27 protein-coding genes and 1 tRNA gene (2 of these 28 cut by a window edge) are annotated in these 57,671 nt (G+C 41.9%); 7 read left to right on the plus strand and 21 right to left on the minus strand.

Annotated features, from left to right (window positions below):
- The 4 genes in view from HXT19_RS05020 to HXT19_RS05035 are tightly spaced (at most 47 nt apart) and all read right to left on the minus strand, a layout consistent with a single transcriptional unit that may run on beyond the window.
- Nucleotides 1-485: the 5' portion of an ROK family transcriptional regulator gene (locus tag HXT19_RS05020; protein ID WP_004113009.1), read on the minus strand. Its footprint begins 628 nt before the window's first position; the window shows 485 of its 1,113 coding nt (coding positions 1-485); it begins with the start codon at nucleotides 483-485; its stop codon lies beyond the left edge, outside the window.
- Nucleotides 486-532: 47 nt separating this feature from the next.
- Nucleotides 533-1,390: a carbohydrate ABC transporter permease gene (locus HXT19_RS05025; RefSeq protein WP_004113011.1), complete on the minus strand. Its 858-nt coding sequence runs from the start codon at nucleotides 1,388-1,390 to the stop codon at nucleotides 533-535.
- Nucleotides 1,387-2,340 (minus strand): carbohydrate ABC transporter permease, encoded by a 954-nt coding sequence (locus tag HXT19_RS05030; RefSeq protein WP_075038671.1) that lies wholly within the window; start codon nucleotides 2,338-2,340, stop codon nucleotides 1,387-1,389. The genes HXT19_RS05025 and HXT19_RS05030 overlap by 4 nt, the downstream gene beginning before the upstream one ends.
- Nucleotides 2,337-3,677 (minus strand): extracellular solute-binding protein, encoded by a 1,341-nt coding sequence (locus HXT19_RS05035; RefSeq protein ID WP_353582605.1) that lies wholly within the window; start codon nucleotides 3,675-3,677, stop codon nucleotides 2,337-2,339. Before HXT19_RS05035 ends, HXT19_RS05030 begins: the two co-directional genes overlap by 4 nt.
- Before the next feature lie 346 nt (nucleotides 3,678-4,023).
- Here HXT19_RS05035 and HXT19_RS05040 point away from each other — a divergent pair, with 346 nt between their 5' ends.
- Both HXT19_RS05040 and HXT19_RS05045 read left to right on the plus strand, forming a co-directional pair.
- On the plus strand, nucleotides 4,024-5,340 hold the full coding sequence (locus HXT19_RS05040; protein WP_065189556.1) for a PTS sugar transporter subunit IIC: 1,317 nt from the start codon (nucleotides 4,024-4,026) through the stop codon (nucleotides 5,338-5,340).
- 5 nt (nucleotides 5,341-5,345) lie between these two features.
- Nucleotides 5,346-7,247: a DUF4838 domain-containing protein gene (locus tag HXT19_RS05045; RefSeq protein ID WP_422119652.1), complete on the plus strand. Its 1,902-nt coding sequence runs from the start codon at nucleotides 5,346-5,348 to the stop codon at nucleotides 7,245-7,247.
- 203 nt (nucleotides 7,248-7,450) lie between these two features.
- Here the strand turns inward: HXT19_RS05045 and galK are convergent, their stop codons facing one another.
- Together galK and galT are read right to left on the minus strand one after the other, a co-directional pair.
- Nucleotides 7,451-8,728, minus strand: coding sequence for a galactokinase (gene galK / locus HXT19_RS05050; protein ID WP_422119653.1), 1,278 nt, complete (start codon nucleotides 8,726-8,728; stop codon nucleotides 7,451-7,453).
- An 82-nt stretch (nucleotides 8,729-8,810) separates the two neighbouring features.
- A complete protein-coding gene (gene galT / locus HXT19_RS05055) occupies nucleotides 8,811-10,169 on the minus strand; it encodes a galactose-1-phosphate uridylyltransferase (protein WP_257983522.1) in 1,359 nt (452 codons plus the stop codon).
- Nucleotides 10,170-10,500: 331 nt separating this feature from the next.
- Here galT and HXT19_RS05060 point away from each other — a divergent pair, with 331 nt between their 5' ends.
- Together HXT19_RS05060 and HXT19_RS05065 are read left to right on the plus strand one after the other, a co-directional pair.
- A complete protein-coding gene (locus HXT19_RS05060) occupies nucleotides 10,501-11,271 on the plus strand; it encodes an exonuclease domain-containing protein (protein WP_004113025.1) in 771 nt (256 codons plus the stop codon).
- A gap of 21 nt (nucleotides 11,272-11,292) precedes the next feature.
- A complete protein-coding gene (locus tag HXT19_RS05065) occupies nucleotides 11,293-13,086 on the plus strand; it encodes a UDP-N-acetylmuramoyl-L-alanyl-D-glutamate--2,6-diaminopimelate ligase (protein WP_101887692.1) in 1,794 nt (597 codons plus the stop codon).
- 38 nt (nucleotides 13,087-13,124) lie between these two features.
- Here the strand turns inward: HXT19_RS05065 and HXT19_RS05070 are convergent, their stop codons facing one another.
- Entirely contained in the window at nucleotides 13,125-14,579 is a 1,455-nt protein-coding gene (locus HXT19_RS05070) for a bifunctional folylpolyglutamate synthase/dihydrofolate synthase (protein ID WP_101887693.1), read from the minus strand.
- A 517-nt stretch (nucleotides 14,580-15,096) separates the two neighbouring features.
- Between HXT19_RS05070 and HXT19_RS05075 the strand changes: the two genes are divergently transcribed.
- Nucleotides 15,097-15,795, plus strand: a complete 699-nt coding sequence (locus HXT19_RS05075) for an ECF transporter S component (protein ID WP_004116727.1) — start codon at nucleotides 15,097-15,099, stop codon at nucleotides 15,793-15,795.
- A gap of 145 nt (nucleotides 15,796-15,940) precedes the next feature.
- Nucleotides 15,941-16,014, plus strand: a tRNA-Ile gene (locus HXT19_RS05080).
- Between the two features lie 107 nt (nucleotides 16,015-16,121).
- Here the strand turns inward: HXT19_RS05080 and HXT19_RS05085 are convergent.
- From HXT19_RS05085 to HXT19_RS05110, 6 genes are all read right to left on the minus strand, one after another.
- Nucleotides 16,122-17,018: a carbohydrate kinase family protein gene (locus HXT19_RS05085; protein WP_004114510.1), complete on the minus strand. Its 897-nt coding sequence runs from the start codon at nucleotides 17,016-17,018 to the stop codon at nucleotides 16,122-16,124.
- Between the two features lie 248 nt (nucleotides 17,019-17,266).
- Nucleotides 17,267-18,847, minus strand: a complete 1,581-nt coding sequence (locus HXT19_RS05090; RefSeq protein WP_415699095.1) for an aminopeptidase P family protein — start codon at nucleotides 18,845-18,847, stop codon at nucleotides 17,267-17,269.
- A 134-nt stretch (nucleotides 18,848-18,981) separates the two neighbouring features.
- Nucleotides 18,982-21,594 carry an aminopeptidase N gene (gene pepN, locus HXT19_RS05095; protein ID WP_422119654.1) on the minus strand — a complete coding sequence of 871 codons (2,613 nt, stop codon included), beginning with the start codon at nucleotides 21,592-21,594 and terminating at the stop codon, nucleotides 18,982-18,984.
- A gap of 36 nt (nucleotides 21,595-21,630) precedes the next feature.
- Nucleotides 21,631-23,610 (minus strand): ribonuclease J, encoded by a 1,980-nt coding sequence (locus tag HXT19_RS05100; protein WP_004114505.1) that lies wholly within the window; start codon nucleotides 23,608-23,610, stop codon nucleotides 21,631-21,633.
- Nucleotides 23,611-23,757: 147 nt separating this feature from the next.
- Nucleotides 23,758-23,901, minus strand: a complete 144-nt coding sequence (locus HXT19_RS05105) for a hypothetical protein (protein ID WP_004113042.1) — start codon at nucleotides 23,899-23,901, stop codon at nucleotides 23,758-23,760.
- 373 nt (nucleotides 23,902-24,274) lie between these two features.
- Complete coding sequence (locus HXT19_RS05110; RefSeq protein WP_004113044.1) at nucleotides 24,275-25,654, minus strand: MFS transporter; 1,380 nt, start codon at nucleotides 25,652-25,654, stop codon at nucleotides 24,275-24,277.
- Between the two features lie 399 nt (nucleotides 25,655-26,053).
- On the opposite strand from HXT19_RS05110, the gene HXT19_RS05115 reads away from it, so the two are divergent.
- Nucleotides 26,054-30,652, plus strand: a complete 4,599-nt coding sequence (locus HXT19_RS05115; RefSeq protein ID WP_422119655.1) for a hypothetical protein — start codon at nucleotides 26,054-26,056, stop codon at nucleotides 30,650-30,652.
- Nucleotides 30,653-31,321: 669 nt separating this feature from the next.
- Here the strand turns inward: HXT19_RS05115 and HXT19_RS05120 are convergent.
- From HXT19_RS05120 to HXT19_RS05155, 8 genes are all read right to left on the minus strand, one after another.
- Nucleotides 31,322-37,303, minus strand: a complete 5,982-nt coding sequence (locus tag HXT19_RS05120; protein ID WP_257983514.1) for a GA module — start codon at nucleotides 37,301-37,303, stop codon at nucleotides 31,322-31,324.
- Nucleotides 37,263-37,424, minus strand: coding sequence for a hypothetical protein (locus HXT19_RS05125; protein ID WP_162860828.1), 162 nt, complete (start codon nucleotides 37,422-37,424; stop codon nucleotides 37,263-37,265). Before HXT19_RS05125 ends, HXT19_RS05120 begins: the two co-directional genes overlap by 41 nt.
- Before the next feature lie 491 nt (nucleotides 37,425-37,915).
- Nucleotides 37,916-38,587, minus strand: coding sequence for a GNAT family N-acetyltransferase (locus HXT19_RS05130; protein WP_004573806.1), 672 nt, complete (start codon nucleotides 38,585-38,587; stop codon nucleotides 37,916-37,918).
- Between the two features lie 87 nt (nucleotides 38,588-38,674).
- Nucleotides 38,675-42,844: an ATP-dependent helicase gene (locus HXT19_RS05135; RefSeq protein ID WP_101887698.1), complete on the minus strand. Its 4,170-nt coding sequence runs from the start codon at nucleotides 42,842-42,844 to the stop codon at nucleotides 38,675-38,677.
- Nucleotides 42,837-47,753: a PD-(D/E)XK nuclease family protein gene (locus HXT19_RS05140; protein WP_415699076.1), complete on the minus strand. Its 4,917-nt coding sequence runs from the start codon at nucleotides 47,751-47,753 to the stop codon at nucleotides 42,837-42,839. Before HXT19_RS05140 ends, HXT19_RS05135 begins: the two co-directional genes overlap by 8 nt.
- A 111-nt stretch (nucleotides 47,754-47,864) precedes the next feature.
- The gene (locus HXT19_RS05145) at nucleotides 47,865-48,626 is read right to left on the minus strand and encodes a hypothetical protein (protein WP_004114490.1); all 762 of its coding nucleotides are present in this window, start codon (nucleotides 48,624-48,626) and stop codon (nucleotides 47,865-47,867) included.
- A gap of 112 nt (nucleotides 48,627-48,738) precedes the next feature.
- Nucleotides 48,739-56,778, minus strand: coding sequence for a cell wall-binding protein (locus HXT19_RS05150; RefSeq protein WP_415699077.1), 8,040 nt, complete (start codon nucleotides 56,776-56,778; stop codon nucleotides 48,739-48,741).
- A gap of 136 nt (nucleotides 56,779-56,914) precedes the next feature.
- Nucleotides 56,915-57,671, minus strand: partial view of a class C sortase gene (locus tag HXT19_RS05155; protein WP_415699078.1) — the 3' portion only. It continues 401 nt past the right edge of the window; 757 of the gene's 1,158 nt are visible here — the last part of the coding sequence; its start codon lies off the right edge, out of view; the stop codon is at nucleotides 56,915-56,917.

Genomic DNA, 57,671 nt, shown 5'->3' on the forward strand with positions numbered 1-57,671 from the left:
TCGTCAATAACTCCAGGAGATGAGATACCAATTCCCAATAGTGGTGCCGTAGTCTTTTTACGCAAATCAACGATTAAAGACACAATATCATCTACAGAAAGCTTGTCATCTAAACGAATCGGAGTTTGAATACGCTCTATAACATTTCCAACAAGATTTGTTATAGCTCCAACAATCGTATTCTCTCCAGCAATGTCAACAACTATTATTTGCCTAGAATTCTCGCATAAATGCAATAAAACTGCAGGCTTACCAGGGCACGTTGCAGACTTTGTTTTGCCTTCTTTTACAAGACCGTCGGAAATCAAGGATTCTACCACTGCGGATGCAGACGATTTAGATATACCAGTTAATTTTGCCACATCAGATCTCGAAAGAATATAATTTGAGTAAAGAAGATTTAAAACATTACAACGATTCTTCTTACGAATATCTTCTGGCGTAAATGAGATCAATCTATTACGCGAATCATCAGAGTCTTTCATTCTTTGTTTCTCCTAAGATTCCCACACTAGGTAATTATTTATTTTTATCATTTTATTGCGCCTTGCATAGAACCAAACGTAAGACCATGTTGAATAATCAAGAAGAAAACAATCACTGGCACAGAGAAAATCAGAGATGCAGCCATCTGAGCACCAACATCAACTCCTGAAGGTGTAGCAAATGACGCCAACCATACAGGAAGAGTGTATTTTTCTTGAGTTTTCATAAAAGTATACGCTATTAAATAATCATTCCATGCGTGAATACAAGCAAATACTGATGTTGCGATAATCCCTGGAGCTGCAAGCGGAAATGTAATCCTCCACAAAATTTGCCATTCACTAGCACCTTCAACACGAGCTGATTCAAAAATAGACATTGGCATAGCCAAGAAAAATCCTCGCAAATTCCAAATTGCCACTGGAAGCACAGCAGTAACATAAGCTAAAACTAAACCAACGTAAGTATCAAGCATTCCAAAACGATTGAAAACAATGAATTGTGGTATAAGAATTGCTGTTGCTGGAATCATTTGCACAACAATCACAGCAGCCATAATAAGCTTTCTGCCAGCAAACGCGTGCATAGTTAAAGCAGCACAAGCCAAAAACGCTACAATAACCGCAATAACTACACTCAACACTGTTACCAACAGACTATTGCAAGCATATGAAAGCATTGAATCAGAAGAAAAAGCATCATGCATATGTTCAAACGACCAGTGACTTGGTAACAAAGTTGGCTTGGATTGTAGAACTTCGTTTCGAGGTGAAAATGCCGTAACACACATCCAATACACGGGGAAAATCCATACAATAATAAACACAAAAGCAAGCAACGTGTTAATAATTTTATTCAATGTAACGCGCCTACGAAGCAAATCCAATAAGGTAACTATCTTCATAGCTCATCACCATTCTTTAGAAGTCGTCTAATATAGTAAACCGTAGCAAAAAAGAGTATCAGAGTAGTTACCACGCTTATTGCAGAGCCTTGTCCAATAGAAAAATTAATAAATGCTTTCTTATATGTAAAAACTCCAACGGTTGCAGTAGATTCACGAGGACCGCCCTGAGTAAGTAACCATATTTGATTAAATACGTTGAAATCCCATATGCAAGAAAGTATGGTTATAGCCGTTAATTGTGGAGCCAATATAGGTACTGTAATTTGCCAATATATACGCGTTTTTGAAGCTCCGTCAACTGCCGCAGCCTCAGCATATTCAGGAGCAATCTGCTTTTGTGCCGCATATAAGGTAATAGCAATATATGGAACAGCCTGCCATACGATTATTAATCCAATACAGCAAAAAGCTAAATTCGTGTTACTAGTCCACGAAAGATTGCGAATATTGCCAAAAATTTTTAACTGAGTTAACAGCCAACCTACTACTCCATAACCAGGTTGAAACATCCATTTAAACACTAATGCAGCAGCAACATTAGGCATTGCCCATGCAGCTACAAGAACAATGGACATAATCACCCTTACTACTGCAGATTGTTTAAACATGGTTTGCGCAACCCACATCCCTATAAGCACGCTAGTAATAACGAGAAATGCAGCAAAAGCAATTGTGATTCCTAGAGAATAGTAGAATCCTTTGTCTGCAAAAAGAGCTAAATATTGCTGAATGCCAACGAACTCGAATTCTCCAGTAAACAACGATCTAGCATTAAAATTGCTAAGAGATGCTACAACAAGCATAAGTAGAGGCAAAATAACCAACACTATAAGTAATATGCAAGCTGGAAGTAGCATTAGAACTGGAACTATTTTACTAGCACTGTTACTAGCAGATTTACTAGCACATCTACTACTATAATTTTTGCTAACTTTTAGGAGCCTCATAAGTCACCACCAACCTGATTATGAGAGAAAATCTCTTGTGCATGGTCATGAAATACGCGTGCTGCTTGCAAAACAGATTTTGCAGACATAGCAGATGAAGCGAATAATTCTTTGAGAGAACCATCTGCTTCGATAGTTGACCATCCAGGAGCTGCAGGAGTTGATTGAGATACTCTAGCTGTTTCGAAGAATCCTTTTTGCACCTCGTCTAAATCGCGAGAATGTAAATATTCATCCAACAAGTCAATACTATTAGGAAGCCAACCATCGTGTTCCACGATCCACTTACGCTGAATTAAAGGGCTTGCAGCAATGCGTATCCATTTTAATGCCAACGCAACGTTGCTACTTCTAGACGGTATTGCCCAGTCTGAACCAGCAAGAACAGAAGGTTGTATACCCTTACCCTTTACGCTTGGCATTGGAAATGTGGCAAAATCTTTTCTAGAAAGAGATGGATTAATTGAGATTGCCTTTGTAACAGCTGCACTATTTGTCAATACTGCTGAAGCTTTTTGTTGAGCTAGTATTTGCGCTTGATCAGGATTATTTATTTCAGCAGATCTTGATGCTTCTGTTGAGAACGCGTTTTGAAAATCTGCCCATTTTTTAAGTCCTTGTAAGGTTTTCTTACTTATTGCAGACGAATGCCATTGCATTCCATTGGATGAAGCTAAGCTTCCACCACAATCCCAAACAAATTGCATTCCAGCAAACCAATTCTGTCCTGGAAGATACATTGCACTAAAATCCGCTTCATTTTTGTGAGCTTGTTTTATTGTGTTAAGTGCAGAAATCAACTGAGTAAAAGTTGTTGGCTGATTTGTTATTCCAGCTGAAGACCATATGCGTTTGTTGTAAATAACAACTCTAGATGCTGCAAATGCTGGGACAGCATACAGCTTATCTTTATAAATAGCTGGCTCTCGTAATCCTTTAAGCCAACGTTTACCTTGTGAAAGCATTTTTTCGTGTTCTGTTATATCTAGTAATCCTCCACTTGCTGCAAAATCCGCTATTTTTGTATTACCAATATCAACAACATCTGGCGGACGAGATGTAGATAATGCAGTTGTAAGTTTTGTAGAAATACCGTCCCAGGGCTGAACTTGTACATGTACTCGCACGCCTGTTTGTGCTTCAAACTGTTTGTTGATTGCGTTAAGTGTTTCTTTTGTAAAATCGTCTTGCATAACCCACACTGTTATGCCATTTTTGGATGAGGATTGGGAAGATACGCTGCTTGTTGGCGCTCCTATAGAGCATCCACTAAGCATTATTGCCATTGCTAGCGTAATAACCGCATAAGCAGTACACTTTCCGTATATTCGTCTCATGCGCGCTCCTTGAAAACATATTTGGCTTCGCACCATTGCTTAAGCCGTATTACTATTCTACACCTTCATAAGTACGATTTCCGCACTTATTAAATTTTGTAAAATACATGCAAAAAATGAATCAAATAGTTTATAAGACAAAGAGCGACACGCTCATAACTGTTGGAATTAAAACGATTCGACGACAAAGTTTGATTTTTGATAATTTAAATGCGATGATAGATATACTTTATTTTTTAACCAATAATTAGAAAGTAAAGCGAACTAAATATGTTCAGTGAAGAACCCTATACATAACATAAGCCAAACAAAAAGTTCATTGATGAACAACAAACAAAGGATAAAAATGGCTAGAAATACAATGATGGATTTTTTGTCCAATAAACTTGCGCCGTTTGGCGAAAAAGTCGCAGCACAACGGCATTTGAAAGCATTGCGTGAAGGCGTGCTTATGGCAATGCCTCTTGTACTTATTGGTTCCATTTTCACATTAATTGGAAGCTTCCCTATTGAAGCGTGGACCAAATGGCTTCACACACACGGCGAATTAGATGCTTTACTTAGCACTATGGCAAACAATTCCTTTGGATTAATCGGTCTGGCAACCGCATTTGGAATTTCATACAGACTTGCAGAATCATACAAAACAGACGGACCTTCTGCAGGAGTTCTTGCAATCGGCGCATTCCTTCTCGTAACCCCACCAATCGCAAGCAAAGAAGGCGCAAACGGCATTCCTTACGGACTTATTGGTGGAAAAGGTTTATTTACAGCAATTGTTATAGCCTTCATAACCGCAGAAATATATCGCCAGTTTATTCAACATAAATTCACAATTAAAATGCCAAAAAGCGTTCCAGAAGCTGTTGGACATTCGTTTGCAGCACTCGTGCCAGGAACAGTAATAATTGTTCTATTTGCAATAGTGACAAAAGTTTTGCAAGTCACAGGAATTGGCAGCCTCAATAATCTTCTCGCTATTATAGTCGGAACTCCATTAGCTCTTATTGGTGCAACACTTCCAGGAACATTCGTTGCCGTACTCCTCAACTCCGTATTCTGGTTCTGCGGCGTAAACGGCGGTCAAGTTGTTGGTTCTGTTATGAACCCAATCTGGCTTCAGCAAGCCGACGCCAATCGTATTGCTTTGCAAGCTGGTCACGCGCTTCCTAACATCATCACTGCACCGTTCATGGATTTGTTCGTGTATATGGGTGGCGGCGGAGCAACAATCGGTCTTGCGCTCTGCCTTCTCTTCTTCTCAAGGAGCCGCGAATACAAAACATTGGGTCGCATTTCAGGCATACCAGCATTGTTCAACATCAACACTGCTATCCTCTTCAGCTTCCCAACTGTTCTCAATCCTATTATGATCTTCCCATTCATCTTTACGCCTATCATCAATGCTGTAGTAACATACGGCGCTATGGCAACAGGATTAGTTCCTTACACCACTGGTGTCGCACTACCATGGACGACTCCACCAATCATTGGCGGATTCCTTGCTACAGGAAGCTGGCAAGGTGCTGTATTACAAGCACTGCTTGTAGTACTATCCTTTATAATCTACTTCCCATTCTTCAAGGCAGCAGACGCAGCTCATTCTAAGGCTGAAAAGGATTTAATGGATAGCAAGAACAGCGCTACTTCTAAGGAGGATTAATTAACATGTTGTCTAAGACACTATATGTTCAAGCTAATCCTAATACTGGTGAATTTATTTACAATGAGATGGAACGCCTCTGCAAAAGAATGTTTGGCATGAAAATAACGCCTGCAAGCACATTAGAAGAGGCAGATTTCAAGCTTTTATCCGACGAGCAGAAGCAACGTGCGAATCTAAAAGATGCTTTTAGCTTGAAAGTAACTAGCGCAAAAATCTCAATTCACACTAATACAGATGTAGCACTATTAATTGCCGTTTACAGGTTTGCTTACGAGTTCGGAGCAAGATTCCTAAGACCAGGCAGAAGCAACGAAATACTACCTTCTCTTAGCGAAGAAGACTTTGAAAAGGCGAATATTCAACTTGATGAAACGGCAAGTTTTGCTCATAGAGGTGTATGCATCGAAGGAGCCGACAAGATTGAGAACATAGTCGATTTCATTGATTGGCTTCCTAAAATTGGCATGAATAGCTTCTTTATACAATTTGAAAACCCTTACCCATTCCTCAAACGTTGGTATGAGCACGAGTTTAATCCGTATCAAGAGAAAGAGCCATTCAGCATTGATATTGCGCAACAAATGAGTGATTCTGTTGATGAAGCAATGCAAAAGCGCGGTATTGTTCAGCATAGAGTTGGACACGGTTGGACTGGTGAAGTTCTAGGATACTCCTCAAAATACGGCTGGGAGTCAGGCGTTAGTCTTCCAGAAGACAAGAAACCACTAGTAGCCGAAATTGCAGGGAAACGAGAACTGTTTAACGGCGCTCCAATATTAACGAGTCTGGATTTTGCAAATCCAGAAGTAACTAAGCAACTTGTTGATATTGTTGTATCGTATGCTCAAGAACATTCAGACGTAGATTATCTGCACGTATGGCTTTCTGACGCTTGCAACAATATTTGTGAATGTGAAGAATGCAAAAAGACATTCCCTTCCGATCAGTACGTTGATTTTCTTAACGCACTTGACAAAAAACTTACGGAAAAAGGTTTGGATACTCATATTTGCTTCTTGCTTTACCACGAATTATTGTTTGCACCAGAGCATGCGAAAATTGCTAATCCAGAACGTTTTACCATGATGTTTGCACCAATTAGTAGAACGTTTGAAAAAAGTTACGCAGACGTTGACTACAAGAATGGTATTCCACAAACTGAAGCCTACAATCGCAACAATACGGTTATGCCGAACTCGCTAGAAGAAAATCTAAGCTACCTGTTTTCTTGGAAAAAAGCCTTCCAAGGAGATGGATTTGTGTACGATTATCCACTCGGACGAGCACATTATGGCGATTTAGGATACATGGCTATAAGTTCAACTATTTACCGCGATATTGCACATCTTAGTAAGTTAGGATTAGATGGCTACATTTCTTGCCAAGAGCTTCGATCAGGATTCCCACATAATTTCCCTAATTATGTTATGGGATCCATGCTGTGGAACAATACGCGCACTTACGATGATATAAAGCAAGAATACTTTGCATCACTGTATGGCAATAGTTGGAAAACTGCTGTAGATTGGCTGCAAACCGTTTCTTACCTTTCTTCATGCGATTATTTCAACGCCATTGGTGAAAGAATTAATCTAAAGCAAAGCGAACAGTTCAATGCCATTGCTTGCCTAGCGGACTCAATGGTAACAACTATTTCTAAGCAAATAAGTAATGAAACTGGACACATTGCTGACGAATGGTTGATTCTCTCTTGGCATCGTGAATACGTTAAGAAACTTTCCCAAGCATTGCGAGAAATTTCTTGCGGACACAACGAACAAGCCCAACAATATTGGTACGAATTCCTTGATTTTATTAGAAAGGAAGAAAACAATATTCAACCGAATCTTGATGTCTACAGAGTAATCGAAGTAGCTAAAAACTACGCTGGATTCAAGCTTTAATCAAAAATAATCCAAAAGATCAATAAATTACCATTAAGAAGTGCCTTTGATCGTTTCTACAGGTTGAAAAACAAGTAGAGACTTTCAAAGGCACATTTTGTTTATATATTATTTGTTTATACGTTATATGCTATTTATGCACAATATTTATGCACAATCCTTAAGGCGATACTACTTAAGGCATACACCATTTAAGGCAGATACTACAAAACTCTCTCGCCACTTGATGACGGTACAGCCGAAAGAGCGCGCGGAGCAGCAAAACCACGTTTTGCAAACTCATCAGCAATAGCCTGAGCAATCGGCTTAGCCCTATTAGTATCAACTAAAGCAATAATGGAGCCACCAAATCCGCCGCCAGTCATGCGAGCGCCATAAGCTCCCTCATTGCGAGCCACATCAACAGCAGTATCGAGTTCTGGAATAGTAACCTCATAATCATCTCTTAATGAATTATGTGACTGGTTCATCAACTCTCCCGCAAGAGTAATGTCTGTTTTATGGAAAGCCTCAACAAACTCTCGAACGCGATTTATTTCCGTAACAACATGACGCACTCTTCTCATCATTGTTTCGCCACCAAGTTTCTGCACTCGATTAAGAGTATCTTGTAAAGTCTGCTGTGAATCCTCACTATTAGAAATAGAATCAGCAACAGCACGCAAAGATGACACATTAAGCGCTTGAGCAGCCTCTTGACACATCATTCGACGAGCAGCATATTGACCATCATTAAGCTGATGAGGAGCGCAAGTATCTACAACCAGTAGTTCTAGATTATTCGCCGCCAAATCAAACGGCTGCTGGCTCACGCTTTGTAATGGCGTCAAATCTTTCTTGCAGTCCAACAGAAGCGCATTACCTTCAACACATCGCAAAGAAGCATTTTGATCCAAGCCTCCAGTTGAAGCTCCAGCCATTTCATTCTCTGCCATAATCGCCGCATGAATAAGCTGCACGCGCCCAACATCCGAATCAGATAATCCTAAGTCAAATGCATCACTTAAAGCGAGCGCAATAGAACATGTCATTGCTGCAGAAGAGCTTAAGCCTGATCCAAGCGGAACGCATGAAACAAACGCAGCATCAAAACCACGTACCTTTAAGTAGCCTGCTTTACGCAATGCCCACGCTACTCCAATAGCGTATGCTGCCCAACCTTTTACATCTCCAGCATGTAGATGATCCAAATCCGCTTGTTCGATTGACATAGGATTAACGCTTGAAACTACTCTAACTTTTGTGTCTCTTCTAGGATGCAACGCAACAAAAGTGCGATGCGGAAGAGCGATAGGCAAGCATAATCCTTCGTTATAATCCGTGTGTTCACCGATAATGTTTACTCGCCCAGGGCTTGCCCACACTCCACCATTATCTTGCAAACGCATGCTGCAATATTCGCCAAAAGTCTCGCTGAATAATGATGTTGCCTGTCTGGCACCATCATTATTCTTCACTGATTCGATAAATGATACTGGCATAATAGCACTCCTTTGTACTCACAAATCATAATAACATTTAATATTACTAATATAGTTAATAACATTAGCCTAACTAGCCTAACTAGTCTAAATCAACCGCACCGAGTTCATGGAATCGTTGTGCAATAAGTTCTGGCGTAGTATCTGAAACCCACGCAGCCATACCAGACTCAGATCCAGCCAAATACTTGATTTTGTTAACATCTCTGCGGAATGAGAAGAATTGCAAATTAAGACGATAATTTTCACGACGAGGGTCATGCAATGGGGCTTGATGCCATGCTGCAATATATGGAAGATCCATTCCCAATCCATCTCCCTTATCGAAGAATGCGTTTCCGCGACGCAATAATGTTGAATACATTTGTGCCAAATCCCAACGCTCTTGGTCATCGAGCTGATCCAAAGAAAGAACATCTCTAACTGGAGCAACATGCACCTCTAGTGGCCAGCGCGCTGCGGCTGGAACATATGCCACCCAACTGTGATTTCTCATTACAATGCGCGAAGCATTATCAATCTCTGAAAGCATTAAATCTTTCAACAAATTACTGCCAGTGCGTTCAAAATAAGCTTGAGTATGTCGCAATTCTTGCTCAAGTCTAGGCGCAATAAACGGATAAGAATAAACCTGACCATGAGGATGAGCTAAAGTAACGCCAATTTCTGCACCATGATTTTCGAATGGGAATATTTGTTCAATGCCATCAATCTGGCTAATTTCAGCCGTTCTAAAAGCCCACGCCTCTACTACAGTTCGCAAACGAGATACTGGCAATTGAGCCGGTAACATATTTTCGTCTGGTCCGAAGCAAATCACTTCACAACGCCCAGCTGCAGGAGCCTGTTTCCATAGTGGATTGCCATTAAGATAATGAGGTTCACGGCTTACACCAGGAACTTGAACCATGGATGGAAAACGATTTTCAAAAACCACAACATCGTAATCAGTGTCTGGAACTTCCCCATCTTGATATGCAGAACCAGGTTTGCGAGCGGCAAGCGGATTGCCCTTAGTAAGCGCTCCAGGGCCAGCAGTGATTGGTCGATTCATGCGCGCTGTAGACATAGGAATCCAGTCTCCAGTAAGAGGATCTTGACGCATTTGCGGAGCTGCATACTGCACTTCATTACCATCCGCATCAATATGCGAGGCAAACCTATACGCTAATTTTCGAGGATCTTTCAATTCGCGCGTTTTAAGACCGCTAACATAATCTGGGCTATCATCAAGATAGAAAAAGTCACGACCGTCAGACAATTTCGTTGCAGTAATGCGAATATGATTGCGAGCATACTCTCCTTGCTTATATGACTTATAAGAATTATAAGAATATTCGCCATTATTATTATCAGTAGCATTCTGATGATTTTGAACGTCGTTAAGTCCGTCGTTAAGTCCGTCGCCAAGTCCGTCATTAAATCCGTCATTGATGTCCATGTTCATATACACCTTGTCCTTTTGATTTTAAATCTTTTGCTATGTTGTTATTTTGTATTTATTATCTTGTTTCTTTGCTTTTGCAAAGGTAAATCCACAACGACTCCTAAACAAAAAGCACATCTCAACTCTCAGAAAATGTTACTTTTTGTAACATAACGAGCGTTCTTGATGCTATTCTATCATATAATTGTGTACTTTGAGGGCATTTTATTACATATTTTGCAAAAATTCGCACTAAATAACTCATAGACGCAACATTACAAAAAATAACAATCCACCATTTACTAACACAAACTCAGGGTCTGCAGCGCATTCTACGATTAAGACTATGCCAAACAACATTAACGAGCTTATGGAAGCGCTAAACGAGACACAGCAGCAAAGCGAAAAAACGCCACTCAGCCAATCCTTCTTGCTCGGTTTCGACACAGAAACAACGGGCGCAATTCTCGGCGAAGACTCCATTTGTTCAGCAACTCTTGTGCTCAGAAACCCACAAAATAAGACTCACAATGACGTGATAGCAACCTGGTTAATAAACCCGCACAAGCCAATTAATCCAAAAGCAAGCCAAGTCAACGGATTTACGGACGAGTTCCTACAAGAAAACGGTGGGGAACCAACGGCGGAAATCGAAGCATTGGCTGCGGCGGTAAGCCTCGCGCAGAGCAAAAATATTCCACTGCTTGCATACAACGCTCCTTTCGACGTTGAAATGCTAAGGCATGATTTAAAAAAATGGGATTTAACAAGCCTGAACAATCGCCCGAATAGCACAATCAACGATGGAGAAATTCTTGTAGTAGACCCATTAGTTATAGACCGCGCTGTTTCTAAGCGCACAGGCAAGCGAACACTTACGCATACAACACAATTCTACGGCGTAGAGCCAATAGGAGACTTTCACGACGCAACAGCAGACACTGTAGCCGCAGTAGACTTGATTAAGCCTATAAGCGAATTACATGAAGATGTTGCAAATCTTGAATTATGCGATTTAATGACATGGCAACGCAAAGCGTATACAAAGTGGAAAAACAGCTTCGACGAGTGGCTAAAATCCAAAGGAAAACCAGCTAGCAGCGGAAACTGGCTATAATTCAAAATCAAGAGGAACAAAATGAGCGAAAAAACAAATCTTCATCTAAACATGCTAGACGCAAGCACAATTTTAAAAAATTACAGACTTCTACGAGAAATTATCCAAAAACTCCCACAGACCAATACTGAACACTCAGACGAACAAAACAACTGCATAGAAAACAACATAGAAAACAACGATTTCGTGCATATTCGCAACGAAATCTGGTCTATGAACGCGGACGATTTTAAAAACTACAAAAAAACATACAACCACATAACATACGATTCACGAGATATTAAGAAAAACACTCTTCTGTTCATTAAAGGCAATTTTAAGCCAGAATATCTTAAAGACGCTGATAAAAATGGCTTAACTACATACGTTGCCGAGCAAAGTTACGCGGATTACACCAATGCAGTAGGACTTATAGTAACAGACGTTCGTAAAGCAATGAGCTTGCTTTCATCAGAATTCTTTGGAAACCCACAAGAAAGACTTAGAGTTATTGGAATTACGGGAACAAAAGGAAAAACAACAACAGCTTACTTCACTCATGCAATTTTAAACGAACATTCTGAAGGCAAAGCAGCCCTATTCTCCTCCGTTGACAATTGCTTAGATGGAAAAACATATGTTGAATCTAATTTGACTACACCAGAAAGCCTAGACGCATTCCGCATGATGAGCCAAGCCGTAAAAAACGGTATGAAATACCTAGTCATGGAAGTTTCATCACAAGCATACAAAGTAGAGCGAGTATACGGACTACACTTTAATGTGGCAGCATTCCTAAACATAAGCCCAGACCACATAAGCCCAATAGAACACCCAACTTTTGAAGACTACCTGTATTGCAAACGCCAAATCGTAAAAAACACTGACGCGCTTATACTCAATGCAGACTGCGCTCACGCAGACTTAATACTCCAAGACGCACAAAACGAATACGTGGACGTCACAACATTTTCAAGAGTACGAAAAGAAGAAATGGGCGAAAACATCTGCAACTGCCAAGCATGCAGCGATCATTCAGACATTCACCCTTACGAAAAAAGCGAAAAATACCCAGAACTTATTTGGACAAAATATGTAGCAATGCCAGTTTCATCAGACGCGCAAGAACATTATGTTGCTGTTTTAGACAACGAAAGCAAGAAAAACAAAAAACAATTCGTACCTAATTACACAACTATAGACAAATTCAATCTAAAAATCGCAGGCGACTTTAACTACGAAAATGCCACTGCAGCAATTGCAATAGCAAACGCATTAGGCATAAACGAGAACACAGATCGAAAAGCCCTACATGCTATAGAAAACGTTCAAATATCAGGGCGAATGGAAGTCTTTAAAGACACAGAATCCAATACAGTTGCCATAGTAGATTACGCACACAACTACATTTCCACAAAATCTGTTATCGACTTCGTATACGACAAATACGGTAACAATGATCTTAGAATCACGCTTGTAACAGGATCCACTGGAGACAAAGCCGTTGACAGGAGAAAAGAAATAGTTCAAGCTGCACAAGATCGAATCAGCCAATTTGTGTTCACTCAAGAAGACACAAATGTCGAAGACGAAATGGACATTTGCAAATACATGCAATCTTGCGTAACCAATACAAACGTTGAATCGCGAATTATTATAAACAGAGCTGAAGCTATTGAGTACAGTGTCGAAGACGCAAGAAAAGATGCGAGAGAGAACAACAGACTCAACATAATACTTGCTATCGGAAAAGGCGACGAACGCTGGATAAAGGTGCACAACAAGCATGTTCCTTACGAAGGAGATTCGTTTATTATTAAACGCTTATTCAGCTAAGCACCTCTCTTTAGCTAAGCACCTCTCTTTAGCTAAAGTCAATTCGCAATGTTTGGATGAATATTAGCGCGCTGATCCTTAGGCTTCTTTAAGTCTGGATTAACGCGCTCAATAAGCATAGTTCGAGCGTCGCCAGCTGTAACAAAACTGCCGCAAATCAACACTCCATGTCCGTATCCAACTCCAAGCTCATCGTCTTCGTCAACAAGATTCACAGCTTCTTGAATAGCGTCTGGAAGATCGTCAACACGAATCACTCGATCTCTGCCAAATACGTTAACCGCAATCTTCTCCAAATCTTTTGGATCCATAACGCGATCACGCCAAGAGTTACGAGTAACAATAATATTCGTTAAAATCGGCTCAAGAACACCCAAGTATTCTTCAACTTGCTTATCTGCCATCATTGCCACAACGCCAATAAGCTGCTCAAAATTATAATTCTCCTCGATTGTTTTACGAAGCGACTCAGCAGCATTAACATTGTGGCCGCCATCAATAATAATTGTCGGAGAAGTGCGCACTTGCTCAATGCGCCCAGGAACATTAACTTGGCTCAAAGCCTCGGCAACCAAATCGCCATCCAAAGCGCCATTTACAGGCAGAACAACCTCCGCAGCAGCAAGCGCCGCCAAAGCATTATGCGCCTGATGCACACCAAACTTGTCAATCGGCACATCTTCATAAGTGCCATTAGGCGTGCGCAAAGTGGCAACTTGACCGCCAACAGCTGGAGTGCGCGAAATAACCTCTAGCTCGCCACTGCCGTCACTAAAGTCGCGTAAAAGCTTGGCATTATTGCGATTTGCCACCTCTTGAATAATCGGCAAGACTTGCGATTCGTGTGGCTGCGGCCCCAAAATCACAGTGCAATTTGGCTTAATAATGCCCGCTTTTGTGCGCGCAATTTCTTCAACCGTGTTTCCAAGCCATTGCATGTGATCCATGTCTACAGGACCAATAATCGCAGCATCAGCGTTCATAACATTAGTGGCGTCCCATTCGCCACCCATGCCAACTTCCATCACGGCAACATCTACAGGAGCGTCGGCAAAAACCCAAATCGCCATAGCTGTAAGCACCTCAAAAAAGCTCATGCGCGGCTTGCCATCGGCGTCCATGCGAGCGTCAACCATGTCTATAATGTCTTTCATTTGATTATACACGTCAACGAAATGGTCGTCGCTAATTTCCTCACCATCAATCATGATTCGCTCATTTATGCGCTGCAAATGCGGAGAAGTGTAAAGACCCGTGCGCAAACCGTATGCGCGGCAAATCGCCTCCGCCATGCGAGCCGTGGATCCCTTGCCATTGGTGCCAGTAATGTGAATTACGTGCATCGATTGCTCTGGATGCCCCAAAATATCAAGGATTAGGCGCATTCTGTCTAAATCAAGATTCGTCTTATTATGCTCTGGAGCGCGTCGCATGATATCACGCTCAACGTCAATAATGCGCTCGCCGCTACTATTTGGATGTTCCATAGACATTTTGTTTGTACTCCCCCTGATTTAACTCTCGCCATACGCTGTGTTCGTTATATGCGACATTCTTATGCTCATTTTTCCAACTATCTAGATTAGTAACTGTAGTGTTTTTGTTCCTGCTTTACGGCGTGTCGAAGTAGAAATGCACTACAGATTCGTTAGATTTATCTCACTCATGATGCATTTGTAACGTTATTTGGCTGTTTTTCGTTACATTTGCATCATTGATGAGACATTTGTAACGCTTTTTGGCTCAAATTCGTTAGATTTATCTCACTCATGATGCATTTGTAACGCTAGCGGTATTTCTTGCTTGGCGTTGCGCAAGCGACTTTATAACGAGTTATAAATTTCTGCAATAGTAAAAAGTGTTACAAATCATACAAAAATTATTCAAAAAGGCGTGTTAGTGGAAACTAAATGGTAGAGTACTCGATGTCGTTTCCGCCCAGGCTGCGTAGGTCAAGAGACGATTTTAAAGAAATTACAATACGCAGCGTCTAGTAGTTAAGGGACTATTATGAGTGATATTTTCAATAATGAATCAAATAATGAATCAAATTACACGCAATCCAGCACGCCTATAACAGACAAGGCTCAAAATCAAGAAGAAGTTACGCCTACAATAATTAGCAGTCTTCGCTGGCGAGTGGCAGATATATCACTTGGAGCTGCTTTAGCTGCTTTGTTTGGTGTAATCTACTGGGGCTTTACTATTGTGTTCTTCTCCCAGATTTCACCTATTTTGCGAACGGTTTTGCCTGGTTTTGGCAGCATTTTGCACGGCGTTTGGTACATGTCTGGCCCTCTTGCTCTTCTTTTAATTCGTAAGCCTGGTGCTGCGATTTATGTTAATGTTCTTGGTGCTGTATTCGAAAATATTCTTGGTCAACAATTCTCCGCATTCATGGTTCTTGCTTCTGCCGCTTTACAAGCTGTGTTTAGCGAAATTCCTTTTGCGATTGCCAAATATAAGAAGTATAACCTTACCTTAAGCGTTATTGCTGGTGGTCTTACAGCTATTGAATATGGTATTTATTTGATGTTCGTAATCTACCAAGGTAAGTCTGTAAATTATCTAACAATTCACATGATTTGTGAGTTTATAAGCGGTATTGTTATTGCTGGAATTATTCCTTGGATTTTGTTCGTTGCAGTTCGTAAGACTGGAGCTTTGAGTAATTTCGCTTCTGGAAGAGGACAAGCTACAGTAGCATAATTATTCGAGCTAAAACAGCTGGCGACTAGACTAGCAGAGCACATAAGTGTGCATTGCAATGCGAATTGTATATGAATAGTGTTGCATAGCGTGTTAAACGTTTATGGGTGTGTGCTAATCTAGTCGTTGCTGACTTTGTTAGCGTGGGGCTTTAGCTCAGTCGGTTAGAGCAGCGGACTCATAATCCGCCGGTCCAGGGTTCAAGCCCCTGAGGCCCCACTAGATAATCGCCTTAATGGCGTATAAAAAAGCTTCAACTCGTTTGATTCTTAGGATTATCCTAATTCTTCTTACAAGTTGAAGCTTTTTGTTTATATTCTTACAGACTACAGTCCTGCTTTAGAAAGATAGTCTGGGATTTCGCTCGGATATTCTGGCCACGCGCCCGCCTGAGTGCAAACATACGCAGCAGTGTTAATCGCAGCACGATGCGCGTCTTTAAGCGAATCGCCAGCCAAAATCCTTGCAGTAAAAGTACCAGAGAACGAATCGCCAGCGCCAACTGTGTCATTAACTTCCACATGAGGGGTCGGATATGTGGAGCTTTCTCCCGTCTTAGTAAAGATTGTGCTAAAAGTAGATCCGCCAGTCAAAATCACATAATCCAAGCCGTAGCGCGCCTGGAACCATTTGCAAGCCTCATTGTCTGAAGTTTCGCGAATATTGAACATGTCTCTAAGAAGAAGCAGCTCAGAATCGTTAAGCTTAAAAACAGTAGCCTCTTTGAGCAGAGCATCAATTAAATCTTTTGAATAATGATCACTACGAATGTTAATGTCAAAGAACTTCATGGCGTTTGGCTTAGTGTGCTTTAAAAGCTCCAAAACAGTGTCGTGCGTTTCTTGCGATCTTAAGCTAAGAGTGCCAAAGCAAATCGCGTCTGCTTTGCTAACAAGGTCTACAAGTTCTCGCGTATAAACAATATGGTCCCACGCAATGTTTCGCACAATCGTGTATTCTGGAATGCCATTTTTAAGTTCCACATCTACTGTGCTAGTTGGCCAAGCATTGCGCTGAATAACGTGCTTGATCCCTGCTTTTTTAACTTCTTCAACAAGTTCATCACCGAGAGAATCTTCTCCAACCGCACTAATAACATAGCTTTCTGCTCCATTGCATTGCGCGTGATACGCAAAGTTGGCTGGAGCACCTCCAACTCGTTTTCCTTGTGGGAGCAAATCCCACAGTAGTTCTCCAAGCGAAAGAACGATTGGCTTAGTCATTATATTCCTTTCAAGAGCATCAATGATTTTGGCTACAACTTGTTGATTCAACATTTTTACCCGCAGCACGCCGATAATAAAATAATGCTGTTATAACAAAGCGATATAACAACATTATTGCGTTAAGATTAGATAAATTGGGTCTTTAGGATTTTGAACTTTACAACTCAACGGTTAGTTGCCACTTTTCCGCCGAAATATAAGAAAAGTGGCACTAATCTCATCGAAAAAAGTTGCCCTGCTGCGCGTTACTTTGACGCGCGCTGAGCCATCCAAGCCTCTACATCATCAATCTGCTTAGGAATATCGATAGAAAGCCATTCAGGACCATTCTCCGTCATCAAAACATCGTCTTCAATGCGGATTCCAATTCCGCGCATTTCTGGCGGAAGCATAAGATCATTGGCAGCAAAGTACAAGCCAGGCTCGATTGTGAAAATCATTCCTGGAGTAATCTTCGCACCCTGATACGCCTCGTAGCGAGCTTGAGCGCAATCGTGAACATCCAAACCCAAGTGGTGAGCAACACCACACGCATGCCAGCGGCGATGCTGCTGACCTTGCGGCGAAAGTGATTCTTCAACGCTAACCTTTAGAATACCCCACTCGTGCAAATGCTCTGCAAGCACGCGCATGCAAGCGTGGTGAATATCGCTGTAAGTGGCGCCTGGCTTAGCAGCCTCAAAACCAGCTTGCTGAGCGTCGAGAACGCACTGGTAAAGCTTCTTTTGCAAATCCGTGAACTTGCCGTTTGTTGGGAAGGTTCGCGTAATGTCTGCAGTGTAAAGGCTGTTGACTTCTACGCCTGCATCAATCAAAAGAAGATCCCCGCTAGAAACCACGCCCGTGTTGCGCATCCAATGCAAAATTGGAGCGTGCTTTCCAGAAGCAACAATCGTATCGTAGCCAACCTCGTTGCCAACTTCTCGAGCAACGGAGTTAAAAGCACCTTCAATCATGCGCTCAGAATGCTCTTTGCCTAAAGCTTGAGGTAAACGCGTAAGCATGCGATCAAAGCCTAACTTTGTAGCAGCAACAGCTTTGCGCATTTCACCAATCTCGTAAGCATCTTTAAGCATACGAGCTTCGGCTGCTACTTCATGCAACTTATCGTCTGCGGCAATATTTGCATCTTCGTCGCTAAATCCGCTCGCTTCTCTTAAAGCATCTACACGTGCTGTTAAATCGGAGTCCGCTTCTCGCACAATTCGCACACGCACGCTTTCGGCAGAGCTATTATCGTCGCTAACGTTTTTTGCGATTGCTTCATCAAGCTCCGCAATATCACGCGTTTCAATGCCTGTCATGGCTTTCAACTCTTTGAGTCCTGCGCGAGGACCAACCCAGTATTCGCCATAGTGTGGGTCTTTGTAGAATGCGGCAGTGCTATTGTCTGCGCGTGGAGCAACAAATAGTTGAGGAATGTGTGTTTTGCCAGCTGCTTCCTCGTCGCTGCCTGCTTGCACCGGTTCAAGCACAAGCACTGCACCAGCTTCATAATCTTGACCCAAGCCAGTGTAGTACGCGAACGTTGTGTCTGGTCTAAAAGCGTAGTCGCAATCGTTATTGCGTACTTTTGGCTGACCTGCTGGGATAACAAGGCGCTCGCCTGGGAATCTCTTGCCAAGCGCTTCTAGACGCGCTGGCGTGTACTTTGAGGACTCAAGCGGTTCGATTTGTGGCTCCTGGTTATCCCAGCCACTGGTCATAAACTCTTTAAAGGAATCGCTGTTTGGACGCAAAGATCGATTGTTTACGCGGTCTTGCGCTTTCTGCGTACCATCCGCATTAAGCTGCTCGCCATGTATTGTTGGTGTTGATTGATGCATATCTTCTGCCATCTTGCGACTCCTTGATTTTAATATTTAATCAACTTAATCTTTAATCAACTTAGATTCAATCTACATCTTCTTATTTTCTTATTAGGAATGTACATTGAACATCGCCATTAACTTGCAAAAGACTAAAGCGAAGCGTTGTAATGCTGCACCTTAAGCGTGCGACGAGAAGAATCGAGCTTGCCGAGAACCATGCGACGCAAAGCCTGATCCGCATCCTTATGCTCATCAAGCCATAGCTGTCCGCGCTCAACTAACTCGTCTACATCCGCATAATTTGGATACAAGCCTTCAATCAAAGTTTCAGCCATGTGGAATGTGCGATTCTTCCAAATCCACTCAACTTCAGCAAAATAGCGCTCAACATAAGGCTTAACCAAATCGCCTTTAGCAGTGCTTGCGAAGCCAGCAACCACAGCACCCATTTGCATATTAGTCAAATCGAGATTGCGCAAAGCCTGTTCAAAAGCCCAATCCTTAGCTTCTGCAGTTGATCGAGCCGCACGAGCTTGGTAAGCGTATTCGCGATTCTCGGTAGTATCGCGCTTTTTAAGTTCCGCGTCAATTCCAGCTTCGTCCAAAGCGTTCACGCCTGCGAGCGCAATAAGAATGCTCCAGCGCAAGTCGTTGTCGATTTCCAAACCTTCTAAGCGCACAGAGCCGTCAAGCAATCCGTTAGCTACACGCACAAACTCAGCATCTCCAACTTCGCCGTATCCAAGATAAGCCTTGAGCAACTGGAATTGCTCGTCGGAACCTGCAGAAGCTGCCAAAGCCAACTGCCAGAGTTCGTGAGCAACATGCTTTGCGACTTCTGCTTGACGCTCTGGAACAACGTAGTGGCTTGCAGTTACTTTTACTTGACCAAGAGCATAGCGGAAAGTAGTTGATTCGCGCTCGGTGGCAAAAGCTTTAAGGCTAAGTTCCACGAAGCGTTCTGCTGGGAATTCTGCGTCGCGAGTCATATCCCACAATGCGAGCCAAATAAGCGAGCGAGTCAAAGAATCCTTGAAACGATACAAGTTTTCGGCAGCAAACTCAAGCGACTTTTCGTCAAAACGTAGCTTTGTGTAAGTCAAGTCGTCGTCGTTTACAAGAATAAGTGCTGGCATTTTTTCGCCGCGAGCTTCAACAACTTCCGTCACTTCGCCGTCAATGTCGAGTTCGATTCGCTTTGTGCGCTTAATTTCGCCAGTTGCTTCGTCTACATTGTAGAATCCAACAGCCAAACGGTGTGCGCGCAAAACTGGATGCTCTTCTGGCGCGCTCTGACGCAAACGCAAGGAAGCAATAGTGCCGTCACCTGCTTCTTCGACTTCGGTGGAAATCGTGTTAATTCCAGCTTTTTCAAGCCACTGAGCACTCCAAGCCTTAAGATCGCGACCGCTTGTAAGCTCTAACTCGTGCAACAAATCAGCCAAAGTTGCGTTGCTGTATGCATGCTTGCTCAAGTAATTGTGGATTCCTTCAAAGAACTTTTCGCGACCAACGTACGCTACGAGTTGTTTTAATACGGAAGCGCCCTTTGCGTAAGTGATTCCGTCGAAGTTAACGGAAGTGTCGTTCAAATCGTTGATTGGAGCCACGATTGGGTGCGTTGTTGGGAGCTGATCTTGATTAAGCGCCCAGCTTTTTTCGCCGGAGTTGAAAGTGCTCCAAGCGTCATGCCATTCGGTTGCTTCAGCAGTTGCAAGAGTAGAAGTGAATTCTGCAAAAGACTCGTTAAGCCACAAGTCATTCCACCACTTCATAGTTACGTAATCGCCGAACCACATGTGTGCAAGCTCGTGCAAAACTGTTACAACACGACGCTCAGCATAAGCGTCCGTAACCTTGGATTCAAACACGTATTGGTCGCGAATTGTAACCATACCAATGTTTTCCATAGCTCCAGCGTTATATTCTGGCACGTAAATCTGATCGTACTTTGCGTACGGGTATGGCACTCCCCAAGTCTTAGCGTAGAAAGCAAAACCTTTCTTCGTAATATCGAACAAGTAGTCAACGTCTTTTGCAAAAGCGTCTTTAAGTGCCTGACGGCAATACATTGCCATTGGCACTACGCGACCGTCTTCGTTGTTGTAAGTCGTATGCCACTCAGCATAAGGTCCTGCGCAAATCGCAGTTAAGTAGGAGCTCATTTTTGGAGTTGACTCAAACACCCAGCGCTTCATTCCTTCTACAGCGCCATTTTCCAAAGTGCCTGCTTCAGTTTCGCGGCCTTCCAGCGCTGTTTCGCTCTTAACTGGCATGTTGGAAGTCACAATCCAGCTTTCTGGAGCATCCACGCTAAAATCAAAAACCGCCTTCAAATCTGGCTGATCAAACACTGCGTAAACGCGGCGAGCATCCGGCACCTCGAACTGAGTGTACAAATACACGTTGCTGTCGGAAGGATCCACGCTTCTATGTAATCCCTCGCCCGTGTTGGAATATTGGCAGTTTGCTACAACTTCTACGGTATTATGCTCAAGCAGATTTGCTAGCTCAATTCGGCTGTTTGCAAAAACCTTAGAAACATCAAGAGATGCTCCATTGAGCACAACGGATTCAACGCTGTTTGCAATCAAATCGAGGAAGCTTGTTCCACCAGCTTTAGCATCAAACTCAATCTTTGTGTGCGATTTAAAATCGCGTCCCCCTTTGCCTAAATCGAGCGCAACATCGTAGTGAATTGGCATTTGAATTGCGCTAAAACGTTCCGCCGCTTCTACGCGAGTCAGATTTGCTCCTGGCATATTTACCTTCCTTTTTATATTTCCTTTATATTTTCCTTATTCTTGATTATTTTCTGAAATATTTGCTACTACTGGCACAATCATTGGCTTCCTACGCAACGCACGCGCAATCCAACTTCCAAGCGTTCTTCGCATAATCTGCTGAAGCTTATACGTGTCTTTCTCGCCGTGCATCATGGCATCTTGAAGCTGGAAAACAATTTGAGATCGAACTTTTTCAAAATCAGACTCGTCTTCTGCAACAGCATTCAAGTAAATCTTTGGACCTGCTACAACATCTGCGCTATCTGTATTTACCACTATAAAGCTAGACACAAATCCTTCTGTGCCAAGGATTCTACGCTTTTCCAGCTCTTCGTCTGTAAGCTCGCCAACGGAATCGCCATCAACATACACGTATCCGCATGGCACAGATCCAACAACGGCGGCGTTTCCGTGGTACAAGTCCACAACATCTCCATCTTCTGCCAAAACAACATTTTTAGGATCCACGCCTGTTTTAACAGCAATCGAACCGTTTGCCACAAGATGCCTGTGTTCGCCGTGAATTGGCATAGCGCATTTTGGCTTAACAATGTTGTACAAGTAGAGCAACTCACCCTCATTGCAATGACCAGAAACATGAATCGCAGCATTATCTTTGTTGATTACGCGAGCGCCCATTTGCACAAGCTTGTTGATTACTTTGTAAACTTCATGTTCGTTTCCTGGGATTAGTGAGCTTGCAAGAATTACGGTATCAAGCTCATTAACTGTAATATCTTTGTGTATTCCGTCTGCGATTCGCCCAAGAGCTGCCATTGGTTCGCCTTGAGATCCTGTGCACATATACACAAGCTTGTCGTCTTGAATATCTTTTGCTTGCTTTAAATCTACAACAGTATTTTCTGGAATATGCAAGTAGCCGAGATCTGCCGCAATAGACATATTTCTAACCATTGAGCGCCCAACGAACACAACTTTTCGACCATACTTGTGTGCAGCGTCTACGACTTGCTGAACGCGGTGAACATGGCTAGAGAAGCTTGCGACGATTATTTTGCGAGTGGCTTCCGCAAATGCACGATCCAAAGCTGGTCCAATAGTGGTTTCTGGCTTAACGAATCCTGGAACCTCGGCATTTGTGGAATCCGCCATTAATAAGTCAATTCCCTGTTCGCCAAGCTTTCCGAATTCAACTAAATCAGTAAGCCTATGGTCTAGTGGAAGCTGATCTAGCTTTATATCTCCCGTATCAATAAGCGTTCCTGCTGGCGTTTTTACACACACTGCAAGAGCGTCTGGAATGGAGTGTGTTACGCTAATAAACTCCAAATTAAAAGGACCTATTTTTAGCTTGTCTCTGCCTTCTACATGAATCATTTTTGGGTTGATTCTGTGTTCTGCACATTTTGCTTCAACAAAAGCGAGTGTTAATTTAGATCCGATTAGAGGAATGTCTGGACGCATTTTTAGCAAATATGGCACGCCACCAATATGGTCTTCATGTCCGTGCGTAAGTACCAGAGCATCTACTTTATCTAACCTGTTTTGAATGTAGTGAAAATCTGGCAAAATCAGGTCTACGCCTGGCTGCTCTTCTTCTGGGAAAAGCACTCCGCAGTCTATAAGTAAGATATGACCGTTGTATTCTATAACGTTCATATTTCTTCCGATTTCGCCCAATCCGCCAAGCGGAACAATTCTCATTGACCCCTTGCGATATTTTGGCGGAGCGATTAACGCACCATCGCGCTGATCGTTTACCACTGGTGGAAGCGCGTTTTTAACTATTTTAGAACTTTTAGAACTTTGCGTATTTTTGATTTTTTTGCTTGCTTTCAAAGATTCGATATTGTTATCGTTAATCTTGTTATCGCTTGTTTTATTGCTTTTTTTACTTGTATTAGTTGTTTTTTCTTTTTTCACAGTTTTATTTGACTTTTTATTCGTTATTTTTGAAGGTTGGGAGGTTTTTACAGAGTCTACAATTTCTGCAAGAATCTCATCCGTCAATTGCATCGTTGTCTTACTCATCTAATCCATTGTAGCGTTACGCCTCAACGGATTAACACTTAAAAATATGAAGCAAATCGCTTTGAATTTGTCGTAAATAACCTATAAAGCTAAAGCTAAAGTCAAAATGTTAAAGCGTGTGTTGAAACGTGTGTTAAAGCGTAAACTCTAATGCTTACCGTATTTTTTCCAAATCTTGATTCCGATGCCGATTAGTACTACAACGATTGCGAAAATCATTGAACCTAAAATTGCGGAGCCTGATTGAATGTCAGCAAAGCCTGCTGCTGCGAATAAATCTGAACCAAACATTACACACCTTCTAAAATTCTTGTTTCCTGTTTTGTTAAAAAACCTATTGTTCCTAATTCTACAATACTTTTTTGCAAAAGATAATACTCCGAATTGCCTTCGTGCTACGCTTTGAACGCTCAGACAGGTTGTCGCGCTTAGAGCGTAGCGCGCAAGGGTAATTCTCTGTTTGCTGTTGCGAGATATGCGGATTCGTTACATTTGTATTATCGGTGAGGCATTTGTAACGCTTTTCGGGTCAGATTTGTTATATATGTCTCGCGCATGAGATATTCGTAACACTTTTTGGCTAAGATTTGTTACATTCGTCTCGGTGATGAGACATTTGTAACGTTTTTTGCTGTGGCATATACCCCTTTTAGTATGAAAAGCGTCAGTGTTGTTTGCGTGTTACAATAATCCACCCAATTGACGCGATTGGAATTGCAACAAGCGTAGAAATCCATGGAACCATCATTCCGCCGTGCGAGCTCCACGCGTCAATCGCAAAGCCCGCGACCATTGATCCAAGAGAAGCGCCAGTTGCAGATGCCGTTGGCAGCCACGATAATCCTTCGGTAAGCGAGTGCTCAGGAATCGTGTCTTTAACAATAAGATTTCCAGTTGCAAAAATTGGCGAAACGCATAGTCCGCTTAAAAGCTCAAAAATGCTTAGAAGCACAAGTCTATCTAAGTTAATGTTCATAAGAATAAAGCCAATAGTAAGAAGGCTTAAAAACACGATTAGATGAGACCAATTAGATCCGCGGAATTTGTGCGAACCAAAAATAACAGCTCCAACTAAAGATCCGCATGCAAACAGCGCAAGTTGCAAGCCGATTAATTTGTCTAATCCTTGCGCACGCATTGCTGCAGTAACAGATACGTCAAAAGCGCTAAAACTCATATTAAAAACAAGGAACATAACAACAAGTGGTATGATTCCGCGGTAAAGAAGAACGTTTTTAGGCTTCTTCTTACGATTTTTGTTTTTGAGTTGTTTAAGTGAAAGCCTGTCTATAAGCTTTGTAGTGTTGTTGCTTTTATGTGTGTTTTGTACGTTTTCGCTTTGCTCGCTTATTGCATTTTGCACGTCTTCGTCGTATTTAGGTGCGCTTTCTACTTGCACGATTTTAATAACCGCTGGCTGTGTGTTTTTAAGTGATAAGAACCACGCTCCACCTAGTCCACTTGCTAAAACCGGCACAAAAAGTTGAGATACAGGGTGAACGCTAGTGGCAAGCCATGCTGCAAGAATTGGTCCGAAAATAAACACAATCTCGTCAATTCCAGATTCAAGCGCATATGCAACGTTTAGTAGCGTATCGTCGCTTTGACTTTTAAGTGTGTATGCCCAGCGCGTTCTAACAAGCGCGCCGAACGCAAATTGCGTAACTCCCATTAAGATTGCAAGCACAAAAAGTATTGGCAAGGGTACACGTATTAGCGCTGCAACAGCAAAAGATAGCATAGCTACAACTTGCGCGCTTAGAGCAAGTGTTCCAACTTTTCTTTGACCAAATCTATCAAAAAACTTTGCATATAATGGCGTTACGGCTGCTTGTGATAGCACGTATGCGGCACTCATAGTGCCTGCAATAGTCCAATTGTTGTAAATGTGGTTTAGTGCAAGAACGATTCCTAAACCCATCATCGAAATAGGCAGCCTTGCTATTGCTCCAGATATGCAAAATGCTCGCGTTCCTTCAAAAGAGAACAATCTTGCATAATTTGACATAGGCGAAGACTTTTGCTGCGCCGATTTCGATGACATATTCACTTCCCTTAAAATTTGTACGCGTTTAACGTGCTTAACATGATTGATTTTTGAGTATCTTTCTAGTCTACATTATGGCGTCAAAGTTTGCAGATTGATGTTTTGATTTTCCCGTGTTTGTTCCCTTTTTGGTCGATTGGGGAAATAAAAGCGGGAAAATCGTTCGCGCATTATGCAGATCGAAATCGTCGATTCGAACGTTAATCCATAGGTATTTGATAAAATCGCATTGAAAACTTGATACCCCCCCCCCGTAGAGCTGTATACTGTTTTCGTATGAAGCAAGGTTTAAAAAAGATCGCAATGGAAGCGAACAAAAATTGCGATTCTCGCACAAAATCTTGTTTAAATAGCAGAGTCTACTATTTTAATCATTAGAAAGAGGAGAGGTTAGTTATGAACGCTAAGCTTGCCGTAGCAATATCTTTAGGCGCAAGTTCTCTTGCATTATTCGGCATGGCAGGTGTTGCCAACGCTGAAACAGTTACTCCACCAAATTCTGGCACAAATCCACAACCTGTTGTACAGGCTCCACAAAGTGGTAACGCAAATCCTAGTGGCAATTCAGGTAATGAAAATCCTCAACCTGGAAGCACAAATCCTGAAAACACAAATCAAGGTGGTGCTTCTGGGCAGAATCAACCTGGCAGCACTCCTGCAGGCCAGCAAGTCGGTGGAAATAGCGAGGGAACGAAGCCAGAAGAAAAGAAAAATGAAGCTGCAGAACAAGCTATAATGGATGCAAAGTCCAAGAGTGAAGACGCTCAAAAAGATGTAACTACAGCAGACAATGAAGTTAAGCAAGCAAACGAAAAGGCAACTGAAGCCAAGAACACTGCCGAAGAAGCTCAGAATGATTTAAATGCTGCTAACAAGTCAAAAGATAAAGCAGATAAAGAAAAGACCGAAGCTGACAACAATTTAACAGCAGCTAACAATGAAGTTAACGCCAAAGAGAAAGTAGCTGAAGAAGCTGCAGGCGATGTAGCTGCAAAAGAAAAGACTTTAAAAGACGAGCAAGCTAAGCAGACTGCAGCTGAAGAAGCAAAGAAAACCGCTGAAAATAATGTTACTGATAAAAACACAGCTTTAGAAAAAGCAAAAGGAACTTTAGAATCTAAGCAAGACGAGAAAAACGATTACGACAAAAAATTAAAGGAAGCACAAGAAAAGTTAGAAAACGAAAAGAAGGAACAAGCTCGTTTAGATGATATAGCTGATAGAGCCAAAACAAAACAAGAACAAGCAGATCTCGCTGTTGAAAATAACAAAAAAGAGCAGCAAGAAAAGCAAAATAAGATTGATGCTCTAAATAATCCGACTACTACCACTAACGAAGAAGTAGAAAGACTTAAGCGTGAAGCATCTGAAGCTGAACAAAAAGCTAAAGATGCTAAGGCAGATGAGGATAAGAAAGACAAAGAAGCTAAAAATAAGAAAAAAGATCTAGATAACGCTGGAAACAATCTCAACTCAGCAGAAAAAGATCTTGAAAATAACTCAGACGCTAAGAAGTTGAGCGATGCAGAAAAAGCTGTGAAAGACGCTAAGAATACTGCAGATGAAGCTGCTAAGAAAGATACTTCTAAAACTACAGCAAACTTTGATGGATTCTTGGATTATGTGATTAAAACTTATAAAAATTCTACTAGCAAAGAAGATAAAGCTCTTCTTGAAGATGCTCAGCGCGCTAAGCAGATTTTGAACGGTGAAAGAGTTGAAATCATGAAGCAAGTCCAGAACGGAGACAAAACAGAAAACGTTCTAGACCGCGTTGAAGTACCTATGTGGTATAAGGATCTTGTAAAACTCGGTAAAGTTGGCGGCGCGGATTCATTGCAAAACATGAAGGAAGCTGCAACTTACTACGAGGCACTCAACAAGTTACGCAAAGAAGATAGCGATAAAAACAGCGCAAGTACTGAAGACAAAGCAACTTTGGGCGCTGTTAACGTGCGTCTTAGCTTGATTGCAGAGTCAATTGTAAACTCCTTCTATTCTGGTGCAAATCATGATCATGCAATAAACCACCCTGGTTATAAGAGTAGCGAAGTGATGAAAACTAACCCGTACAATGCTACAGAAAATCTTGCGTGGGGCAATTACGACGGAGACTCTAAGGATCATAAGAATCAGGAGTATGGAAGTTGCCATATAACAGCAAATGGCAATACGTCTTGCTCTGTAGATGCTGAAAAATATAACGCTCTTAGCGGCTGGTATACGGTTGAAAAAGAGCGTTACGACAAGGCTGTTGAAGGAACGTTTGTAACTGGCGAAAAAGGTAGTGAAGTAACTCATAAGATTTCTGATGCTGGTAAAAAGGTTCTTAAAGAACATCGTTATGATTTGGGTCGATACATGCGGCAGAATCCAGATACTCAGTTATTCGTGGATAGTGCTGATAATAGTGGTAATCTCAAGGGCATTTTCTTGGAATCTGTGGGTCATTACACGAATTTTGCTAGCAAAGATATTACTGCTGGCGGATTCGCTGAAAGCGACTTAAGCTTGCAAGAGGTTACAACAACAACCACAGTAAACGGAAAGTCTACAGTTAGCAAAGAAGATGTTGTAGGAGATGTAGCTGTATGGCACGGAAGCAACGAATCTTCGATTAGCGTTGCTAAATATAAAGAGCTTCTTGCTAATTACGAGAGTAGCCTTGGTGAAAGCGCTAAGGCAGAGTTGCAAGAGAATGACGCTATAAACAAGCTGAATGCTGAAGCAAATAAAGCAAACTACGATTTGTTTGTTAAAAAGTATGAGCTTCGTAAATTGCATTATGACTTGAACATGAGCGATGCTAACAACTTAGACGCTGCAGATGCCGCTAAGCCTGAAGTTGGTTTGCAAGATCAGGAAATTATTGCTCTTGAAAATGATGTTAAAGAAGTTCAAAAGAATATTGACAACATTAGTTCAGAAAAGCAAAAAGCAGCAAACTTTATAAAAGAATATGAAGATCATTTGAATGACGTACCTAGTCATTGGCAAAATCCAACTGAAGCAAAAAATGTATATGACAGTAACAAACAATATTTGGTGTATGCAGAACAAACTATTGCCAAATTAAATTCTGATTTATCTTCTAAGAAGAGCACATTAGACACCGCTAAATCTGCCATAAATACTGCAAACGCTACACGCACTACTATTGAGAATCTTAAGAAGGCTGTTGCAAGCGCAAATACGACGTTTGAACAGGCTAAAACTGATGTTCAAGAAGCAAATAAAGCTTTAACACAAGCTCAAGAAACAGCTAATAGGTTAAATACTGAAGCTACAAGTGCGCAGCAGAAGTATAAAGAAGCTGAGCAGAAGGCTCAGACTGCAGCTCAGCAGACTAGCGAAGAGCGCAATAAGCAGATTCAAAATCTTCAAGGTGAGCTCGATCAGCTGAAAGAAAAAGCCAAAACTCTGGAGCAGACTGCTAAACAAGCTAAGACAGCTGCTGATGCAGCAAAAAATGATGCTCAACTTCAAAAGAATAAGATTGATGGAGAGTTAACTCAGGCTGTTACACAAGCTAAGCAGAAGGTTGATCAAGCACAGCAGGCTGTTCAAGATGCAATCAAAGCTAAAGATAGTGCTGTTGAAGCACTTGCGGCAGCAAATAAGAATGTTACTGAGTTAACTGAAAAGATATCTGGATTTGCTGCAGCAATACAAAAGCACGACAATGAGATTAAAGCTGCTAAAACAAAGGTAGCAGATGCTCAAGGCTATCTTGACACAGCAACACAAAAGCAAACTAGCGCCGAAACTGAGCTTAAGAATGCAAAACAAACAGCAAAAGAAAAAGCTGAAGCCGTTAAGACTGCTGAACAAAATGTTAAAAAAGCAATTGCTGCTATTAGTGCTGCTAAAGAATCTGTTAAGCAAGCTAAGATTACGGTTGCTTCTGCTCAATCTGCTCTTGCAGCTGCTAAAACTAAGGTTACACAGGCTCAAACAAAGGTTGAGTCTTATAAGACTAAATTTGCAGCAGCCGTAGCTGCTCTTCCTGAACAAGTTCGAGTGACATATCAGGCGAATTTTGCTGCTGTAACTGGTAACTTTACAACAATGCTAGCAACCCTTAACTCTTGCTCTACTACTTTGAGTTCTGCTACTAGCACGTTGCAAAAATCAGCAGAAAGCCTGTCCAAGGCTGTTCCAGAACCAGCTCCAGAACCACCTGCTCCTGTGCCACCAGCTCCTGTGCCAGTACCAACACCACCTACACCACCAGTAGTGGTACCGGAACATCATAATGAAGGTGGTTCTAATACCAACACTGGCAGTGGAACACAAGAGCAAAACACTGAATCAGGCAATGCTAATCAAAATACTGGTTCAACTAGTGCAACGCAAAATAACACTAGCAGCAGTACGAGCAACAACACGAGTTCTAGCGAATCCTTCGAAAACTACTACAACCAGTATCTTGCAGGATACGCAAACAACTTGTTCGGAAATGAGCAACTCGGATTCCACGCTGCTATTCCAGCTGCACAATCGCAAAGCGCAAACGATGCTAACGGTGCTAACGGTGCAAATGCTCAAAATGCTAATGGCGTTGCAGCGAATAATGTTGCAGGCGCAGCGCACGCTAACACTCTTAGCGCAAGCAGCGCTAACCGCATAGCAGCTGCTCTTGCATCTGGCTCTAAAGCTGCAGCTAAGGATCTTGCTAAAGATCTTGCTAAAGCACAAGATGCTGCTAAGGATTCTGCTGCTAAGAGCGAGTCCAATAAGGATAATGCAAAGAACGACGCAAAGGATTCTGCAAAGAGCAAGTCTAAGAGCGAATCCAAGAATGATTCCAAGAGTGAATCTAGTGAATCCAAGGATGAGTCTAAGAACGCTCAAGCTTCTGGCGGCGCACAAGACGGCGCACAAAGCGCATCCAACAACACTACACTTAAGGTTGTTGCAGCTCTAGCGGCTGTTGTTGCAGGAATCGCAGCAATCGGAGGCGGCACTTACTTCGCTCGCCATCGTCGTGCATAATCAAAACTAAATAAAACAAAAACCGCGGTTGACTGGTCTTAACTGACTCGTCTGCCGCGGTTTTTGTATCTGTCATATACAAAAATCGGCTCGTATCGCTCGAACATTCTCCTTATCTGTTGTTGAAGCGAGGGCTGGGTGTTTCTTGTCTCACAACGCTCTGCCTCTTACGTGTAGTTTGTTGTTGCGGTTGTTCCGTTTTGTCTTTGATTTTGTTTTTGGGTTGAGGTTTGTTTGTAGTGGTGGCTCATTGGATTGTTTGGTATCGGCTGCCGCTCTTATATTGTTCGACCAAGAATCACCCAGCCCTCCTACATGCTAGTACTTTTGCGTATCTCGAATCTCCACCACACTTGACTCAGTCATGTAGTGCGATTGTACCTAATTTACGGCGTGTCGAACAACAAAACCCGTCACATCGTTCACACGGATTAGCCGCGCGAACGTCTTCGCTCGCGTTGAAAGCACACCGTGCTTTCAACCTTAAGCAAGCTCAGCGCTCCGAATTGCCTTCGCGCGCTACGCTTTGAGAGCTCAGGCAGGTCGTCGCGCCTGCGAGGAGAGAAATACTCAAACCTCGCGCAACAACAAATAGGAAATGTCGCGCGCTACGCTTTAAGCGCTTATGTAGGTCGTCGCGCGACGACCTACATAAGTAGCAACTAAACGCTAGTCGCGATTAGCGTGCATTGCGCGCATGCGACGAGTTACAAACGCTCCTCCAATTGCAGCAATCATAGTTGCCATCAATCCAGCAGTAGCAACGTCTGCGCCCGCAGCAACGCCTGCATTCCCGCGAGAACGCATGCCCTTTATAACGCGGCTGCGAACAGCTGCACGCACTTTTGCAGCATTGTCTTGAGCATCCGCAAGTGCCTTACGAGCATCCGCAAGCTTAACAGCAGCAGCGTCAACTTGCGCTTGCGTTGCATGCGGATCTGCAGCAACGCGCTTAGCTTGTGCCAAAGCTTCGTCTAGCGTAGCAGCAGCCTGCTTAACAGCAGCATCCGCTTGCTTTACTTCTGGAGCGTTTTCTACAGCGTTATTTACAGCCTTGTTGTCAACACCTGCATTGGCTGCGCCCGCAGTGCCAGCGCCCACACCTGCACCTGAAGATGTACCTGCACCACCCTGGGCGCCTGTAGCTGAGCCAGCGTTTGCGTTACCAGCGTTACCAGCTCCAGCATTGCCAGGCTTAGAATCAGTTTCAGCACTATCAATCTGAATGTTCAACTCGCCCTTATCTACAATGGTAGGCGCATTATCGTTCACACCATAACCTGCTTCAGAACCAGAACCAGCATTACCAGAACCAGCACCAGGATTTGGAAGTGGGGTTGGAGTTGGCTTCAAATCATTCTCAGCCTTCTTCAAATCCTCAGCAGCCTGATTCACCTGATCCTGAGTAGCATTAGGATTATTGTTAACCTCGTTAGCATGATCCAAAGCGTGATCATAAGCCTGCTTCTTATCCGAAGGAGCATTCGTATAATCATCAGACTTCTTCACATCACCGCTACCATTAATACCCTGCTGCAAGTGAGACTTATCAACAGAAGGCGTTGGGGTTGGCTCGACTGGTTTCTTACCATCAAGAGCCTCTTCAGCTGCCTTAAGCTTTGCAAGAGCCGCATCAACAAGCTTCTGCTTTTCAGCTTGAGTCTTAGTTGTTACATCTTCCTCGCCTTGAGCAGCCTTCTTCGTACCAGTTAGCTTATCGATAAGATCCTTAGCATCCTTAAGAGCCTGATCAAACGCATCCGTCTTAGACTTATCAGCATACTTATACTTATCTAAGTCTTTAACGGTGTTATCCTTACCAATCTCATTCTGCAACGCGGTTGTGTCAACGCCATCAAGCGCCTTACGCGCATTTTCAAGCTTCTGAAGTGCGTCGTCAACAGCCTTCTGAGCTTCTGCTTCCTGCTCTGGAGTTCGTGGAGTAGAGTCTGGCTTCGCTTGATCTGCGTTATCTTTTTTAGCTTTATTCAATGCTGCTTCAGCGTCAGAGAGTGCCTTGTCAAAGGCCTCTTTCTTCTCCTTAGAAGCGGTCGTGTACAGAGAATCGCCTGGCGTAGCTGGCTTAGAAGGATCCTGAGGATCGGCCTGCGTTGGCTTAAGCTTAGAGTCGTTATCTACTTCAGCCTGAAGCGCATCGGTACTAACGCCCGCACCCTTAACTGTGTCATCGATGTCCTGCATTGCCTTAAGAAGATCCTTGTACAGATCATTAACCTGATCAGCATTCTTGGCGTCGCCAGTTTTCTTAGCTAAAACAGCACCGGCGGCAGTAGAAGCATCTTCAAACGCTTTCTTCTTGGCATCGCCGTCTTGCAAGGCCTTGTACTTTTCGCCATTAGCGAACGTATCAGCTGTCTGCTTCAGAGTTTCCAAGCGAGCCATGGCAGTATCTGTTTTGGCGGCATTTGCGAGCGCATCGTCGATGTCGTCAACACCAGTGTCTTTGCCGTCATCATCCTTGTGATTACCAGCATCTGTGCCGTTGACAATGTCTTTATACGCTTTCTTTTGCGCATCGTTCAAATGTGTAAGCTTGTCAATCGCTTCAAGCGCATCTTTAATCTTCTTGGCCTTCAGCGCGCGATCCGCAATACCCGTTGGGTCGCCAAGCTTTTTTGCATTGTTGATATCATCAATAGCCTTCTTCTTTTCGGCTTCTGGAAGATTGCTATTGTTAATGCGTTCAATCTGCTCTTTCTTTTCGTTAGCAAGAGCATCCTTGTTTTCGTTCTCTTGCTTGGTGTTGTTATCTTTCTGCGCGTTAGTCACCTGAGTGTTGATAGCATCCATAGCATCTTTGATGCTTACTCCGTCAACAGCAGTCTTGATATCAGACGGCTTGGTTGCTTTGTTTACAGTATCTTTAGCACCATTGATTGCAGTCTTGGCAGCTTCAACCTTATCTTTAACAGCAGCCTTCTGCGCCTCATTCAAGCCATTTTCAGCGTCGGTCAGCTGCTGCAAAAGCGCATCAAGCTTAGCAATACCAGCATTCTTAGCATTCTGCTCATTAATTGCGTTCTGGCGCTTGGCTGTGTCAAGAGCATTCTTAATCTCTTCTGCGGTGGCAGCAGGATTCGTCTTTGCAAGAGCAGTTTCCAAATCGGTAAGCGTGCTATCCTTCTTAGCTGGATCAGCGCCGATTAACTCCTTAAGAGCCTTATCGTCGTTGTCACTTTCTCCCTTGCCGTGGCTTAAGAATGGTAACTCATCCTTAATAGCTTTGCGAGCAGCATTTCGAGCTCGAGCTTCGTTAACAATCTGCTGAACTTCTTCAGGAGTCTTAGCACCAGGCTTGGTAGTATCTCCACTCTTTCCATTCAGATTTTCCTTGAGCTTATCCTTTTCATCTTTAGTTAAATCACTAAGACCATCAATAGTGTCGTTAGCACTCTTCTTATCCTTAGTGGTTTGCTCTTCTTGCTTCTTTTCGCGCTCCTTCTTATCCTTTTCTTTTTGCTCTTTTTCGCGCTTTTCCTTTTCTTCTTTTTCCTTCTTCTTAATGTCGTCAGGCTTTACATTATTCTTGCCAGCCTGATCATTAGCCTGCTTGAGGATATTCTGAATCTGCTCCTTTGTAGTAGCATTTTCAATCTGCTTCTTGTAATCTTCCTTCTGCTTATCAGTAAGCTTTGGATTACGATTAATAATCTCCTTTGCCTGCTCTTTAAACTTCTTGAGATCATCAGCAGATGGGGTTGAGGTTTGATCCTTAGGCTTAGGAGTAAACAAATCAGCTTTCTTAATACGAATCAGTTCTTCCGCATTATTGCTGGTAGAACCTGCTTTCCAGCCACGAACAACCAAATCTCCGGTCTGTGCATCAACAATTACACTCGTCACTCCACCTGTTTGCTTATCTCCAGTGTAAATATTCAAACCGGATGTTCCAGCAGCAGGAGTTAGGCCATACGTGTTTGCATTGCCACCAGAAAGAACAGTAGCACTCTTAGAATAAGCATTATCGAGCTTTGACCAATCATTTGTCGTATAGTTCTTCTTCAAGAACTGCTCTACAACGATCTTCTTGTAATCATCATCAGTTAAATCACCCTCGTGATCCAACGTCAACTTCTCAAAATTGTACGTATACTCAACTGGCTTTGGCTTCTGATAATCAGCAATCTTCTTGATAAGCTCACGAAGAGCTTTCTCATTATTCATGCCATCAATATCTGTGTCAGTAGCTTTTAGAGTGGTTATAGCATCATCTGTTAACTCTCCAGCTTGCTTTCGCTGGTCACGAAGCTGCTTAGCAAGCTCTTTCAATTTTTCAACGGTGTTGTCCGTAGGAGTCTGGCTTCCACTATTTGGAGCATACAAATCATCTGCTGAAATAATAAATAATGGGGTCTCAGTTGATACGTCAATATTAGCGTCATCCTGGTCTGCATACTGATAACCAGTAACTGTTAATCCATTATCACTATTTACACTAATTGATGTGACTCTTCCATTACCATTGTTATATGGTTCAAGATTTGTTGTACCGGCTTTCGCTGTCCAGTTTTTACCAACAGCTACGTTACTAGTAACACTTGCTAATTCTTGTTCAGTCCAACCAGTGTAATTATCTTTAACAAACTGCTTTAATGCTTTAGCAGCTTCTTGAGGCTTTACATCAGAAACCTTGGATTCATTAATTTGAGTCTTAGTAACAAAATATTTATAAGTATTTTTGTTGTTGTTAGGGTCAGTATCAGTCTTGCTCGTAGGCGTCTGCTGCGTAGGATTCTGGGTACCAGTTCCAGTTACCTCCTTTTTATAGAAGATTCCGATTGGATAAACCTTATCCTCATATCCATCAGCCTTGAAAGTCACGGTACCATCCGCAATACTAATCGTTGCAGATGTTATAGTCACAGACTTACTAGGATCGTTCGCATCTTTTGCAGTACGACCCTTTAACTGATTTTGAAGTGTTGTAATTAAACCTGGAGCAACAGTAGCATGCTTATCAAATGGATCAAATTTTACCTGAGCAGGTGCATCCGGCAAATCAACCGTGAACGTCTTCTTTTCTTCAGCTGGCTTTGGAGTTGGCGGCTTTGGAGTAGGAGTTTGCTCAGCAGCCTTTTGCTTTAGGAATTGCCAAGAAGGAATCTCTGTTGTTGAACCGTCTGCCCAGGTGATGATGGCATTCTTGAAGTCTTTATCAAAGCTTACAGGAGTTTTATCGTCTTTCTTAGCTGCAATATAGACATCCAAGTCAGCGTTTGCTTTATCGAAAGCATCGGTTACTTGCTTTTTCTCCGTGTCAGTCAATTTTGAAAGATTCTCAACCTCAATCGCATCCGGCACAACGTAAGGCGCCCAGTCGGAGATTTTTGGTCCTTGTAACACCAAATCTGTAGAAGGAATAGTAAGCTCTGATCCATCAGCATAAGTAACTTTTGCGCTGCCGTCTTCTTGAACGCGAATTTCATACTGACTATTAGTTTGCTTCACATGCTTCAAGAACTCGTTTGGAGATGAACCACCATTAGCATCAATAATCGCTTGACGAATTTTAGTTTTTTCATCAGAAGTAAGATTCTTCAAATTCACTACAGGCGTGCGCTCAGGCATGACTGGCTTGTACTTATCTTTATCAGTCTCGTCTTTAGAAACAAGCAAGCTAGCTGGCATAGTGCGAGTCGTCTTATCTTTAAAGGTGATAGTTGCAGAGCCGTCCTTATTCACAACAACACCATTATCAGCAACTAATTCTTTGAAGTACTTGGTGTTTTCATTCGCTTTTGTGATTTTTTCTTTAATTGCTTTCTGTTCCGCATCCTGCAAATTAGAAGGATCCTTAACCTTCGTAACCTCTGGATACACAAGCTTCAAATGGTCCGCAATCTTTGGAGTATTGTGCTTTTGACCAACAGCATAGTGCCAGTTACCAGCAAAACGATACACGCCAGCAGCAAAACGAAGCGGATTCTCATCGCGCTTCTGCCAAGCATCATCCGTCATCTCGCCAACGTAAGTCATGTCATAGAAGCGCTGACCTGCCGACTCCCAGTCTACAAAAATGCCCTGTAAGCCGTCGGTTTCCTTCTGATAATCACCCCACTGACCCTCAGTATTTCCAGCGTTATCGTAACTTCCGCCATTAAGACCAAGCAGCTGCTTCCACCCCTTATTTGCAAGCACATTTTGCTCATCAAAGTAGAAATTGGAGATGCCTTTCCACTGCTTTGGAGTAGGATATGTTTTCTTAGACACAACGCCGTAGCCGTTTGTATCCGTAAACGTAAACTGCGATGAACCTGCTGGCACAAACGGCTGATTTCCGCGCTGATTTGTCAGTTTTTCAACACGCGTATACGTAATATTTTGAACGTTCTGCAAACCTTTTGGAACGCCGAACCACCACATTGGACGGAATCGCCAATCGTCAGCTGTGCCGCCTTCTTTGTTGCAATTAGAAAGATAATGAACGCGAACAAACTTTCCAAGCGGGTCTTTACCCTCATCCTTGCCCGCCTGAGCATGCTCAAGAGTATCGTAATAATCCACTTCTATGTGGAAACGAGCTTCTGTATAACTTGCGTCTGTTTTATATCCGTAATAAATGTTGTTGCCAGTGCCGTCTACATAACCGTCAGCATAGGCAGGCGAGGAAACGAATACCCCCCCCCCCAAGCACCATTGCGCCAGCCAGCATTGCAGCGCAAACGCTCTTTGAAAGAACTGGCTGAGAGTCAGCCCCAACACCAGCGTTAATACCAGAATAATGCTTAATTGCACGAATCTTCTTAGACATACTCTTACTCCATTATCTTGTTTTTGAATTCTGTTCCAGCCAAATCACAAAATTCATATAATAACGTGAAGCATATTTTACTAATTGTTATATACAATTTAAGATTGATTCGTATGATGAATTTTATGCGATTAGCGCGCGCAACACACAAAAATCTCGGTGATGAAAATCACGCAATTGTTCAAGCATGTAAGAGGGCTGGGTGATTCTTGGTCGAACAATATAAGAGCGGCAGCCGATACCAAATAATCCAATGATCAACCACTACAAACAAACATCAACCAAAAAAACAAAATCAAAACCAAAACGGAACAACCGCAACAATAACCAACACGCAAGAGGCAGAGCGTTGTGCGAATCGACGACTTCGAGCTGCATAGCGCGCGAGAAGTCACCTCGATTCGCTGAGCCGCTTAAATGTAAAGTCCACTGGACTTTATGTGCCAAATCACGCTTTGAAGGAGCTTGAAATGCGTTATGCAATTTCAAGCTCAGTCAAAGCGCTTGGTGCGGTTTACAAACGGCTCGCCCGAATATATGTACAAGTCCTCAACAAGATCTTTTACGCGGTTCGCATACTTCTCATGATCCTTTTTAGCCCACGTAGCATCTCGCCTAAGCCCGTGATAATCGTAGAAACTAACATCGCAAGCCGTATCTGTGTGCAAAAAGTAGCGATTCACTCCGCGGCTGCGCAAATGTTGCATTGTGCGCTTCCACAATCCGCCACCGACTCCGTGCCCGCGAGCGTCTGGAGAAACAATAAAAAGCTCCAACTCTGCCTGAGTCAAGTCGTTAATATGGCTCATCGCCTCTAACTTGCGCTCAATCTGGCCCATGCCAATCGCAGAATCCAACGCTTTTGCGTGCGAAGAATCGCCTTTGCTAGACATCTTTGCTTCTTGCTCTTCTAGCATCTTCTTAACTTGCTTAAACAGCACTTTATCTCCGTACACGCGCGCAAGCAAAAGTCCCATAAATTTGCCGTTTATCGTTGCAACAGTTCCAAACGTGGATGGCTCTAAATAGTGCAGCACGAATCGCCTAGAAAGATTGCGCGAAGCGTCTGCTCCAACAGCATTCGCAATCCCCCATGTGCGCTCGTATTCTTCTACGATTGCGTCAATGTCGTTAATTTTAACTGGACGAAACTCAACCGTCATTTTGTCCTTCTTTTACTTTTACTAACTTTACTTTTACTAACTTAAATCGGCTTATATTCTACTTTTAGATTATCAAAAAAGTTGATTTTAAAAAGACGCTTCACTCAAAATTTCGTCGCGCGTTTTACACAATGCGTGAATCTCGCGATTTTCCGCACGCGCCTCGCTAACGTAGTAAAGAGTGGCGTCAATGCATCTTAAATCAACGTTTGTTGCGCGCGCTAGCAGCATCCTATACCAGTCGAGCTGCTCTAGTTTTAGGCGAATATCTTCCGCGCTTTTTGGCCGCTTTCCCGTCTTCCAGTCAACGATTGTGTAGAGTTTTGTAGTATCGCTAGCGTCTAGTCCTCCTGCAAAAACAGCATCCAAAGTGCCGTTGATGATTCTATTTGCAAATTCCGTATTATCGATTTGCATTAAAATCGGCATTTCTGCAGCTAGCGGCACTCGTTTTGCCCAACGCGATTCTATAAGCCGTTGCTTCCATTGATTTAATGCGCAGCTTTGCGAATCTGAATCTTTGCAACTTTGATTAAAATCATCTATAACTTTTTGTCTGTTTTCAGGCGTTTTTTCTAACGATATTCCATGTTTTACAATGTTTTTCCACTCGTAGCATTCACAAGATTCGCTCGGTGTTGCTGAGTCTACAAACTGTTGCGCCCAAGCGTGGAATTTTGTGCCCAGGTTTGCATCTATTGAAGGAATGGACGGGATTGGTCTAATGCAAGCCAATAGATTGTTGTAAACGCTTGTTTTTGCATTTTGTGCGATTTTACTTATTTTTTGCAACGATGTTACGTTTAGTCTTGATCCGCTAGATATTTTATTCACTTTTTCGGCTAATTCTTCTAGCGAATAGTCGCAGTCATTTTGTGATGTTAAGTCCGCGTCTTGTATGAAAATTTTTGCCTTATAGAGCAACGATTTAGGGTTTGTGTTTATGGATGAATCGTATACGGATTCTAAATCAGAATCGCAGTTTTCTACGAGTTTTGCTGATTCTATTAAGGATTTTTCTATAGTACTGCTCAACGTACAAGGCCATTTAAGTGTTGGCTCTAAACTTGATGAGTCAGACTGAGGCGCGATTTTGCTAAATTCTGCAGCAAATTCCTGAGCATCGTCTCCAGCTATAAAACCGAAAACATCCTGTTCTTCATATTCTTCAGATTCTTTCGATTCTGTTTTATTTTCCTCATTTGAATCACAGCGTTGGCCTTCGATAGCTCCATTGAGATTTTTAATAGCATTTATTGATTCGTTAAGAAACACTGACGCACTGCGCTTTCTGCCACTTTGAGCGCTATCTCCAGATGTAGCTGATCCTGTTAAAAGAGCAGCGAACTTTGCGCGCGTAAGAGCAACATACATAAGGTGACGCTCATCCATGTGAAGCTGAATTCCGCGCTCCTCACTTTGCGTAAATGGCATAGAATCAACGTTTTGCTGGGATTTATACGCGTTATACACGCGGCGCGTTTCTTCGCTCAAAAAATCGCCAGAATCCGAAGAATCGCAAGAATCTACTTCTTTAACTGCCTCCGCAAAATCGCACAAAGCTTTGATTCTATCTGGCTTAATCTCGTCAAAAATCTTTTGCACACTATCTAAACTTTGCATTGCTTTTTCTGGGTGCATTGCCTCCGCGCGCGTGACTGTATGCGGAAAATGCGGCAAAATGTTGGCATCCACGCGCAACGCAGAAGGTACGCTTGCACCAAACTCAATCGGTATGCGAGCGCTTGCCTGCCCATTATCATCAACTTTTAGCGAATCTCCTTGATTACTTGGAAAAGCGCCCTCATTTAGCCCAACTACAGCAACAGCAGGCCATTGCAAACCTTTGGATTGGTGAACTGTCATTAGCACGACTTGCGCTGGTTCTGTTTGAGACGAAGATGAAACAGAGGATCCTGACTGAGAATCAAGATTTTTTGCTGAGTCAATCCAGCTTATTAGTCCGCGCAAACTTACGTCCTGCCACTCGCCCATTTCCTGAATATATGTTTCTACAATTGCATTTAGCGAATCTAACACACTACGCATGTCGTCCAGTATGATTTGGTTGCTAAAATCCTTGTATTTTAAGGCAGACCCCACTGCTGTATCTATGTCTACATTAAGAGCTTGAACAGCGGCTTGCATTACGTTTGTTAGCGAGTTTCTTTGTATGCCTTCTACATTATGGAGGATTTTACTAAGTCTTTTTACTGCATCAAACCCTCTAATGCTAAGTTTTTGCTGCATTTGATTAACCCACTGGTCGTTTTTTGTGGAAAAATCACGCATTATTAGGTCTGCTAAATAAACTCCGCCATAAATATTTATGACTTGCCCAGATATTTCCCCACTATTCGCCTTGTTTCTAAGATTGCGAACGGCAGAATCCCACTGACTTTTAGGAAGATCTGCTTCTAATAATCCTGCCGACGAGTAAATGTTGTAAAGATATTCCGTGTTTGCGCTATTTGCGATTGCAGCTAATGCGCTCAAATCGCTAGTAGATAGCGCAAAACGCGGTGTGGCTAAGAGTCGCATAAGTGAGTTTGAGTCGCTGTGATCTTGCACTACTTTTAGTAGGCTTAACACATCTTTAACTGCTGGCTTTTCGATTAACGATGAGTATCCTACTATGCTTGTTCTTATACCTGCTGATTCTAATTTTTCAGCATATTTTGGCATATTTGCTTTACTTCTAAATAGTATTGCCAATTGTGGTTCGCGCGATACGTGAGATACTTGCGATCCTTGACTTTCCTGCTTTTCTATAATTTTTTGCGCAAATCGCACTACTGCGTCGATTTCTTCTGCTTGAGATGGCATAAATAGCGCTGCAATCGTGCCATTTGGCGCATCCTCTTTTGGCTTTAAGGTTTCTACTTGCACTTCGCGATCATCAATGCTGCTAAATCTACGACTTGCGTTTTGCGTTGAATTATCGCCATTTTCTCCGCGCATCGGCTCAGTTAGTGCGTTTGCAACTTTTAGTATAAAAAGCGAGTTTCTGCGTGTAACAGTTAGCGAATATTTGTTTTGCTCGTTTATATTAAAGTCTTGTTCAAACTTGCAAAAAGCTCCAGTTGAAGCGCCTCTAAACGAGTAGATTGCTTGGAATGGGTCTCCTACTGCCATAACGTGTGTACGCTTTGACGCCGCAAAATCGCCATCATTCTCCGCATCATTCTCCGCATGAAACAGCGTGTTTATAAGCATTGCTTGCGTTGTAGAAGTATCTTGGTATTCGTCTAAAAGAACTTGCGAATATTGATTCCTGTATTGCGCACAAATCGAAGGAAAATGTGTAACCAAATAGTAGGCTGCGATTGTAAAATCGCTAAATTGTGCCATGTTTACGCGCTTTTTTTCAGCGTCAAATTGCAAAACAAGATCTAACAGTATGTCTCTTTTTACACATGAGTTGTATAGATTCACGCAGAGTTGCAAGCATGAATCATCCCAATATTTTTCGTATTTTTTACACGCTTGTTTAAATTTTTCTGAAGATGTTTTTGTAACGTCTTCCGCACTCATTCCAGCAGTTTTTTTGACTTTTTTGTATTTTGGTATTGCTGGTGATTTAGCAGGTAATGGCGATTCGACTTTCTTGTTTCCTATGACATTTTTTAAGTGTTCTGCAAATTCGTTATTCCACTCTCGTATTTTTTGTACTGCTTGAGGCACACTGGAACAAGTGTTTCCTTGCGCGTCTACACCTATCATTGAGCATGATATTTCAGCACAAAGTTTCATAACATCTGAACATAACGTGTCAAAATCATATAATTTGTTTAAATTTTTATTGTGATTTTGTGGATTATCTAAATATTTTCCGATTATACTTTTTATGATTTCCATCGCGCCAGCATCGCTTAATGGCATTGTGTTTTGATTAAAGCCAACCAAAAGCCCGTATCTTCTTACGATTGATTGAAAGAACGCGTCGTACGTCATAACTTCTGGCTTTAAGAATGACTTTGCGCCATTTGCACCGCTTGCGCTAACCTCCGCCGAAACGCGACTTAGCAATTCCGCAGCCGCCTTGTTTGTAAAGGTTAATCCCAATATGGACTCTGGCGGAACTTTGCTTTTAATTAAATGTATTACGCGGCGAGTCATAGTGTATGTTTTGCCGCTGCCAGCTCCAGCAACTATTAGCACGTCTTGATTAATCGGCGCTTCTATAACGTTTTTTTGCTCTAAACTTGGAGCACTATTAGGTGTGGATTTTACGGCGTTAACGTTGTTATTATTCATTTTTACCTTCAATCATTTCGTAAACCGTGTCCACTTTTCCAGCGCAACCAGGACATACATCTAAACATCTGCAATGATTTTTATGGTCTGCTTTTGGCTCAACAACAAAACTGGTTGACTTAACAGCAGAAGCAGCAAAGAATACTCGAGATATCATCATAAGAGACCATTTTGTTCTCATAGGCAGGTTTACAAAATCCGACCACGCATTCTGGCTCACACCGTCCGCAGGATTTTGCGCATCAATATCTGGAAGTTCGTAAAGACGATTATCATCCGCATACCTGTATCGACTTATCAGTCCTTTAGTGCTCAACGCGCCATCAGCACCAAACAAAGACGGCTGACAAATGTTTTCTGCAACACCATTATCTTGCGCAGGAGAATCTTTGTATACAACGTGAAACAGCGCACTTCGCGCGATTTTTGTATGCTTAAACTTAAGCAATTGTTTAACGTCTTCAACGTTTTCGTTACAAAACACAATCCCAAGCTGATAGCAGATAAGTTGTAAATCGTTAAACACCTGCTGCGTTTTAGGAACTTTTCCTGTTTTATAGTCGATTAAGCGAATTTGTTCCGTATTGTCATTTAACTTTCTAATTTCCATGCGGTCAATTCGACCTTGAATCCTCACTCGCAAATCGCTAGACGCGCCATTTTGCCATCCGCCTACTAAGAATCCCATTATTGAATAAAGATCTTCCAAGCTTGTTTGCGTTTTAGACGCACGATTATAGGCGTTTAAAATATCGTCGAATCCAAAAGTGGCATTTATATTGCACTCACAATAAGCATGTTCAAGATTCCCCAAATCGACGTCTGCAATTGTAGGTTTTGCAGACTTCGACCTTTCTAACGCTGGTAAAATATCAGTAACCACACCGTCTTCATCTTTTTTTGCCATAATCGGGTAGTTTGATCCAGTTAAAGAACCTACAAAATATTGAGCAATCGTATAAAGCGCTCGTCGAACATTTAAATCATTTTTTATAAAACGATACCGGTCTTTTACGTCTGAAATATTGGAATCGCTTGGGCAAATCGAATAATAATGCTCAATCATAGTGTTTGCAACATCGTCAATCGCCTTTTTTTGTAAAGCGCTTATAGATTCAAACGAAAAATCAAAGTCAGGAAATTCGCTAACTTTGTTATTTTTAATCGCAGCAAACGCTTGCAATTGTGGATATTTTTCGCGTAAATACTCGTTGTCTAAATGCTCATCTTGACTTGCCCATCTAGCAGTTTCGTGAATAAGCGTGCCGAATTGTGCTGCCGTTCCTCCACGTGTAGGACCTGCAAATTTTCGCTCTAAAAGACAACAGACTGGACATGACCAAAGACTATCCACCATTGATGGAGATAGTGTGACTAAGTTTGATTTTGATTCGTTTTCAATAGATTTCTCTTCGGTCTTAGAACCGTAATTTTTACGAATAAAATCCCAATTTTCTGGATTTGCCGAATCCACTCCATTATTTTTCAAAAGATTCAACGCTGTTAAAGCATCTTTAACAGTAGGATTTCCGTCTAAGTTGTGACTATTTTCTGATTCATATATTGCACGCGCTACTTGTGTTCGCGCCGAAGCAACAAGCCCTCTAGGATCCGCATCCATTACAGCAAAATCTTCACAGAAATCAGTGTATTCACTACTTCCATCCGCATTACGCCAATATATTTCTGGCAAATAGTAGTAGAGAAAATCAGAAGGAACACAATCATCACTATTAACCGCGCTTATAAATAGATGACGGTTGGCGCGCGTAATCGCCATTAAAAAGCTTCGCTGCTCTCCAGTAAAAATCGCTTGTCTATCGTTTACGCAAATTCCAGTAGGATTAGCGTATTCATCTAATAATGATGAATTTTTAGAATTATTAGATTTAAGGTTTACTGAGCCGAAAATCCTATTATTTAACACCATGTTTACTAGAGTTTCTGACCCAAACATTGTGCTTCGAGCCGCAGTATTTGGCCAAACTCGCTGCTGTACGGCTGGAATCCACACATAATCCCAGCGAGAACCAACCGAGCCAGACGGAGTTGTGAGCGTTACAGAATCAGGAGCAGGAGCAACACTGGCAAGAGAATCAGCTTCAATTTCCATTTGACGAACTTGATCAATAAACTGTGTGATTGTTGGTGCCGCTGCAGAATAGTCGCCAGCAACCGACGACTCGTAATAATCCGCACGCGAATCTATGTAATTAAACGAATTAGCATACTCAAATAATCGCATAGCAGCATCTAGTCTATCGTTTGCAAGACGACCTTCATCGTTGTTTTTAAGCGCTTGAATCTGCCACTTTTTAGCGCAATTACAAAGATTCCACGCCTGCCCAAGTATGTAACTAGCCTCGTTTGTTTCACTATTTTGAATTTTTGCTAAATCTTGTTTTAAAATCTTAGACAGTTTAGACGTGATTTTAAAAACGCGCATTAAAGTACGAAGATGAACACTGTTTGGGCGCATTTTTTGCAAAACAGAAAAAATTTCTGTAGTTTGATCAGATTGAGTTTGGTTAGCTGGTGACTTATCAGCTGGTGACTTATCCAATAAATCAGAATCGCAGGAATCAACACTAAAATCATCACAATCCATTGATTTATCAATAGCACAACTATCAATAAGCGCTTTAATTATCAGAAGATAGCAGGAATCAACACTAAATCGCGTGGAATTAGGGTTTGGATTTGAATCAAAAATACGATTGTCGAAGTTAAAATTAGCATCCAAACCATCATTCTTAGAATCAGTCTTGTTTAAAAGCTGATTTTGCAGTAAATCCCACTGTCTTATAAGAACACTAAGAGGGGAATTTTCCTTAGATTTAACCATGTCACTAAGAGAAACAATGGAACGCATAAGCGCTTCTACAGCACTTAAATCAGCACAATTATAATTATCTGAATCTATCAGAGGACTATCCATTATGGTTTTTATGCGACTTTTCACAAAACGCGCAATCGAAGAAATAGTGCGAATTCCTAAAGATACGTCTTTAGCTAAATTATCCACGCTATTTTGGCTAAATTGCGCCAATTCAATAAGCGCAAACAGTGCTTTTATAAACGGCTCTTCCCTGAGAGCACGAGTAACGGACGAGTATCGCACAGGAACACCATCTTTGCGAAGTCGCTCGCCGAAAGCACGAACAGTAGCATTATCGTGAGCAATCACAGCCATATTTTTCCACGGGATTTTGTGATCTAAGTGAGCGCGTTTTATTTGCCAAATAACACAATCCATTTCTTCGCGCGCAGTACGATACAAGTCGCCAGAAACCGAAGAATTTTCTGTTTCTTGCGAATTTGATTCGATTTTTTCTATAGGAAAAGCGCCTTTAACATTTGCCATCTTCCAAGCCCTTCGGGCGATAGGCATTGGCGTTGGCATAAGCGAAGGGATTGAAAGCGAAACCCTGGACGAAAAAAGACTCAGTGGAATTGAGCGACTATTTTGTTTTAGCAAATCTGAAGTATTTGAAGAATCTACATAGTCATTGGAATCATTGTAAGACTCAGCTACACCGTCAATCCTGTAGTCACAAATTTTAAGTACCGCTGCTTGCATAATACCATGCTGAGCAGCTTCAACCACATAATCTGGGTATGATCCACGGAAGGATTGCACAGATTCGTCTGGGTTTGCCGTTAAAACAATACGAACGCCCAAACTAGATAGAGACTCAAGAAATGCAAGTCCAGCAAGTGTTACATCATGAAAATCATCTACCACCAAAAGACGTGGAAGTGAACATTTAAGCGCAAATAATTCTTTAGAAAAATCCTTTGAAGAGTCAGCTGAATAGTCGCAAGCAACCGACGATTCTTCTGTATTATCATCATATAAACTCTTAAAAATCTCATTCAAAATTTGAACACCGTTAGCCAAAAGTTTAGAAGAATCTAATCTAAAAGCATTTGGATATTTTTTCCGCACACAATCCGCATACTGACTACGAAGTGCAAAAGCCAAATTCCATTGCACACGCAAACGATTAGCAATGCTAGAAGATTGCAAATCCGCCTGCAAAGTTGCAAGCAAATCGGAACTAGAGCCGGATTGCAAATGCGACTGAAAATTAAGGCTATTTAATATTTGCAACTCTGCAGATTCGCTTACAATTCCCATTTCGTCTAGTCGAGCGAGCATATCGCGAAGTTGATGAATGAAAGCACTATTTATTGGCAAATCCTGAGTATCTTGAGCATTATAAGCATTATGCGCATTATGAGCATTTTGTGCATTCCGATAATCTGTAGAGTCGAACGAATCCATAAGATTATCACTGTTTTGCAACTGCGATATTACGTAAATCCAAGAATCATGTGATTTATAATCACCATCTTGCAAAGATTTAGAATACTCTCCAGAAAAATAATCGTTAAAAAGCGAGCAGATTTTGCAATCACCGCTATCGCCTTGCAAAACATGATTAACATGCATTCGCACTATTTCGCGAAGAATCGCATCTTGTTCAGCGCCGTTAAGCAATTTAGGAGATGGTATTCCAAAAAGCTTATTTCGTGCGGAAATCAGGCTGAATGCAAAAGCGGAAAGAGTGCCAACTGGACGAGACTGGTATGAAACACCAAGATTGCTTATTACGTAGTTAGACATGCGTGCGGCAGTTGCACGATTCTGGGCTGCGGCGATAGCAAAATCAGTGCGAATCGCATGTTTGAGTAAAAGCTGTACGGCTTCATCGTATTTAGAGTCCTGCGTATTCTTCCAATTAGCTCGCAAACCGCATAGAAGAGCGTTTAGAGCGAAACTTGACTTTCCAGAATTTGGAGCGCCAAACACCAACAAAACATTGGTGTGGCGTTCGCTGGTGTTTTTAAGACTGCCATCAAGCAACGATTGAACAGCATCTAGCGCAGAATCTTCCGTACACATGAACACAATTCTATCAACTGGCGCGAGCTATTCTTCCGCTTTTTGTAGCTCTAAACGGCAAAATTAGCAACAAAAGGCGGAAATAGCGATAGCGCAGATTAGCTGCGCTAACTATTGTTGACTAAAAAGTCGCGTAGTGCGAGCGTTTTTAATCGCAAGAAATGCTATTCCAATGCCAATAAAAATCAGCGTAAAAATGGCAAGCAAATAAACAACACCCACTCCAAGCGTTGTGGAATTAAACGTGTTTGGCGCAAAACCAAACCATCCTGCAGGAGCCTTGTAATTCAAAAAATTGTACGGCGCTGCCATAGCATGCTCTCCCCATCGCACGCCAGCAAACTCGCTTAAACACACAGCGTACGCAACGTAAGTGAGCGGCGGAATCGTAGCAAAATAAACGTGCGCGCGGCTGGACTTGTACTTGTAATCAAAAAGAACAAAGTCAAAAATCGCAAGCAGCGGCGTTATAAAATGCACGCATAAGCTTGAGCACCCATTGTTCATGTACGCGCCAACAAATCCGAGCTTGTTTGTAGGAGCCAAAAAGCACAGGTACAGCGTAAAAGTGACGGCGATTGAAATCGTCATCATAAATTTAAAAATGTACCATGCGTTTGGCTTTGCATCCACCCAGGCTCCAGCGCGCTCACTCTGTTCATCGCTTTTAGATTTAAGCGCACTTCGCGTGTCTAAAATCAGCGAGCCAAGCAGCGCAACACAAATCATCAAGTTAGAAAGATTCGTAAAATACGTTAGTGCCATTGAATCCCAAGACATTGCCATTCCGTAAATGGACGAAACTATTGCAATAATTCGAATCATGGTTCTTGTAACGTAATCTTTGCGCGCCAAGACTAGTGTTTCGCTCATTCTTATCTCGCTTTCAAATAATTTTTAACTCTCATCTATGTTCTTCAATGTTTTACATAAATAAGATTTACTATACTTGACTCCGATCTAGGAATAGCAAAACGTGCAAAATTTAATGGCGATTTTTGTAGATAAGGCCAAACAATCTCCTGCAGCGCAACGGTTCTGCCGAAACGTTGCAATGCTTGCTGTACGTTAACTCGCCACTAAATCCGTTTCCGCTAAGCACAGACGCCAACCATCCGCGCCTACCGAATGCGCCCGACGCGATGAAGAGTGCCATTAATATGCCGAACAGGAAGGTATACGTAATAGCAGCGTTTCCACCAGTAAACGGCAGCGGAATCGGCGACACGTTGATGCCAGTAATCTTTATGTAACCTATGATCGGAGCTGTTTCTTTACTCTCATCATAGCCAACGCTCTTATTATCTGACTTATCTTTTGTCTGCGCGTATACGGCGTAAACAGCCGTATTGCCATGCGTGACAAGCATCTGCTGCAATTTGTCAGAATCTACAATTGCGTTTCCGCTATTATCGCGCTTCAAAATAGGCGTGCAATCTTTATCTTGAGGCTTGTTATTGTTCATCCAACGCACGCATACTTGAAGATTCTTCTCAACTACGTCTCGAGAATCAAAATCATCGCTAGCATCTACTAACAATTCTTTGCCGCCCACTTTACCGTTAGTGTCTGGATTACCTGTGAAAGTGAACTTAATGTCATTAGCACTAACCTCGTAAGGTTTAGCCATAGTCGAAGATTTAAGCAAACCAATAGATTCAGCTTTAGGCTTTATTACATCAACCGGCACTACATATACTGGAAGAAGTGTAGGCGCAGAGGCAACATTCTTAAAATGAGTTTGTGCATCATAGCCATACGTGTTCTTTAAGCTATTCATTGCCCAACCGTTAGAAAGTGACAAAGCATAAACTGGAGCAATAGCCTTTTTAGATGTTCCTTTTATGTCATCTGCAGTTTCTATGTTCTTATGTCCGCCTAAAACTTTTTCAAGATTAAATGATTCAGAATTGACACTCGTACAATTTGGATTTGCAGTATCGCTACCCTCACACCATTTGTTCACAGTAATATCTTGAGGACTCATATTCGAATAATTATTACCCAATGTACTGTAATTCATGCCATTAGTGTTAGAAACATTTAATCCGCCACCATAGTTTCCATTACCTAATACTAAATCAGGTATATTGATATACTCATCGTTCAGCGTGAAGAAACCAGAGCCATTGCCGAATTTATATACTCTAGTTTTGCCATCAGCGAGCTGTACCGTAACTTCCTTACTACCTTCGCCATTTTTCTTATCTGTACCACTTACAACGCGCAAAGATGGTTGAATCTTCTTAAACTCATCTTCACTCATACCAGATGGAACATTCGGCTTAAGAGTGAGAGCATTCTGTAATTGGTTTAAATCGATGCGCTTGTCTTTCGTACTCGCGTTATAACGGTACACAAGCGATTGATGACCAGGCGCGCCAACCAGTTCAAAGCCAGGGTCGCTAGAACGCTCACCAATATATGGCTTCTTCTTATCCCAAGTAATCGTGTAGTCAGCGGCAGAATTACTATCACTTCGCAGCTTAGCAAATCTTGTTACAATATTGCGCCTAGGCTCTGGCGTTACAGTTCTCCTACGCCATCCGCGCATAAGTATAAACGAATCCTGCTCGCTACCTACATTAGAGTAATTATTGCGTCCATCATCCTGTTTTTGAGGAGCAACATAGTTCCCACGTTTCCACGTAACTTTCGACTCATTTGCGGCAAGAGTATCGTCATCATCATCTAAGCTAGCGTTACTATTGTCTACACTAACACCACTTCTTGTATTAGTAGCATTATCGAGCGAATCGTTATCACCCGAGTCTAGCCATTTGCCTCCTGCATTTCCGTTGCGCAATACATGATTCACAGCACGCTTTTCGGAATCATTCAGAAGCAGTGGATGCACTTGTACTACTTTCTTATTGACTACGACTGGGAAGAATACACAGTCAGACGGTTCACTCCACACCTTTGGAGCCTTACTTTCAGGACGGCATACAGAACTTCTCTTAGAAGACAAAGAGTCAACTGATTGAACACCTCGCATGTCTTCTTCTTTTGCACTATTTGCTCCGTTTTGAGCCTGACTTACATTTTCACTACCTGAAAGCTTCTTCAAATCATTATTAACAGAAGTAGTTTCATTAGCATCATTTGCTAACTCATCCAAATTTTCGGATTTAACGCCAGGCATATCTGACCAAGGTCCGTAAGATCCAGTGCGATTCCTTGCACGCACTACGCTTCCAGGGGCTAGGAAACCTGATGGGAACAATATTGCAGTTTTATCGCCACCAAATGCTGTCTGATTTAGATCATTTGTACTTAGCCCTTCTGGGAACATGTAGCCATCACACAAACTCCACCTATCACCTGTTTTAGATCTACATAAGGCCAATGATTCACTAATATCACTATCATCATTTATACCTGCAGTAGCATCTGCACTTCTACTGTATATTGCATTAGCACCAGCATTCCTTAGCGATACTGTATTACCAGTTTTTGCTGCAGCTTTCTTTGCGCGAGCAAAATACACTACGAGTCGAGTTGCATTATTTCCAGAAATCACAGACACCTTATTGCTGTAATTAGGAGCAGAGGCTCCTTCCCAATCATGAAGCCACACGCCAGAACCAGACAAATCATTATAGTGATTACCATCGTATGCTCGCACAACTGGAGCTTTAGCTACAGTCCAATTGAACTTGAATTTGCCTACTACTGCTTCGTCACTCTTGTTTCCAGAGTCGTCAGTTACTTGCGCAATCATCTTGAAGGTTGGAGACTTCGCAGCATCTTGCCCACGCCATTTTTCTATGAACGCACGCAACAGTTCCCTGTTAGTATTGCCTCCTGTTACAAACCTTACGCGAGGAGCTTTTTTAGTTTTCGGATCTGTTGCACCTTCTGCTTCAATGTCTATGCTCAGAGTATCCTTCAAAGCTTTGCTTACATGCGTAGTCTTATCTGCAACATTGAAATCATCATCCAGTGCAAGCAAATCTACTACGTTGAATAATCCCGACTGCTTTGTAATATCAGTCTTGTTCATATCAATAGTCGTAACAGTTCCGCAAGAATCAGACTTTGTTTTAGTAGGATTGCACTCGCCAAGAAGCTTCTTACTAGGATCGTTAGCATCTTTTACTGAAATCCACGGCTTGTTCTTGTCTACTGGCACGAACCACACGTTAATTACATTTGGCGTATGATCTTTGTCACCCTCGTCTCTGGCCTCTAATTCTCTCCACGGATTACCGTTGAAAATATATAGCTGCGCATGCAAAGGGTATTTGTTACCACTTTTCTTTAGAATAGCAGCACCAATATTAGCTCCAGAATCTTGCTGATTATAATCTTCTCCACCCGGCATAACGTAACCTTGAGGCTGAACAAAATTATCTTTATCAGTAATATTATTTGTGAATATAGTCTGACCGCCGCCAAGATTACTATAATTAACTAAATCAACAATATTAGCCCATTCTCCGCGCGCATTATTTACTTTACGAGCGTAGCCAATTCCATCACCACGATTAGGCATGCTGTTGTATCCACCCCACAGCTTTTCTATAGTTGTTTTGTTAGTAGAATTAACATCATTAGTGTTCAATGGGTATAGTGATGGCTGTATTTGGTTTCTAAGCCATCGGCTTTTCTTTGTGCCTTGGAATAAGCTCAAAGCCTCATTAGTGTTGAAGTTTTTATTATCACCTTGGTTGATGTTGAATCTGTACACCAAATACTGTGAGCTATTTTCATCACGACCGTACCACTTAAAGCCATCGTCTGTGTTACGACCGTTTATTTTTCCACTGCCGTATGACCAATCATAATCTGCACGAATATTAACAAATCGCGTGATTTTCTTCTGCTTTGGATCAAGTACAGTTTCCTGATTTTGATCATCTTTAGTGTCATTGCCTGTACCAGTTGCTTTTACTACTTTAAAAGTCTTTTCTGAACCAGACCTATTTTGACCAGTATTTTTACCGTCAGGAGTTACAGAAAGGCAGATTTTATACTGCTTTGTGTTGTCTTTACAAGAATATTTATCGCTTGTGCCGCCAAGAGTTTTAGTTTCATCTTTCGACCAACCAATTTCATCTTTTCGGTATTGGAACAAACGCGGATTCTTTTGCTTAATTCTATCTATCAAACCTTGTTTTTCGGAAGGATTCAGCTCATACGGGTTCACCTGAACCATGCCATCGTCTGGCCAAGTCATATCTAATGGCAATGGGTCAGAAGATGCATTCAAAGTTGTTTGAAGCTGAGAAGCATTATTGCCAACACCCGCATAAATTCTTGAACCAATCTCTGCCAAATGCTCTGGGATAGTTATTTCACCAGTTTTTGGATCAAATGTTATATCCTTCTCATAAGGCATAAGGTTAGTAAAGTACGAATGATCAGGTTTATCATCGTTAAGCTGTTGCCAATCTTCACCTGCTTGACGAGTTAACATAATACCGTGGCATGATTTATTAGGACAATCACTAAATATTCTGAATGTATCAGTTTCTCCTACAGGCTTCTGCTTTGGCTCACCTCTTTTCCATATGCGAACAGCTAATACTGCAACTTGCTTAGATTTTGTTAAAAGATTAACTTTACCAACGTATCTACCATTTGGCTGTTTTTGCCAACGAACATTAGGAGCAGTAAACTCATCGCCAGTTATAATAAGCTTAATCTTTTTTTGAACCTTATTTCCAGCATCATCCCAAGCATGGAACGTAAACTCTTTAACACCAGAATCATTAGATTTAAGTTCAGGACCATTTGTTTCACTTGTAGTTACATAACCTGATTGATCTGTAGCACTATCAACGCCTACAGGCTTAGATTGATCATATTTATTAAAAGCAGTTGCTTTAAATTGTTCACTTGTTGACTGTATATCTGTTTTATTGTTGTTATCTTTTACCTTTTCCTTGGTTCCCATGTACACGTGTTTATCATCGTGACCAGTTACTAGGAATCTAATTCTGCTGCCAACCGATATTTTCATACCATTTTCAGGCACAGATCTAGGCTCTCCACCATTGATGCTAACTTTTACGTCTATAGTCGGCTTCTCATCATCAACATGCGTAAACACAAGTGGTAATACGCCAGTAGACTCATCCCAATACGTTATTTTTGCGTACTTTGCAGCAACATACACTGGCTTTACTTCTGGCTGTTCACCAAATTGAAGCATAATACGATTTTCATCATTAGGATTAGTTGGGGTTGCGTATTCTTCCTTTACAGGATTTGAGAAGTAGTCTTTTGCAAGTTTCGCATATTTTTCTTTTTCGTCGCCAGTTAACTTTTGGTCAACTGTTTTACCACTAGGCGCATCATAAAGTTTCCAAATATAACGCTTTGTATAATTTAGCGGACTAAGCTTACACTCTTGACTATCTTTATTTTTCGCAGCTGCATCCGCTTGTGCAGACTTATCTGCAGCTTTATCAGCAGCTTTGTCATCATCACCCTTACAAGGATCTACTACGTTTACAACTGGAACTCTTACAGCAACCTTCGTTTCCGCATCTTTCAGAGTGTTAGATTTCTTAAGCGAACCATCTGCATTTGTCCATTCAACACTATAAATGGCGCGATTTTTAATCGCCGCGTTTGCACCAGAATCTTGGCTATACAAATAACTATCGTTAAGCGGATACTCTAAACCATGAGCATCACCAGGAATTTTACCATCCTTAATAGAACCGTAATAAACAGAGTCTTCTGCATCTGAATAATTATCATAGTTGTCAAGATTCTTCTTAGTGTGAGCATCTGGCATATATAAACGCGGATTCAATGCGTGAGCAAATTCATATATTTTACCCTTGTTATCCTGATAATTTACATAATCTGCAGCTTTTCCTAAACTCTCTTTAGAAGACCTATATTTTGGATTATCTTGCCACTCTTGAGTCTGCAGTGGTCTAAACACATCCGCTTGACCAATAATATCGTACTTTACTTTTTTAGCAGAACCCATTTGAAGCTTGTCATTCCAATATTGAACAGTCAAATCGTGTATGCCAAACTTTGAATCTTTTGTATTAATGTTAGTTTTAGGATCTAATGGCTTTCGCCACCATCTGTTTCCACGAGCATACTTGTTTTCTGACGCATTATACTTTGGCAATAATGAAAGCTGGCCTTTAGCCCAAACTGTATTATTACCACATTGTGCTTCAGTATCTTTATCACACACTTCTTGTCTTGTAGGTTGGAATAACAAACTCGTAACATCAATATTCTTAGTATGAGCCAATAATTGACCATTATTGCTAGTAAAAGGACCTAAATGTGTACCACGAAGGAAGGAGTAATGCGGCACATTTATATCTACAAGATTAGGTATTCCATACCATTGCTGATACAAAGTAGTGTATTCGTAAGTTGTATGGCCTGATCCAATACGATAATTTGACAAAGAGTATTTAGGATTCCTATTATATGGATCGCCTAAACCGTATCTTGAAAGAGGACCATGCCAAGTATCTCCATAATAGCTTCCTGCACCATAGTAGGAAGTACTCAGTTTTCCATATTTACCATTATTCGATGTTGTATAGTGAATATGGTAGCTATAAGGTGATTTGCTCTCATCAAATTGATTACGTAATGCAAAAATCTTTGCTCGTGGCTCTTTATCAGTTCCTCGAAGCTCAGAAAAGAGGTTATCTATCAATTTTATATAAGTGTCATTAAATTTTTGAGTACCATCTGGAGGAAGACGAGTACCAGCTTTATGTTCACCTTCACTTGGGAAACCATAGTTACCAGAATGATAGCAGTCAAAGCCGTAAGAATCACATAATCCAAGTTTACGATTGCTATCATCTCTATCCCTTTGAGTTCCACCTTCAAAAACACCAACATTGTCTATAGCATTTGAATTACCAATTCGATACCACGCTTTATCAAGGGTCTCGCCATCGTTAAGTGGCTCTTTTCTAGTGCCCTCATCAATACAAAAACCGTTTGGATTAACCCAATCTTTTGCGCAACCGCGATTCTTTGCATCAAAATGCAAGCGCTCTACATACTGGTCATACTGACCATTACTTGTGTCGAGACTCTGATCTTTAGGAACAACAAAATAGGTCAAAGCTTTAGCAGCACCATGAATGCGCGCACCCATGTTTACAAGTACATCCCAAATATATCCATTACCATCACGTTTAGGAGTACGTTTCATAAAAATGTAATCGTGAACATCGTCAAGCTGAATACGATTTAAAGAATCAACACCATTTTTATTTTTCAAATAAGCTAAGTTACGTATACGTTTTTGCAGGTATGTTCCACGCGGATATGGAGTAAAGTTTGGGTCATTATTCGTATAAATACCCTGAGGTTGATCATAGCCACTATCTTCGCGCCAAGGATTATCTCCACGTTCCATATCAGCACCTTTTGACGCGCGATGACCTGTTTCATCACCATCATCTGTAATGCATTCAGAACGAGCATAATTACGATTACAGCCGGGACGAAACTCCATCCTGCTGCGATCGTAACCCATTTTGTCTCCATTTGAAGATCGTTCTGTATTATTGAATATTTCATTGGAGCGATCCATGCCAAAAGAAGTATAAGATGCACCCTGCTTAGCCATACCTTTGGCAGCGCTCATCATAGCACTGTCAATAAGTCCTTTATCAGACGCATCACCCTTAGCGGCGTTGTTAGCAAGATTATTATTTACGCTTACACTATTTTTCAGCTTTGCAAACGCATTGTTTTGTCCATCGACAAAAACTGGAGGTTGCGATGGCGCAGAAATATCGGCATTATCTGCATCTACATCGGCATTAGGCTTAGCAGCAGATTTAGGCTTATCGCCAGACTTATTGGACTCATGCTTTTTACCATAATTACCAAAGATATCCGCATTCGCAGCAGTGCCACTGTCAGCAGCTACAGCAGTGTTTGCAGTTAGGCACATCGGCAGCCACATCGCCACCGAAATCAGTAAAATAAGAGCAGCCTTAGTCGCCTGCTGAGCTAAACGTCCTATCCAGACGACAACACTTAGCAAAACCGTCCAAATACTTCTCATTTGTCCACCTAAACTCTCGTGTGCTAATTTCCACATGCCAATCAATGTATTAAGTTTTAAAATCTTAAATTTTGAGGTATTTAAATTTTGATGTATTAAACGCATCAATTTTTTTAACGTATTAAGTTTTAACGTATTAAGTTTTCAGTTTTTTAAGCTTTGAAGCCTTCGGACGCTTGCCCTGCGCAAAACCATCAATAATCGACTCAAAGGATTCCTGACTAATCCTTCTCGCTTCTTCGGAATCCCTATACATCTGCTTGTTTTGGTCGCCATAAATGCCAAGCCAAAGAGTATCGTTAGTCTGGTCATCACCATTGGCATCACTATGGTTATCACCATTATTTCGATCATCGCCGTTCTGGTTATCGTTTTTCTTCTTTTTCTTCTTAACAATCGGCAGACCAGCCCAGTAAATGTAGCCTCCAACCACACTCAGGCTTGCAATGCTCCCAACAAGCCACCACGGGAATCTCGGAACATCTGGCTTTTTACCAAGCAAAGACTTGTCCGCAGCAGGAGTCGGTATTACTCGCTCTCCCGTCACCAAGATTCTCTGTGTGTTGATTCCAAGCGGTGTGCAAGTAATCAGAGTCACAAGATCCTTGCCTGGCACTGCAGCAATTTTCTTTGTTTCGTCTGGGTTTACAACAATTTTTTCTATCACCTTGTAAGTGAGAATCTCGTCAAAAACCTCGATCGTAAAAGAATCGCCCTTATCTATCTCATCCAATCTCGTGAACATTTCCGCACTAGCCAAACCACGGTGGCCAGTAATCACTGAACGAGTTCCTAATCCTCCAACTGGTAGAGAAGTTCCGCGTAAATGTCCAAGTCCCTTAAGCAGAGTATCGTCCTGCGTACCGTGATACACGGGCAAATCTAGGTCAATT

This window comes from Gardnerella sp. DNF00038, from assembly GCF_049262855.1.
Lineage (GTDB): Bacteria > Actinomycetota > Actinomycetes > Actinomycetales > Bifidobacteriaceae > Bifidobacterium > Bifidobacterium vaginale.

Coding starts and splice junctions, on each gene's coding strand:
- HXT19_RS05025 (WP_004113011.1), bottom strand. CDS start 1,390: ATGAAGATAGTTACCTTATTGGATTTGCTTCGTAGGCGCGTTACATTG.
- HXT19_RS05030 (WP_075038671.1), bottom strand. CDS start 2,340: ATGAGGCTCCTAAAAGTTAGCAAAAATTATAGTAGTAGATGTGCTAGT.
- HXT19_RS05035 (WP_353582605.1), bottom strand. CDS start 3,677: ATGAGACGAATATACGGAAAGTGTACTGCTTATGCGGTTATTACGCTA.
- HXT19_RS05040 (WP_065189556.1), top strand. CDS start 4,024: ATGGCTAGAAATACAATGATGGATTTTTTGTCCAATAAACTTGCGCCG.
- HXT19_RS05045 (WP_422119652.1), top strand. CDS start 5,346: ATGTTGTCTAAGACACTATATGTTCAAGCTAATCCTAATACTGGTGAA.
- galK (WP_422119653.1), bottom strand. CDS start 8,728: ATGCCAGTATCATTTATCGAATCAGTGAAGAATAATGATGGTGCCAGA.
- galT (WP_257983522.1), bottom strand. CDS start 10,169: ATGGACATCAATGACGGATTTAATGACGGACTTGGCGACGGACTTAAC.
- HXT19_RS05060 (WP_004113025.1), top strand. CDS start 10,501: ATGCCAAACAACATTAACGAGCTTATGGAAGCGCTAAACGAGACACAG.
- HXT19_RS05065 (WP_101887692.1), top strand. CDS start 11,293: ATGAGCGAAAAAACAAATCTTCATCTAAACATGCTAGACGCAAGCACA.
- HXT19_RS05070 (WP_101887693.1), bottom strand. CDS start 14,579: ATGTCTATGGAACATCCAAATAGTAGCGGCGAGCGCATTATTGACGTT.
- HXT19_RS05075 (WP_004116727.1), top strand. CDS start 15,097: ATGAGTGATATTTTCAATAATGAATCAAATAATGAATCAAATTACACG.
- HXT19_RS05085 (WP_004114510.1), bottom strand. CDS start 17,018: ATGACTAAGCCAATCGTTCTTTCGCTTGGAGAACTACTGTGGGATTTG.
- HXT19_RS05090 (WP_415699095.1), bottom strand. CDS start 18,847: ATGCATCAATCAACACCAACAATACATGGCGAGCAGCTTAATGCGGAT.
- pepN (WP_422119654.1), bottom strand. CDS start 21,594: ATGCCAGGAGCAAATCTGACTCGCGTAGAAGCGGCGGAACGTTTTAGC.
- HXT19_RS05100 (WP_004114505.1), bottom strand. CDS start 23,610: ATGAGTAAGACAACGATGCAATTGACGGATGAGATTCTTGCAGAAATT.
- HXT19_RS05105 (WP_004113042.1), bottom strand. CDS start 23,901: ATGTTTGGTTCAGATTTATTCGCAGCAGCAGGCTTTGCTGACATTCAA.
- HXT19_RS05110 (WP_004113044.1), bottom strand. CDS start 25,654: ATGTCATCGAAATCGGCGCAGCAAAAGTCTTCGCCTATGTCAAATTAT.
- HXT19_RS05115 (WP_422119655.1), top strand. CDS start 26,054: ATGAACGCTAAGCTTGCCGTAGCAATATCTTTAGGCGCAAGTTCTCTT.
- HXT19_RS05125 (WP_162860828.1), bottom strand. CDS start 37,424: ATGTCTAAGAAGATTCGTGCAATTAAGCATTATTCTGGTATTAACGCT.
- HXT19_RS05130 (WP_004573806.1), bottom strand. CDS start 38,587: ATGACGGTTGAGTTTCGTCCAGTTAAAATTAACGACATTGACGCAATC.
- HXT19_RS05135 (WP_101887698.1), bottom strand. CDS start 42,844: ATGAATAATAACAACGTTAACGCCGTAAAATCCACACCTAATAGTGCT.
- HXT19_RS05140 (WP_415699076.1), bottom strand. CDS start 47,753: ATGTGTACGGAAGATTCTGCGCTAGATGCTGTTCAATCGTTGCTTGAT.
- HXT19_RS05145 (WP_004114490.1), bottom strand. CDS start 48,626: ATGAGCGAAACACTAGTCTTGGCGCGCAAAGATTACGTTACAAGAACC.
- HXT19_RS05150 (WP_415699077.1), bottom strand. CDS start 56,778: ATGAGAAGTATTTGGACGGTTTTGCTAAGTGTTGTCGTCTGGATAGGA.